Source organism: Achromobacter sp. LC458 (assembly GCF_001005835.2).
Classification (GTDB): domain Bacteria; phylum Pseudomonadota; class Gammaproteobacteria; order Burkholderiales; family Burkholderiaceae_B; genus Achromobacter; species Achromobacter spanius_B.
On sequence record NZ_LBHW02000009.1, the window covers coordinates 1 to 56,805 of the forward strand.

General features: G+C 63.7%; 54 protein-coding genes. 22 read left to right on the forward strand and 32 right to left on the reverse strand.

Going from position 1 to position 56,805, the window contains the following annotated elements; genetic code table 11:
* The coding region (gene ftsY, locus YH64_RS09860; protein ID WP_143215318.1) for a signal recognition particle-docking protein FtsY at positions 1–866 on the forward strand (866 nt) is incomplete at its 5' end.
* Positions 867–959: 93 nt separating this feature from the next.
* On the opposite strand, the gene YH64_RS09865 is transcribed toward ftsY, so the two are convergent.
* From YH64_RS09865 to YH64_RS09905, 9 genes are all read right to left on the reverse strand, one after another.
* A complete protein-coding gene (locus tag YH64_RS09865; protein WP_046803761.1) occupies positions 960–3,158 on the reverse strand; it encodes a phosphocholine-specific phospholipase C in 2,199 nt (732 codons plus the stop codon).
* Between the two features lie 36 nt (positions 3,159–3,194).
* The gene (locus YH64_RS09870) at positions 3,195–3,389 is read right to left on the reverse strand and encodes a hypothetical protein (RefSeq protein ID WP_104141982.1); all 195 of its coding nucleotides are present in this window, start codon (positions 3,387–3,389) and stop codon (positions 3,195–3,197) included.
* A gap of 367 nt (positions 3,390–3,756) precedes the next feature.
* The gene (locus tag YH64_RS09875) at positions 3,757–5,415 is read right to left on the reverse strand and encodes a CYTH and CHAD domain-containing protein (RefSeq protein ID WP_046803762.1); all 1,659 of its coding nucleotides are present in this window, start codon (positions 5,413–5,415) and stop codon (positions 3,757–3,759) included.
* A gap of 217 nt (positions 5,416–5,632) precedes the next feature.
* A complete protein-coding gene (phnE, locus tag YH64_RS09880) occupies positions 5,633–6,457 on the reverse strand; it encodes a phosphonate ABC transporter, permease protein PhnE (protein WP_046803763.1) in 825 nt (274 codons plus the stop codon).
* Complete coding sequence (gene phnE / locus YH64_RS09885; RefSeq protein WP_143215319.1) at positions 6,454–7,338, reverse strand: phosphonate ABC transporter, permease protein PhnE; 885 nt, start codon at positions 7,336–7,338, stop codon at positions 6,454–6,456. The genes phnE (YH64_RS09880) and phnE (YH64_RS09885) overlap by 4 nt, the downstream gene beginning before the upstream one ends.
* A complete protein-coding gene (gene phnC, locus YH64_RS09890) occupies positions 7,335–8,105 on the reverse strand; it encodes a phosphonate ABC transporter ATP-binding protein (protein WP_046803765.1) in 771 nt (256 codons plus the stop codon). Before phnC ends, phnE (YH64_RS09885) begins: the two co-directional genes overlap by 4 nt.
* A 6-nt stretch (positions 8,106–8,111) precedes the next feature.
* Complete coding sequence (gene phnD / locus YH64_RS09895) at positions 8,112–9,110, reverse strand: phosphate/phosphite/phosphonate ABC transporter substrate-binding protein (protein ID WP_046803766.1); 999 nt, start codon at positions 9,108–9,110, stop codon at positions 8,112–8,114.
* 155 nt (positions 9,111–9,265) lie between these two features.
* Positions 9,266–10,081, reverse strand: coding sequence for an IclR family transcriptional regulator (locus YH64_RS09900; protein WP_046803767.1), 816 nt, complete (start codon positions 10,079–10,081; stop codon positions 9,266–9,268).
* A 13-nt stretch (positions 10,082–10,094) separates the two neighbouring features.
* Positions 10,095–10,931, reverse strand: a complete 837-nt coding sequence (locus YH64_RS09905) for an HAD-IIB family hydrolase (RefSeq protein WP_046803768.1) — start codon at positions 10,929–10,931, stop codon at positions 10,095–10,097.
* A gap of 148 nt (positions 10,932–11,079) precedes the next feature.
* Here YH64_RS09905 and ribBA point away from each other — a divergent pair, with 148 nt between their 5' ends.
* The 6 genes from ribBA (at position 11,080) to YH64_RS09935 (ending at position 15,549) form a co-directional block, all read left to right on the forward strand.
* Positions 11,080–12,270 (forward strand): bifunctional 3,4-dihydroxy-2-butanone-4-phosphate synthase/GTP cyclohydrolase II, encoded by a 1,191-nt coding sequence (gene ribBA / locus YH64_RS09910; protein WP_046803769.1) that lies wholly within the window; start codon positions 11,080–11,082, stop codon positions 12,268–12,270.
* The gene (gene ribH, locus YH64_RS09915) at positions 12,267–12,797 is read left to right on the forward strand and encodes a 6,7-dimethyl-8-ribityllumazine synthase (RefSeq protein WP_046803770.1); all 531 of its coding nucleotides are present in this window, start codon (positions 12,267–12,269) and stop codon (positions 12,795–12,797) included. The genes ribBA and ribH overlap by 4 nt, the downstream gene beginning before the upstream one ends.
* Positions 12,766–13,275 carry a transcription antitermination factor NusB gene (gene nusB, locus YH64_RS09920; RefSeq protein ID WP_006227614.1) on the forward strand — a complete coding sequence of 170 codons (510 nt, stop codon included), beginning with the start codon at positions 12,766–12,768 and terminating at the stop codon, positions 13,273–13,275. The genes ribH and nusB overlap by 32 nt, the downstream gene beginning before the upstream one ends.
* Positions 13,276–13,414: 139 nt before the next feature.
* Positions 13,415–14,380 (forward strand): thiamine-phosphate kinase, encoded by a 966-nt coding sequence (gene thiL / locus YH64_RS09925; protein ID WP_046803771.1) that lies wholly within the window; start codon positions 13,415–13,417, stop codon positions 14,378–14,380.
* Between the two features lie 90 nt (positions 14,381–14,470).
* Positions 14,471–14,977 (forward strand): phosphatidylglycerophosphatase A, encoded by a 507-nt coding sequence (locus YH64_RS09930; protein WP_046803772.1) that lies wholly within the window; start codon positions 14,471–14,473, stop codon positions 14,975–14,977.
* Positions 14,974–15,549: a CinA family protein gene (locus YH64_RS09935; protein WP_046803773.1), complete on the forward strand. Its 576-nt coding sequence runs from the start codon at positions 14,974–14,976 to the stop codon at positions 15,547–15,549. The genes YH64_RS09930 and YH64_RS09935 overlap by 4 nt, the downstream gene beginning before the upstream one ends.
* On the opposite strand, the gene pyrF is transcribed toward YH64_RS09935, so the two are convergent.
* From pyrF to YH64_RS09950, 3 genes are read right to left on the reverse strand one after another with little or no spacing between them, the layout of a single operon-like run.
* The gene (gene pyrF, locus YH64_RS09940) at positions 15,533–16,351 is read right to left on the reverse strand and encodes an orotidine-5'-phosphate decarboxylase (protein WP_006221642.1); all 819 of its coding nucleotides are present in this window, start codon (positions 16,349–16,351) and stop codon (positions 15,533–15,535) included. The genes YH64_RS09935 and pyrF overlap by 17 nt on opposite strands.
* Positions 16,352–16,358: 7 nt before the next feature.
* Complete coding sequence (locus YH64_RS09945) at positions 16,359–17,678, reverse strand: NAD(P)/FAD-dependent oxidoreductase (RefSeq protein WP_082134395.1); 1,320 nt, start codon at positions 17,676–17,678, stop codon at positions 16,359–16,361.
* Positions 17,679–17,726: 48 nt separating this feature from the next.
* Positions 17,727–18,125 carry a diacylglycerol kinase gene (locus YH64_RS09950; protein WP_006221640.1) on the reverse strand — a complete coding sequence of 133 codons (399 nt, stop codon included), beginning with the start codon at positions 18,123–18,125 and terminating at the stop codon, positions 17,727–17,729.
* Between the two features lie 167 nt (positions 18,126–18,292).
* Between YH64_RS09950 and YH64_RS09955 the strand changes: the two genes are divergently transcribed.
* The 9 genes from YH64_RS09955 (at position 18,293) to YH64_RS09995 (ending at position 28,351) form a co-directional block, all read left to right on the forward strand.
* Positions 18,293–19,027, forward strand: coding sequence for a FadR/GntR family transcriptional regulator (locus tag YH64_RS09955; protein WP_046803774.1), 735 nt, complete (start codon positions 18,293–18,295; stop codon positions 19,025–19,027).
* 133 nt (positions 19,028–19,160) lie between these two features.
* Complete coding sequence (locus YH64_RS09960) at positions 19,161–20,135, forward strand: sialic acid TRAP transporter substrate-binding protein SiaP (RefSeq protein WP_046803775.1); 975 nt, start codon at positions 19,161–19,163, stop codon at positions 20,133–20,135.
* Positions 20,136–20,219: 84 nt separating this feature from the next.
* Positions 20,220–20,864 carry a TRAP transporter small permease gene (locus YH64_RS09965; RefSeq protein WP_185975361.1) on the forward strand — a complete coding sequence of 215 codons (645 nt, stop codon included), beginning with the start codon at positions 20,220–20,222 and terminating at the stop codon, positions 20,862–20,864.
* A gap of 57 nt (positions 20,865–20,921) precedes the next feature.
* The gene (locus tag YH64_RS09970; protein WP_046803776.1) at positions 20,922–22,331 is read left to right on the forward strand and encodes a TRAP transporter large permease; all 1,410 of its coding nucleotides are present in this window, start codon (positions 20,922–20,924) and stop codon (positions 22,329–22,331) included.
* 14 nt (positions 22,332–22,345) lie between these two features.
* Positions 22,346–23,092, forward strand: coding sequence for an SDR family oxidoreductase (locus tag YH64_RS09975; protein WP_046803777.1), 747 nt, complete (start codon positions 22,346–22,348; stop codon positions 23,090–23,092).
* 66 nt (positions 23,093–23,158) lie between these two features.
* The gene (locus YH64_RS09980) at positions 23,159–24,025 is read left to right on the forward strand and encodes a fumarylacetoacetate hydrolase family protein (protein WP_046803778.1); all 867 of its coding nucleotides are present in this window, start codon (positions 23,159–23,161) and stop codon (positions 24,023–24,025) included.
* Positions 24,026–24,065: 40 nt separating this feature from the next.
* Positions 24,066–25,601: a UxaA family hydrolase gene (locus tag YH64_RS09985; RefSeq protein WP_046803779.1), complete on the forward strand. Its 1,536-nt coding sequence runs from the start codon at positions 24,066–24,068 to the stop codon at positions 25,599–25,601.
* Positions 25,602–25,765: 164 nt separating this feature from the next.
* Complete coding sequence (locus YH64_RS09990) at positions 25,766–27,286, forward strand: mannitol dehydrogenase family protein (protein WP_046803780.1); 1,521 nt, start codon at positions 25,766–25,768, stop codon at positions 27,284–27,286.
* Between the two features lie 12 nt (positions 27,287–27,298).
* Positions 27,299–28,351: an Ldh family oxidoreductase gene (locus tag YH64_RS09995; RefSeq protein WP_046803781.1), complete on the forward strand. Its 1,053-nt coding sequence runs from the start codon at positions 27,299–27,301 to the stop codon at positions 28,349–28,351.
* A 10-nt stretch (positions 28,352–28,361) separates the two neighbouring features.
* On the opposite strand, the gene YH64_RS10000 is transcribed toward YH64_RS09995, so the two are convergent.
* The 12 genes from YH64_RS10000 to YH64_RS10060 form a co-directional block, all read right to left on the reverse strand.
* Positions 28,362–29,072, reverse strand: coding sequence for an ABC transporter ATP-binding protein (locus YH64_RS10000; RefSeq protein ID WP_046803782.1), 711 nt, complete (start codon positions 29,070–29,072; stop codon positions 28,362–28,364).
* On the reverse strand, positions 29,069–29,845 hold the full coding sequence (locus tag YH64_RS10005) for an ABC transporter ATP-binding protein (RefSeq protein WP_046803783.1): 777 nt from the start codon (positions 29,843–29,845) through the stop codon (positions 29,069–29,071). The genes YH64_RS10000 and YH64_RS10005 overlap by 4 nt, the downstream gene beginning before the upstream one ends.
* Positions 29,842–30,828, reverse strand: coding sequence for a branched-chain amino acid ABC transporter permease (locus tag YH64_RS10010; RefSeq protein WP_046803784.1), 987 nt, complete (start codon positions 30,826–30,828; stop codon positions 29,842–29,844). Before YH64_RS10010 ends, YH64_RS10005 begins: the two co-directional genes overlap by 4 nt.
* A gap of 10 nt (positions 30,829–30,838) precedes the next feature.
* Positions 30,839–31,759 (reverse strand): branched-chain amino acid ABC transporter permease, encoded by a 921-nt coding sequence (locus tag YH64_RS10015; RefSeq protein ID WP_046803785.1) that lies wholly within the window; start codon positions 31,757–31,759, stop codon positions 30,839–30,841.
* A 40-nt stretch (positions 31,760–31,799) separates the two neighbouring features.
* Positions 31,800–32,975: an ABC transporter substrate-binding protein gene (locus tag YH64_RS10020; RefSeq protein WP_046803786.1), complete on the reverse strand. Its 1,176-nt coding sequence runs from the start codon at positions 32,973–32,975 to the stop codon at positions 31,800–31,802.
* Positions 32,976–33,034: 59 nt separating this feature from the next.
* On the reverse strand, positions 33,035–34,036 hold the full coding sequence (locus tag YH64_RS10025; RefSeq protein ID WP_046803787.1) for an amidohydrolase family protein: 1,002 nt from the start codon (positions 34,034–34,036) through the stop codon (positions 33,035–33,037).
* A gap of 28 nt (positions 34,037–34,064) precedes the next feature.
* Positions 34,065–34,616: a 3-hydroxyanthranilate 3,4-dioxygenase gene (locus tag YH64_RS10030; protein ID WP_046803788.1), complete on the reverse strand. Its 552-nt coding sequence runs from the start codon at positions 34,614–34,616 to the stop codon at positions 34,065–34,067.
* 163 nt (positions 34,617–34,779) lie between these two features.
* A complete protein-coding gene (locus YH64_RS10035; RefSeq protein WP_046803789.1) occupies positions 34,780–35,757 on the reverse strand; it encodes a LysR substrate-binding domain-containing protein in 978 nt (325 codons plus the stop codon).
* Positions 35,758–35,884: 127 nt separating this feature from the next.
* Positions 35,885–36,808, reverse strand: a complete 924-nt coding sequence (locus YH64_RS10045; RefSeq protein WP_046803790.1) for a YihY/virulence factor BrkB family protein — start codon at positions 36,806–36,808, stop codon at positions 35,885–35,887.
* Positions 36,809–37,098: 290 nt separating this feature from the next.
* A complete protein-coding gene (gene groL / locus YH64_RS10050) occupies positions 37,099–38,739 on the reverse strand; it encodes a chaperonin GroEL (protein WP_046803791.1) in 1,641 nt (546 codons plus the stop codon).
* A gap of 37 nt (positions 38,740–38,776) precedes the next feature.
* A complete protein-coding gene (gene groES, locus YH64_RS10055; protein ID WP_006221616.1) occupies positions 38,777–39,064 on the reverse strand; it encodes a co-chaperone GroES in 288 nt (95 codons plus the stop codon).
* Between the two features lie 632 nt (positions 39,065–39,696).
* A complete protein-coding gene (locus YH64_RS10060; RefSeq protein ID WP_046803792.1) occupies positions 39,697–40,446 on the reverse strand; it encodes an NADPH-dependent F420 reductase in 750 nt (249 codons plus the stop codon).
* On the opposite strand from YH64_RS10060, the gene YH64_RS30170 reads away from it, so the two are divergent.
* Complete coding sequence (locus YH64_RS30170; protein ID WP_185975362.1) at positions 40,445–40,858, forward strand: hypothetical protein; 414 nt, start codon at positions 40,445–40,447, stop codon at positions 40,856–40,858. The two genes, YH64_RS10060 and YH64_RS30170, sit on opposite strands and share 2 nt — an antisense overlap.
* A gap of 21 nt (positions 40,859–40,879) precedes the next feature.
* Here YH64_RS30170 and YH64_RS10065 read toward each other — a convergent pair whose 3' ends face one another.
* Entirely contained in the window at positions 40,880–41,635 is a 756-nt protein-coding gene (locus tag YH64_RS10065; protein WP_046803793.1) for an SDR family oxidoreductase, read from the reverse strand.
* 108 nt (positions 41,636–41,743) lie between these two features.
* Between YH64_RS10065 and YH64_RS10070 the strand changes: the two genes are divergently transcribed.
* On the forward strand, positions 41,744–42,334 hold the full coding sequence (locus YH64_RS10070; protein WP_046803794.1) for a TetR/AcrR family transcriptional regulator: 591 nt from the start codon (positions 41,744–41,746) through the stop codon (positions 42,332–42,334).
* Positions 42,335–42,640: 306 nt separating this feature from the next.
* Here YH64_RS10070 and YH64_RS10075 read toward each other — a convergent pair whose 3' ends face one another.
* Both YH64_RS10075 and YH64_RS10080 read right to left on the reverse strand, forming a co-directional pair.
* Positions 42,641–43,621 (reverse strand): tripartite tricarboxylate transporter substrate-binding protein, encoded by a 981-nt coding sequence (locus YH64_RS10075; protein ID WP_046803795.1) that lies wholly within the window; start codon positions 43,619–43,621, stop codon positions 42,641–42,643.
* Positions 43,622–43,659: 38 nt separating this feature from the next.
* Positions 43,660–44,826, reverse strand: coding sequence for a mandelate racemase/muconate lactonizing enzyme family protein (locus tag YH64_RS10080; protein ID WP_046803796.1), 1,167 nt, complete (start codon positions 44,824–44,826; stop codon positions 43,660–43,662).
* Positions 44,827–44,928: 102 nt separating this feature from the next.
* On the opposite strand from YH64_RS10080, the gene YH64_RS10085 reads away from it, so the two are divergent.
* Positions 44,929–45,837, forward strand: a complete 909-nt coding sequence (locus YH64_RS10085) for a LysR substrate-binding domain-containing protein (RefSeq protein ID WP_046803797.1) — start codon at positions 44,929–44,931, stop codon at positions 45,835–45,837.
* Between the two features lie 43 nt (positions 45,838–45,880).
* Here the strand turns inward: YH64_RS10085 and YH64_RS10090 are convergent, their stop codons facing one another.
* The 5 genes from YH64_RS10090 to YH64_RS10115 form a co-directional block, all read right to left on the reverse strand.
* Positions 45,881–46,561 (reverse strand): substrate binding domain-containing protein, encoded by a 681-nt coding sequence (locus YH64_RS10090; protein WP_255444303.1) that lies wholly within the window; start codon positions 46,559–46,561, stop codon positions 45,881–45,883.
* Between the two features lie 170 nt (positions 46,562–46,731).
* Entirely contained in the window at positions 46,732–47,868 is a 1,137-nt protein-coding gene (locus YH64_RS10095) for an AAA family ATPase (RefSeq protein ID WP_046803799.1), read from the reverse strand.
* A gap of 10 nt (positions 47,869–47,878) precedes the next feature.
* Positions 47,879–48,745: an RNA ligase family protein gene (locus YH64_RS10100; protein WP_046803800.1), complete on the reverse strand. Its 867-nt coding sequence runs from the start codon at positions 48,743–48,745 to the stop codon at positions 47,879–47,881.
* A gap of 306 nt (positions 48,746–49,051) precedes the next feature.
* Positions 49,052–49,744 (reverse strand): hypothetical protein, encoded by a 693-nt coding sequence (locus YH64_RS10105; RefSeq protein ID WP_046803801.1) that lies wholly within the window; start codon positions 49,742–49,744, stop codon positions 49,052–49,054.
* 196 nt (positions 49,745–49,940) lie between these two features.
* Entirely contained in the window at positions 49,941–51,401 is a 1,461-nt protein-coding gene (locus tag YH64_RS10115) for an efflux transporter outer membrane subunit (protein ID WP_046803802.1), read from the reverse strand.
* Positions 51,402–51,490: 89 nt separating this feature from the next.
* On the opposite strand from YH64_RS10115, the gene YH64_RS10120 reads away from it, so the two are divergent.
* From YH64_RS10120 to YH64_RS10130, 3 genes are all read left to right on the forward strand, one after another.
* Positions 51,491–52,105, forward strand: a complete 615-nt coding sequence (locus YH64_RS10120) for a TetR/AcrR family transcriptional regulator (protein ID WP_046803803.1) — start codon at positions 51,491–51,493, stop codon at positions 52,103–52,105.
* A 79-nt stretch (positions 52,106–52,184) separates the two neighbouring features.
* Positions 52,185–53,294: an efflux RND transporter periplasmic adaptor subunit gene (locus tag YH64_RS10125; RefSeq protein ID WP_046803804.1), complete on the forward strand. Its 1,110-nt coding sequence runs from the start codon at positions 52,185–52,187 to the stop codon at positions 53,292–53,294.
* Positions 53,291–56,380, forward strand: coding sequence for an efflux RND transporter permease subunit (locus tag YH64_RS10130; protein ID WP_046803805.1), 3,090 nt, complete (start codon positions 53,291–53,293; stop codon positions 56,378–56,380). Before YH64_RS10125 ends, YH64_RS10130 begins: the two co-directional genes overlap by 4 nt.
* Positions 56,381–56,805 lie beyond the last annotated feature (425 nt).

Consider the following 56,805-nt stretch of genomic DNA (forward strand, 5'->3'; position numbering starts at 1 on the left):
GGCAGAGCATTGGTGGCATTTTCGTCGGCGTGAAGGTCGATGAAAACCTGTTCGAGGAACTCGAATCGGCGCTCATTATGGCCGATGCGGGCCTGGAGGCCACCGAGAAGCTGCTGACCGCGCTGCGTGCGCGGGTCAAGAAAGAGCGCATTGAAGACCCCGCCAAGGTCAAGACCGCACTGCGTCAGTTGCTGGCCGACCACCTGCGGCCGCTGGAGCGCGGCTTCAACCTGACCAGCGCCAAGCCGCTGGTGGTGATGATCGCCGGCGTGAACGGCGCGGGCAAAACCACGTCCATCGGCAAGCTGGCGCACACGTTCCAGCGCCAGGGCGCCAGCGTGCTGCTGGCAGCGGGCGACACCTTCCGCGCTGCCGCGCGCGAACAACTGGTGGAATGGGGCAGCCGCAACAACGTCAGCGTCATTTCGCAAGATGGCGGCGACCCGGCCGCCGTGGCCTTTGACGCCGTCAACGCCGGCCGCGCGCGCGGCATGGGCGTGGTCATGGTGGACACGGCGGGTCGCCTGCCCACGCAGCTGCACCTGATGGAAGAACTGAAAAAAATCCGCCGCGTCATCGGCAAGGCGGATGCATCGGCGCCGCACGAAGTGCTGCTGGTGGTGGACGGCAACACCGGCCAGAACGCCTTGGCCCAGATCCGCGCCTTTGATGCCGCCATCAACCTGACCGGCCTGGTCGTGACCAAGCTGGACGGCACCGCCAAGGGCGGCACGCTGGCCGCCGTGGCGGCGGGCAGCCAGGGCGTGCGTCCGATTCCGGTGTATTGGATCGGTGTGGGCGAAAGCCTGGAAGACCTGCAACCCTTCGTCGCGGACGAATTCGCGGGCGCCTTGCTGGCGGATTGACCCGGCGCTGATACGGCGGTGATACGGCAGCCGATCGCTCGCCTGCCGGACCGCAAAACGGGACGACGCCCAAGGCGCCGTCCCGTTTTATTTTCAGCTGTCCAGCTGCCCCATCGCCGGGTCGCTGATGCCGTGCTTGCCCGTTTCCATGCGGCCCGCAAAGCGCCGCTTGAATGCCGGGTAGGTGTCGCAGCCCACCGTGAAGTCGTACCACTGGCCGCTGCTGGTGACCGGCCAGCTCAGTTCGCCGACCTGTCCCGCCGCCACCGTTGCCGTCCAAGGGCCATCGTTGCGGTAGGCCATGGCTTGCACCGTGAAGACGCAGTCCTGCGTGCCATTGTTGTGCAGCTTCACCTGCACCTGGGCGTCGTCGCACGGCACGTAGCAAACCTGGATTTCGGGCTGTGCGCCGGCCGCGCGCATCAAGTCGCCCGAGAACGAACGGTGGTAGCCGTTGGGGCCCAGCACCCACAGATCGTACTGGCCGCTGTCGCCCGACACGTCCCAGACGTCATCCAGCGATTTGCCCGCTTCGACCACGTAGCGGCGCGGAATGCGGTCCAGGTGCAGCTTGTCGTACACATGAAAGACGGCTGCCGTTTGCGCACCGCTTGCGTTGGCGAACAGTAGCTGCACGCGGTTCTCGCGGGCTTGCTCGCGCGCGCTGGTGTGCAGCTCGTACGGCAGCGCGCGCGACGGGCGCGTGCCCGAGGCCTGCGGGGCCAGCGTTTGCTGCGTGGGGATGGCGATGGCCGGCTGCGCTTCCTGCCAGGTCGTCAGCCCATCGGCGTCCGTCTTGGTCGTGCGGCCCGACAGGGTCGGCAGGCGGGCGCTGTTGGGCGTCACGAAGTCCAGCGTGGTGGTCAGGTCGCCGCACACGGCACGGCGGAACGCGCTGATGTTGGGTTCCACGACGCCAAAGCGCTGTTCCAGAAAGCGCAACGCGGAGGTGTGGTCAAACACTTGCGAATTGACCCAGCCGCCCCGGCTCCACGGTGAAATCACCCACATCGGCACGCGCATCCCCGGCCCGAACGGCTTGCCGTCGGCGGTCAGCTGCTTGGGCGTGGCCGGCGGGTAGTCGAAATACTCGAACGCCATTTGCGCGTCGGTCAGCGTGGACTTGCCGGCCAGCGTGCCGTCGTCGTTGCGCGACGGCGCCGAGGGCGTCGGCATGTGGTCGAAGAAGCCGTCGTTCTCGTCGTAGGTCACCAGGAACACCGTCTTGCTCCAGACCTCGGGCGACTGTGTCAACGCGTCCAGCGCGGCCTGGATGTACCACGCGCCCTTGGCGGGGCTGGACGGGCCGGGGTGCTCGCTGTAGGCGGCCGGCGGAATGATCCACGACACTTCGGGCAGCGTGCCGTTCGCGACGTCGTCGCGCAGGCTTTGCAGGAAGCCGCCGTCGGCCATCGTGTTGCCAAAGCCCTTGGCCAGCGGGCTGTACTGGTCGTCGATGGCCGGGTTGTACGCGGGGCCGCCCTGGTTGGTGACGCGGCGGTCCGCCGGCATTTTTTCGATCTCGGCGCGCCAGTGCCGAAAGCTCATCATCTCGTTGCAGCCGAAGTTATCGGGGATGTTCTGGTAGACCTTCCAGCTGACGCCGGCCGCTTGCAGGCGGTCGGCATAGGTGGTCCACGTCCAGCCTTCGGTGGACGGGCCCACGTCGGCGCCGTCGTTCCATTCGTTCATCACCACCGACACGTTGTCGCCCGACGGGCCGTTGGTGCCGGTCCAGAAAAACAGGCGGTTCGGGATGGTGCCGGCGTGCATCGAACAGTGGTAGTTGTCGCACAGCGTGAAGGCGTCGGCCAGCGCGCGGTGGAACGGCACTTCGGCGGTCTCGTAGTAGCCCATGGACAGCGGCTGCTTGGCGCTGGGCCACTTGTTCATGCGGCCGTGGTCCCACGCAGCCTGGCAATTGGGCCACGAGTGCGGCGTGCTGCCGGCGCGTTGCGCGTTGCCCTGCGCGGCGTCCAGGTGATAGGGCAATTCCTCGGTGCCGTCGCTGCGCGTCTGGTGGAATACCGATTTGCCGTTGGCCAGCGGAATGGGAAAGCGGTCGCCAAAACCGCGCACGCCGGGGAAGGTGCCGAAGTAGCCGTCGAAGGAACGGTTTTCCAGCATCAGCATCACGACGTGCTTCACGTCCTGAATCGTGCCGGTGGCGTTGCTGGCTTCAATGGCGAGCGCCCGGCGGATGCTGGGCGGAAACATCGACAGCGCGCTGACCGCGGCGGTGGCGCCCACGGTGGTCTTGAAGAACTTTCGTTTGGATGCGTCGAACGTCATTGGCTTGTCTGTCCTGGTGATCGATGGGAAACGGGCTCAAGGCGCGCAGTGCACCGCGCACGCGGCAGGGGGCGCGGGCGGGGTGGGCGTCGTGGTGGGCGGAGCAGGAGCCGGTTCGTCAGAGTCGTTGTCGTCGCCGCCGCAAGCGGACAGCGCGAACACCAGCGACAAGGCGCATAAGGCCGCAAGGCCTCGTCTTGCATGGGCGAGCAAGGGAGATTGGGTTTCCATGGTTCGGTCGTTGTGGATGGGCTGACGGCCCGCAAGGGCCGTCGTGCCGTCACACAGGACGAATGTCGGGCGGGATGCTGCGGGCCACGAATGCGTCCGGCGCAGGGCGGCCGGGCGACAGCGATCCAGTATTGGTGTCGCGGATGTCGACAAATTGACAGCAAGCTGACCCGTTGCTGACTCTGGCCCTTTTTTTGAAACGCCTTGCTAGATGCGTGTCCAGGTGCAAGGCGCGCGGCCAATTGTCGCGAAGATGCGGTACACGGGCCGAGGCGCCGACGCACCCGTTGGGCACTGCCCCGCAACCGATTCGCGCACGCAGGGGCCACCGCGCCGACGCGCGTGGCGCAGCCGCGCGCGGCCTGGCCTAGCGCCAGAAAGGCTTGCTTTTCGCCAGGGCGTCGAAGGCCTTTTGTGCGTCCACGGCCAGCTCTTCAAGGCGCGCGCTGATCCAGCCCAGCGCGAACCAGGCTTGCGGATGCGTGGCGGTGCACGACTCGTAATAGTCCTTGGCGACGGCCAGGTCATTGATTTCGCCCAGCACGTCCTGCACGCGGGACAACAGCCTGCGATAGCCGCGCAGCTTGGCGGCTGGCAGCAGCGACTCGGCAAACGCCAGGCTGTAGCGCAGCCGCTTGCCGCGCTTGCGCAATTCATGGCGCGTGGGGATATCCAGTTTGGCGAACTGCGTGCCCTGTTCCGCCACCTTGCTGTGCCAGCGGTGCAGGCGCCGCGCCAGCTGCTTGCGCAGATGATGCGGGTCGGGTTCGGGCGCCAGCATGGGGATGATGGTCGGCTTCACGCTGGTGGCGGCCAGGCCGCCTTCCAGCCGGAGGGCCGGTTCGGGCGCGGCATCGCTGGGCGTGCCATTGGCCACGGCCTGCGCGCCCCCGGATGGCAACGCGGGCGGCACATCCAGGCTCCATTCCAGCAGCTCCAGCAGCCAGGCCTGGAATGCCTTGCCGGCGGCAATCGTCCGCGCGTCCTGTTCAGGCGGCGCGGCCTCCATCGGAATCACCGGCATGCCTGCGTGGATCAGCGCGGGCGCCACCGTTTCGTTCAGCACGTCCTGGTCGCGGTTGGCGCCAAAGGCGGCAAAGTGCGTGCGCACGCCTTGCAGCAGCGTGTCCGGCACCGGCGCGACCCAGCCGTCGAACAGCTTCCAGGCCGAGCGCAGGCGGCGCACGCCCACGCGCAGCTGGTGCACGTGTTCGGAATTGCCGGCGCGGTAGACGCCTTCGGTATCGACTTCGGCCAACACGGCGGCGTTGCGCGCGATCTGGTCCAGGCATTCGGCGGCGATGCGGCCCAGGGCTTGCGGGGCCGTCATGTCTTCGCGCAGCTTGACCGGGGCCGCGCCGCGCGGTGCCCAGAATTGCGCAATGGCTTGGGCCCGGCGCGCTTCCAGATCGTCGCCCGGGTTGGCGTCTTCAACGGCAAGCTTGTGGGCCAGTTGCGCCAGCGCGTCGCCGCGTTCGGACTTGCTGCGCGGGTCCAGCACCAGGCTGTGGCGCTGTTGCCAGCCACGCGCCACCGCAAAGATGGCGGCGGGGCGGCCCGACATCAGCTCGAATTCCAGTTCGGAAATCGGCAGCTCCAGCGCGCCCGCGCGCAGGATGCCGGTGTCGAAGGCCAGTTCGACCGTGCCGTAACGGGTGCGGACCTTGCGCAGCAGCCGCAGCACGTCGGTTTCATAGCGCAGGCCCAGTTCGCCCTTGATTGCGCCCAGCGCCTCTTCGACTTCGGTGCCGGCATAGACGGACAGGTCCAGCACGGGGCCGGGGCGGGGGTGGTTCAGTTCGATGCGCGTAATGGCATTGATGCCGGGCATCTTCAGGGTCTGCACCCAGTCCGGGCCTTCCTGACGCAGCCGGATGGCAATGCGCGCCCGCGCCAGCTCGCGTTCGGGCGTGTCGAAGTACATGGCGTGCAGACGGATGCGCGTGGCATCGCGTTGCTTGACTTCGTTCTGGACGGCCTGGCGCGTCGCGGCGGGCACGTGCAGTTTCAATTCCTGTTCCGACATGGCGGTGGGTGTCCGACGGCAAAAGCCGAGATCTTAATCAAGCAAGGGGGCGGATTTGATGACGGTTCATATTTTGGTCACATCGAGCATAGTCGCCATTCGCGGTGCACAACAAGCCACTGTTGCCGGGACAAAAGAAAAACGCCGCCTTTTTTCAAGGGCGGCGCCAAGGAGCGCTGGTCAGGGGAAACCGACAAGCGTAATCAGGAAGCAGCGCTTACAGGATGCGCTTGCGCGCCTGCGTGATGATGATTTCGGCCAGTACGACCACCACGAAGATGGCGGCCAGCACCAGCGCCACGCGATCCCACTGGAACAGGTTCAGCGCCGTATCCAGCGCCATGCCGATACCGCCCGCGCCCACCAGCCCCAGCACGGCGGACTCGCGCACGTTGATGTCCCAGCGCAGCAGCACGATAGACCAGAACGCCGGGCGGATCTGCGGCCAGTAGGCATACCAAAGCACGGACGCTTTGCTGGCCCCCGTGGCGGTAACCGCTTCGATCGGCCCGCGCTGCGCTTCCTCGATGGCTTCGCCCACCAGCTTGCCCACGAACCCGATCGAGCGGAACGCAATCGCCAGCGTGCCGGCCAAGGCGCCAGGTCCGAAGATGGCGATGAACAGCAGCGCCCATACCAGCGAATTGACCGAGCGGCTGGACACCAGGATCAATCGCGCCAGCATGTTGATGGTTTTGCTGGGCGTCAGGTTGTTGGCCGCCAGCAGGCCCACCGGCACCGCCATGAAGACGGACAGGATGGTGCCCAGGGTGGCGATGTGCAGCGTTTCGATCAGCGCGTTGTGCACGCCGTCCGGGTAGTAGGCCCAGTCGATGGGCCACATGCGGCGGAACAGGTCGGCCATCTGCTCGGGCGCGTCATACAGGAATTCCGGTATGACCTCCACGCCGCGTATGGCCTGCGCGATGGCTGCCACCACCAGCAGGTACAGCGCAAAGCGCAGCAGCCGCTGGCCCATGCTGTAGCGCTGCCACACACGCGGCGAGCCGGGCGGATTCAGGCTTGAGGCGTGGGCGTTCATTCTTCCACCTCCGCCTTGCGGGCCACCGGCGGTTTGCCGGTACCGATGCCCCGCGCGCCGGCAAAGCGGCCTTGCAGGATGCGGTCGAACCCCAGGTTGTCCAGGAATACGGCGCGCACGAAGCCCGCGATGATTTCGCCCAGCATGATGATGGCAATCAAGGTCAGCAGGATGGCGCTGACGAAGTCGTAGTCAAAGCGCTGGAACGCCGAGAACAGCGTGCCGCCCACGCCGCCCGCGCCCACGATGCCCACCATGGTGGAGTTGCGCAGGTTTGAGTCGAACTGGTAGGTGGCAAAGCCGATAAAGCGCGCGAATACCTGCGGCAGCACGCCAAAGATGATCACGTTGGCGAACGATGCGCCGCTGGCGCGCACCGCTTCCACCTGCTTTAGCGAGATCTCTTCGATGGCCTCGGTGAACAGCTTGCCGATGAAACCGATGGACGCCACCGTCAACGCCAGGATGCCCGCCAGCGCGCCAAAGCCCACGGCCTTCACGAACAGGATGGCGACGATGACCGGGTGCAGCGCGCGGCACAGGGCCACCAGCGAACGCGCGGGCCAGGACACCCAGGCGGGCATCATGTTGCGCGCGCCAAGCAGGCCCACGGGCAGGGCGAACAGAATGCCCAGCACCGAGGCCAGCACGGCAATTTCCAGGCTTTCGGCGATGCCCTTCCACAAGGTGGCGGGCTTTTCGAAATTGGGCGGAAACATGCGCGAAAGAAACGTCGACGCGTGTCCCATGCCGGTTTCAAAGCGCGCCCAGCTGAAATCCAGTTGCGCGCCCGCATAGAGGGTGTAGATCACCAGCAACACCAGGCCCGCCTTGGCGCGCCCGGACATGGCAAAGGGGCGGCCGCCCCGGGGGTGCGTCATTCCAGCCAAGACTCGCCTCCGTAGATGGTCTTGAGCATGGTGGCGTCCAGCCCCTGGCCGTCGCCGTCGTAGACCACGTGCCCGCCGGACATGCCGACGATGCGCGTGGCGTAGCGGCGCGCCAGTTCCACGTCGTGGATGTTGACGATGACGGGGATGCCGGTGGCGCTGCCCTGGTCGGACAGCAATTCCATGATTTCAACGGAGGTCTTCGGGTCCAGCGACGAGGTCGGCTCGTCGGCCAGCAGCAGCTGCGGGCGCTGCATCAGGGCGCGGGCAATGCCCACGCGCTGGCGCTGGCCGCCCGACAGGGCATCGGCGCGCTGGTCGGCAAAACCGGCCAGCCCAACGGTATCGAGCAGCTTGTAGGCGTGCTCGATGTCTTCGGGCTCAAAGCGGCGCATCCAGGCCTTGAGCGCCGAGGTATAGCCCAGCCGGCCAGTCAGCAGGTTTTCCATCACGGTCAGGCGTTCGACCAGGTTGTATTCCTGGAACACCATGCCGATGCGCCGACGGGCGCGGCGCAGCGACGCGCCACGCACGCGGGCCAGGTCCACGGCGCCTTCCTTGGACTGCAACACGATCTCGCCCTGGGTGGGTTCGATCAGCCGGTTGATGCAACGCAGAAGCGTGCTTTTGCCGGTGCCGGAAGGGCCGATGATGGCGGTCAGGCCTTGGCCGGCGATTTCAAGGTTGATGCCATTGAGAACCGGCCGGCCGGCCCGGTATTCCTTGACCAGGCCGGAAATGCGTAGCGACGTCGTCATGCTGGATTACTTCTTGCTCTTGGCGGATTCGCGGTCGTAGGCGGCGCGGTTGAAGCTTTCGCCACCCGATTCAGCCACCTGGCGGACGATGGCCCAGTCCTTCTGGTAGGTCACCGGATAGAAGCGGTCGGCGCCATCGAAGGCCTTGGACATTTCCGCGGGGAAGCGGTAGTCGTAGAAGCACTTGAGCATCTGGTCGCGGAACTTGGGCTCCAGGTCATGCGCGTAGGCGAACGACGAAGTCGGGAATTTTTCGCTACGGTAGATGACGCGGAAGTCGGCTTCCTTGACCTGGCCGCGTTCAACCATGCGCTTGAACACGTCCGACGCCACGGCGGCGGCGTCGTAGTCGCCGGAATTGACGCCCATGACGGACTGGTCGTGCTTGCCCGAGAAGATCACCTTGTAATCCTTGTCCGGGGTCAGGCCTTCCTTGGGAAACAGGGCCACGGGCGCCATGTGGCCCGAGTTCGACGACGGCGCGGTGTGAGCCAGCTTCTTGCCCTTCAGGTCCGTCAGCTTCTGGTAGGGGCTGTCTTTTTTGACGATGACGATCAGGTTGTAGCCCTGGAAGCCGTCGGCATAGCCTTTGACGGCAAACGGCACCGCGCCGGCAATGTTCACGGCGAAGGCGGTGGGGCCGGTCGAAAAGCCGCCCACGTGCAGGCGACCCGAGCGCATGGCTTCGATTTCAGCGGCGTTGCTTTGCACCTGATAGAACACAACGCGCTTGCCCGTGCATTCGGACAGGTGCTTGGTGAAGGGCTTGAAAATGTCTTCGTACACCGCCGGGTCTTCCACGGGGGTGTAGGTGAACACCAGGGTCGACGGTGTCTTCAGCTTGGAGGCGTCGGAGGGTGTGTCCGCCACCAGATCCTTGTTGGCGTCGCAGTACATCTGGTCCAGATCGCCACGGTTCGAGCAGGTGTCGGCGGCGTTGGCGGCGGAACCGCCAACGGCGAACGCGGCCAGGGCGGCCGCTTGCATTAGACGCATCGCGTGCATGGTTTTGTCTCCTCTTTGGGATGAATTTGAATATTTGCTGAATTCAAACACACAAGAGGGGACAGGCACACCTGGGAAAGTCCCTGCCTTTCTTTTCGGGATTTGTTCGAATTGTTCGCTTTATGTTCGTTTGTTTGCGAACGCAGGCAGGGGGATCAGCCCCGATAGCCCAGCTTGCGCGAGATCTCGTGCGCGCAGGCCAAAAGCGGTTTGGCAATCGTGCCGTCCCACGACACATCGAACAGCCCCGTCGGGCCCAGGCTGGTCAGTGCCAGCACGATGTTGCCGGTGTTGTCGAACACCGGCACCGACAGCGCATCCACGCCCGGCAGCGGGTTGCCCAGCGCGCGCGCCATGCCGTGCACGCGGATGTCGGCCAGCTGGGCTTCGATATTGGCGCGCGACGCCTTGCGCGGCGGCGGCACGCTGGCGATGACGGCGGTGTCGCCTTCTTCGCGCGCGATGTAGTGTTCGCTGACCTTGGGCGGCAGCCACGCCGCGAACACCAGCCCCGTGGCGGTGTGCAGCATGGACATCACCGTGCCCTTGCGCATGTTCACGTGCACCGGGTAGCTGGCTTCGGTCATGTGGATCATCGTGGGGCCGTGCGAGCCCAGCACGGCAATGCCCAGCGTGTGGCCGATGTCCGATTGCAGCTTGGCGATCTCCGGCATGGCGATGCGCACCGGGTCCAGCCGTTGCAGGCTGACCAGCCCCATCTGCAAGGCGAAGGGGCCAAGCTCGTACTGGCCGGTAACGGCATCCTGCTGCACCAGCCCCACGCGGATGAAGCTGACCAGATAGGGGTGCGCCTTGGCGGACGTCATGCCGGCGCCCGCCGCCAGGTCGCGCAGGGTCAGCGGCTTGCCGGCGTCGACCAGGGCGGACAACAACGGCACGCCCACTTCGATGGACTGGATGCTGCGGCGGCCATCATTGGCGGGCGCGGCGGGGGTCTTGGAGGTGGCCACGGTGTGTCTGCCCTTATGCCGATCGGGCTGGGGATGATGGCGCGGCCTGCGGTTGCTGGCGCGCCGCCAACAGTCGGTTGGCCATTTCGACGAACCCGGCGCCGCCGTGATAGGCGGCCACGAACGCGGGGCGGTCCTTCAAGCGGTGCAATTGCGCCTGGATGTTCGCCACGCCCACCGAAATCGGAAAGTACGCAAACATGGGCTCGTCGTTGGGCGAATCGCCGATGAACAGCGTGCTGTCCAGCGCGTCGGCCACGTCCTGGCCGAATTCCCGCTGGAACATCGTGCGCGTCATGGTCAGCTTGTCGTAGTCGCCAAACCAGCCGTTCACGTGGATCGAGCTGACCTTGGCATGCGCCCCGGCGTCCTGGAAGATCTGGACGATCTTGCTGACGGCCGAATCGGGCAGGGCGGGCACGTCTTCGCAGAAATCGATGGCCAGGTCGGCCACGCGGTAGTCCTGGTCGCTGGCCACCGCGCAGCCCGGCACCTCGGCCAGCACGCGGTCGCGGATGGCATCCAGGCGCTTGCGGCTGGCCTGGCGCGAGGCGGCGTCCGTCCAGTAGTGGGTCGTCATGCGGCGGGCCTGGCGGTCATACGCGTAGTAGAACGCGCCGTTTTCCCCCACCACGGCGCGCACCGGCCACATGCGCGCGATATGGTCACACCAGCCGGCCGGGCGGCCGGTGATGGGCACTACCTGGATACCAGCCGCCTCCAGGCGTTCCAGCGCGGCGTAGGCGTCGGCCGGCAGGCGGCCTTCGGTGGTCAGCGTGTCGTCGATGTCGGTCAGGACGACGCGAACCGCCGCCGCCACGGTCAAAGGCATGGCCGCAAGGGCTTGCATGAGGTTTTTCCTTCGAGTTTTAAGGGGGATCTCCGGGCGAAAGTTTAACCGTATGACCCCCGCCGAACGGGCTTCTTGCAGACCAATAGGGGTTCTAGGCCCAGGGGCGGTAAAATCCGGGCTTTCCCGCCTGGTTTGCGTGCCCGCCATGTCCGTCCAGTTGTCCTCTTTGCCCGGCTCCGAGCCGGAATCCTTCGGTATCGCTTCGGTTGCCGAGATCATCGCCGAGCTTCGCGCCGGCCGCATCGTCATCCTGGTTGACGAAGAAGACCGTGAAAACGAGGGCGACCTTGTCATGGCCGCCGAATTCGTCACGCCCGAAGCCATCAACTTCATGGTGACCCACGGCCGCGGCCTGGTCTGCCTGACCCTGACCGAAGAACGCTGCCGCCAGCTGGAGCTGCCCATGATGGCGGCCCGCAACGGCACGCGCTACGGCACGAACTTCACACAGTCCATCGAAGCCGCCGAAGGCGTTGAAACCGGTATTTCGGCCGCCGACCGCGCCCGCACCATCCAGGTGGCGGTGGCGCGCGATGCCAAGCCGTCCGACCTGGTCCAGCCCGGCCACATCTTCCCGGTGCGCGCGGTGCCCGGCGGCGTGCTGGTGCGCGCCGGCCACACCGAAGCCGGTTGCGACCTGACTGCCATGGCCGGCCTGACGCCCGCCGCCGTCATCTGCGAAATCTTGAAGCCCGACGGCACCATGGCCCGCTTGCCGGACCTGGTGGAATTTGCCCGCCAGCACAACCTGAAGATCGGCACCATCGCCGACCTGATCCAGTACCGCAGCGAACACGAATCCATCGTCAAGCGCGTGGGCAAGCGGCCCATGCAGACGGCCTGGGGCACCTTCGAGGCCGTGGCCTACGAAGACGCCGCCACCGGCTCCGCCCACTTGGCGCTGGTGCATGGTAACGTTTCTCCCGACGTCGAAACGCTGGTGCGCGTGCATGAACCGGCTTCCGTGCTGGACGTGCTGGACACCGGCGCCAGCCCGCATAGCTGGGGCGTGGCGAAGGCCCTGGAAGCCATTGCCGCCGCGCCGGCCGGCGTGCTGGTGCTGATGAACTGCCAGTCGTCCACGGAACACCTGTTTGGCCAGATTGCTGGCTGGAGCGACCCCAAGGCCCAGGCCGACGCCGCCGCCAGCACCGACCGCTTCGGCTTGCGCACTTATGGCATCGGCGCGCAGATCCTGCGTGACCTGAATGTTGGCCAGATGAGGCTCCTGGCCCGGCCCCGCAAGATGCCCAGCATGGCGGGCTTCTCCCTGACCATTACGGGTTACGATTGCGACCCGCAGAATACTCCCGCAACACTTAAGGCCGACACATGAACCCTTACATCCTTACCCCCGACCTGAACGGCGAAGGGCTGCACATCGGCATCGTTCGCGCTCGCTTCAACGAAGAAATCGGTCAGGCCGAACTCGAAGCGTGCCTGAAGGAATTGGCCGAATTGGGCGTGGACGAACGCGACGTGATGGTCACCACCGTCCCGGGCGCCCTGGAACTGGGCGTGGCCCTGTCCCACATGGCCGAAACGTTTGAATTCGACGCTTTGATCGCGCTTGGCGCCGTCATCCGTGGCGAGACCTATCACTTTGAAGTGGTCAGCAATGAAACGGCCACTGCAATCACCCGTATCTCCCTGGAAACCGGCATCCCCGTCGCAAACGGCGTCTTGACCGTCGACACCGACGAGCAGGCGCAAGCCCGCGCCGCCGGCAAGGGCCGCGATTGCGCCCAGGTGGCCGTTGAAATGGCCAACCTGGTGGCGGCGCTGGAACCCGAGGAAGAAGACGAAGACGAAGACGACGAGGACGAAGATTTTGACGACGAAGAAGACGACGACCAGCGCTGATAGCGCGGCGCAAGCCCGCGCCAACGCGCGCAGCGCACGCCGCCGTGCACGCGAATTCGCGCTGCAAGGCGTTTACGCGTGGCTGCTGCGCGGCGGCGAAGGCACGCAGGACGCCGGCGAGATCGACGCCCATCTGCGCGACACCGAGGATTTTTCCGAGGCCGACGCGCAATGGTTCAAGACCTTGCTGCATGGTGTCCTGCGCGAAGCCCCGGCGCTGCGCGAGCGTTTCACGCCTTATGTCGACCGCCCGCTGGCCGAGTTGTCGCCCGTTGAGCACGGCATCCTGTTGATCGGCAGCTTCGAACTGATTCATCATGTCGAAGTGCCGTACAAGGTTGCCATCAACGAAGCCGTTGAACTGGCAAAGTCGTTCGGCGGTACCGACGGCTTCAAGTTCGTCAACGGCGTGCTCGACAAACTGGCTGCCGACGTGCGCGCCAACGAGGTCCAGGCGGCGGCGCAGCAGCGACGCTGACCCCGCCTGATGGCCTCTTAAGGGGTCAGGCGCGGGCTGCCCTGCGCGCATCGTTGTACGGTGCGCCAGGCGTGGTCCGCGCCTGACCCCTTTCTTATGTGTTTTCCAGCCGGCCGCCGGCCGGCGCATCGGAGTTGCCGTGGCGTCCGAATTTGACTTGATCGCGCGCTATTTCACCCGCACCGCGCCTGCGGGTTTGTTGGGCGTGGGCGATGACTGCGCGTTGTTTCCCGTGCCGCCCGGCGAGCAGGTCGCCACCAGCACCGACCTGCTGCTGGAAGGCCGGCATTTCTTTTCCAACGTGGACCCGCGCGCCCTGGGCCACAAGGCGCTGGCCGTGAACCTGTCCGACCTGGCCGCCATGGGCGCGCGCCCGATTGGGTGCGTGCTGGGCCTGGCCCTGCCGCGCCTGGACGAACCCTGGCTGGCTGCTTTCGCGGATGGTTTCCATGCACTGGCCGATGCCCACGGCTGCCCGCTCATCGGTGGCGACACCACCCGCAGCGCGCACGATCTGGCCATCAGCGTGACGGTGTTCGGCGCGGTGCCCGCCGGGCAGGCATTGCGGCGTGACGGCGCGCAGGCGGGCGACGATATCTGGGTGTCGGGCGAACTGGGCGCGGCGGATGTGGCCTACCGATTGCTGGACGGCCAGTATCCCGCCAACGACGCCTTGCTGACCGCAACCCGCCCCGCGCTGGAATGGCCGCAACCGCAGGTCCCGCTGGGCTTGGCACTGCGCGGCATTGCCCACGCCGCCATCGATCTGTCGGACGGCTTGCTGCAAGACCTGGGGCACATCCTGGCCGCCAGCCGCCTGGGCGCCAACCTGGAATACGCCCGCATGCCGGTGGCTGCCGCCTTGGCGGCGCTGGACGATGCGCCGCGTCGCCGCGCCGTATTGGGCGGGGGCGACGTCTATCAGCTGTGCTTTACCGCGCCCGCCGCGCGGCGCGAGGCCGTGCAACAGGCCGCCGATCAGGCGCAAGCGCGGGTGACGCGCGTTGGCCACACACTGGCCCAACCCGGGCTGCGCGTGTTGGATGCGCAAGGTCAGCCGCTGGCCGACCTGCCCGCCGGCTTCGATCATTTTCCGGCGGCTTGAATGTGAATAGCCGATTCCGGTTTCCGTTTTCCTCCTCCTCTTTCAAGCGGCCCAGGCACCATGTCCTCTTCCGATAAGTCCTCCCCGTCCATGCGCGAACGCTCGCGGGCTGCGTATCCCACGCTTGGGTGGGTGTGCCGTGACCCTGGCCGCCTGATCGCCTTTGGCCTGGGCAGCGGCCTGATCCGGCCGGCCTCGGGCACGTGGGGCACGCTACTTGCTTGGGGCATCTGGGTTGCCGCCGCGCCCGCGGCATCCGACCTGGCGATTGGCGTGTTCCTGGCGTTGGCCTTTCTGTATGGCTGCTGGGCCTGCCATCGCGTAGGCCGTGAACTTGGGCAGGCCGATCATGTCGGAATGGTCTGGGACGAGATGGTGGCGTTTTGGCTGGTGCTGTGGCTGACGCCGGCGGGTTGGTTGTCGCAGTTGTTGGCGTTTGCGTTGTTTCGCACGTTCGACATCGTCAAGCCGCCGCCCATCAAGTTCTTCGACGCCCATATCAAGGGTGGCTTTGGCGTCATGTGGGACGATATCGTCGCGGCCGGCTATGCCCTGTTGGTCATGGTGCTGGTCGCGCGCACAGGAGTCTTGGGATGAGCGAACTGCAAGGAAATACCCGTTCGAATCTGTCGGCGGCGCAGTTGTCGGAAGCCACACTGGCCGGCTTGGCCGAGCGGCTGGGCGACGCAATGCGGCGCCATGGCTGGATGCTGGGCACGGCGGAATCGTGCACCGGTGGGCTGTTGGCAGGCGCGATGACGTCGGTGGCGGGTTCCAGCGATTGGTTCGAACGCGGCTTCGTCACCTACAGCAACGATGCCAAGGTGACCGAGCTGGACGTCTCGCCCGACGCGCTGCATCACTTTGGCGCGGTCAGCGAACCCGTGGCGCTTGAGATGGCCAACGGCGTGTTGCTGGTTGCGCCCGCCGCGCACGTGGCCGTGTCCACGACAGGCATTGCGGGGCCGGGGGGCGCCACGCCGGGCAAGCCGGTGGGCATGGTGTCGTTTGGGTTTGCGATGCGGGTGGGCGACGGCATCACCAGCCGCGCCGCCACCCACGTGTTTCCTGGCGACCGTACGCAAGTGCGTCAGGCCGCCGTGGAGTTTGCGTTACGCGGCTTGCTGGAATTCGTGGGGGCTGATCAGGAAATCAACGCACTGCGTTGATGGCGTCCCTCAGGCCCTTGGCGGCCTGGCCGGCGGCTTCGCGCCAGTCGTCGCCGCCGCTGGCGTAGATGATGGCGCGCGATGAGTTGATCATCATGCCGCTGCGCGCCGCGTTGGCGCCAGCGTTCACCGTGGCGGTAATGTCGCCGCCTTGCGCGCCGATGCCCGGCACCAGCAGGGGCAGGGCGTCGCCAATGCGCTGACGCACCGCCGCCAATTCGTTCGGGAACGTGGCGCCCACCACCAGGCCGCATTGCCCGTTGGCGTTCCACTTGTCGGCAACCAGACCGGCAACGTGCAGGTACAGCGGTTCGCCGTTATCCATCTTCAAGAATTGCAGGTCCGAACCGCCCGGGTTGGACGTGCGGCACAACACGATCACGCCACGGTCGCGCCACGCCAGGTAGGGCTCGACGGAATCCAGCCCCATGTACGGGCTGACCGTCAGCGCGTGCGCCTGGTAGCGTTCGTACGCCTCACGCGCATAGTTCTCGGCGGTGGAACCGATGTCGCCACGCTTGGCGTCCAGCACGATCGGCAGGTCGGGATGCTTGTCGCGGATGTGCTGGCACAGCGCTTCCAATTGGTCTTCGGCGCGGTGCGCGGCAAAGTACGCAATCTGCGGCTTGAAGCTGCAAGCGTACGGCGCGGTGGCATCGACGATGTCGCGGCAGAACTGGAAGATGGCGTCCGGCTTGTCCTGCAATTCGCGCGGAAAGCGTTGGGGGTCGGGGTCCAGGCCCACTTGCAGAAGCGAGTTGCTGGTGGTCCAGGCGTGTTCGAGTTTTTGCAGGAAATTCATGGGGAGTTCAGTGCAGTTTGACCCGGGGGCGCGTGCGCCGCATCAGCAGGCGAGCCAGGGCAAGGGAGGCCGTGCGCGAAATGCCCAACACCGCTTTGTGGTGCATCAGGTGCAGGCTCATGTACATCAAGCGCGCCAGTGTACCGCTTACGAACAGTCCCCGTCCGGCAAGCTTGCCCATCAGGCTGCCCACGCCGGCGTCCTGCCCCAGCGACACCAGCGAGCCGTGGTCCTGGTAGACGTAGGGCTCGGTGGGTTCGGCTTTGTGGCGCAGGCGGGCCGTCAGTTTCTTGGCCAGGTAGTCGGCTTCCTGGTGCGCGGCTTGCGCGCGGGCCGGCACGCTGCGGCCGTCGCGCCAAGGCGCCGAGCAGCAATCGCCCAGGGCCAGGATGTTCGGGTCCGGCGTTTCCAGACGTTCGTTCACTTCCACCTGCCCCAGCTTGTTCAGCGGCAAGCCCAGGTCGGCCAGCAAGGCCGGGCCTTTGATGCCGGCGGCCCACATGCACAACTGCGCGGGGAATTCGCGGCCATCGGCCGTCTTGACGCTGTGCCCGGTCACTTCCGACACGCGGCAGGCGGTTTCAACGCCGATGCCCAGTTCGGTCAGGCGGTGGGTGGCGGCCTCTGAAATCTTTTCCGGCAGCGCCGACAGAATGCGTGGCGCGCCTTCCACCAAGGTAATGGCCAGGTCGCGTTCGGCGCGGAAGTTAGGCAGGCCGTAGGCGCTGACGACGTGGCTGGCTTCCGTCAGTTCCACGGCCAATTCCACGCCGGTGGCCCCGCCGCCCACAATCACCAGGTCCAGCCGGGCGGACGGGTTGTGCACCTTGGCCTGGTCCACCAGCGCCATGGCCTTGAGCATGGTCAGGCGGAACTGTTCGGCGTTTTCGGTGGTGTCCAGCGTGACGGCGTGTTCGGCAGCGCCGGGCGTGTTGAAAAAGTTGGACGTGCTGCCCAGGGCCAGCACCAGGGTGTCGTACCCGAGTTCGCGGCGCGGCAGCACTTCCAGGCCCTGCGTATCGTTGACGGCGTCCACCACGATCTGGCGGCGCTCGCGGTCTACGCTGACCAGGCGGCCCTGCGCGAACGAAAAGCCGTTCATGTGGGCCAGCATCAGGTAGGACAGGCCTTCCTGGTGTATATCCAGGGTGCCGGCGGCCGCTTCATGCAGCGACGGCTTCCAGATGTGGAAGGGCCGGCTGTCGACCAGCGTGATGTGCTGGCGGCCGTGGACCCGGCCAAGTTTGGCGGCCAGTTCAAGGCCACCCGCACCGCCGCCGACGATGACAATGCGTTCAGAGCGTGTTGACGTCGAATTAGGCATCATGGCTCCCAGTATAAAGACGGCCGCATCCCCCACGGGATGCTGACCGTTTCAATGCATGACGAAACGGCTGATCGCCACGCCGATCCAGACGGCGCCTGCAAAAATCAGCAGCAACATGACCGCCGCGCTGCCCAGGTCCTTGGCGCGGCCCAGCAGCGGGTGGCGTTCCACGGACAAGGCATCGGCCAGCGCCTCGATGGCGGAATTAAGCAGCTCTGCCGCCAGCACCATCACCACCGTGCCCACCAGGAAGAACACCTCGACCGTGGTGCGGCCCAGGAAGAACGCGGCCGGGATCATCAGCACGGCCAAGGCCAGTTCCTGGCGGAACGCCGCCTCGTATTTGACGGCCGCCTGCAAGCCTTGCCACGAGTAGCGCAGCGCATTCAGGATGCGGCGCAAGCCGCCGGAGCTTTTGAAGGGCGAGTGTTGCGGGTCGTGGGTCATGTGCGCGTAGGAAGGCCGGGTGTGGCGGCTTTTTAACAGATATGGGTTGCCCGCGTGACGCGGTGCGAACCTATGGGCAAACCCTAATTGTGACGCATGGCCGGCAGGCGCAGGATTCTGGTCAATTGGTAAGGCCACTTTACCCGTCCGGTTTCACCCCACCCACCATGCCGATCCAGACCATCGAGCCGCGCCGCTTGTACCGCCAGATCGCCGACCAGCTGCGTTTGCTGATCGAAGCGGGCGAATTCCCCGTGGGCGCGCGCTTGCCGCCGGAGCGCGACCTGGCGCTGAAGCTGGGCGTGTCGCGCCCGTCCGTGCGCGAGGCCTTGATCGCGCTGGAAGTCGAAGGCTGGGTGGAAGTGCGCATGGGGTCGGGCGTGTACGTGCAAAGCCTGTCGGGCTCGCCGCGCGCCAGCCTGACCGCCGAAAGCCCCCTGGAAACCATCCGCGCCCGCTGGACTATCGAAGGCGAACTTGCCGCCCAGGCCGCCCGCAGCCCCACGCCGGCGCTGGTCGACGGCCTGCTGGAAGCCGTGGGCGCCATGGAAGACGAAGCCCGCGCGGGCTTTGTGCCCATCCGCGGCGACCGGCTGTTTCATTTGCGCGTGGCCGAAATGGCCAACAACGCCGTGCTGGTGCGCGTGGTGGGCGAACTGTTCGACGAACGCCACAACCCCCTGTCCGTGAAACTGGGCGACTACTTTGAAAACCCGGACAGCTGGGCCGTCGCCATCACCGAGCACCGCCGCGTCATCACCGCCATCGCGGCGGGCGATGAGCCTGCCGCGCGCGCGGCCATGCATCACCATCTTTCCTGCTCGTTCGACCGCTTGACCGCCAGTTGGCCGGGCGCGGCCGAGACGATGCGCATCGATAGCAAAGAACCGGCGGCGTCCTGACGCCGCCGGGGTTCTCACAGTCGCAGTCGCAGTACCAAGGTGCACCACGTATGTGAAATTCCGATGTGAAACATAAGGCGGGTCGGCCACCCCATCCTGCGCCGCGCCCGCTACCTCAAAGAGAGGAGACAACATGAATAAAGGCAACGCTATCAAAGTGCTGTTTGCCGCCGTCGCGCTGGCCGTCAGTGGCAGCGCGCTGGCGCAAACCAAGTTGAAATGGGCGCATGTGTACGAGACGTCCGAACCCTTCCATACCTCGTCGGTGTGGGCGGCTCAGGAAATCGAAAAACGCACCAACGGCCGCTATCACATCGACGTCTATCCCGCCTCTCAGCTGGGCAAGGAAAACGACATCAACCAGGGCCTCACCCTGGGCACGGTGGACATGATCATTTCCGGCTCCAGCTTCGCCGCCAAGAGCTTCCCGCGCATCGGCGTCACCTACTACCCCTACACCTTCCGCAACCCCGAGCACCTGATCGCCTACACCAAAAGCGACATCTACAAAGAGCTGACGGGCGGCTACGACCAGAAAAGCGGCAACCACATCGTCGCCACCACCTACTACGGCACGCGCCAGACCACGTCCAACCGCGCCTTCACCAAGTGCTCTGAAATGAAGGGCATGAAGATCCGCGTGCCCGACGTGGCCGCCTACCTGGCCATGCCGCGTGCCTGTGGCGCCAACACCGCGCCCATTGCATTCGCCGAGGTCTACCTGGCCTTGCAGAACGGCACCGTGGAAGCGCAGGAGAACCCGCTGACCACCATCGAGGCCAAGAAGTTCTACGAGGTGCAGAAGAACATCGTGCTGACCGGCCACATCGTCGATCACCTGAACACGGTGATCTCGGGCAAGCTGTGGAAGAGCCTGTCCGACGAAGACAAGAAGATCTTCGCCGAGGTCTCGCAGCAGGCGGCCGAAAAGGCGTCGGCCGAAGTGGCCGCCAGCGAAAAGAAGATGGTTGAAGTGTTCAAGAAACGCGGTCTGAACGTGGCCGAAGTCAACATCGACGACTTCCGCAAGACCGTGCTGGAGAAGGTGCCGTTCGAGCAGTACGGCTATCAGAAATCGGATTGGGAAAAGATCCAGGCGGTGAAGTAAGTCCGGGTAGGCCCCCGGTAAGCGCCCGCGTGGGCGGGCCTTGCCGGCCCGCCCCACCTTACCCATTCCGATCAGGGGAACGTCATGCACTCCAACGCGAAAGCGGCGCCGATGGCGGCCGTAAGCCACGGCCCGACGCCGCCGCAAAGCCACGCAACGTCATCTTCCGGCCCGCACCAGACCAGCGTGGACGACATCGTCCATAGCTTCGAAGAGGCCGACCAGCACGAAGTCAGCCTGGCAGGCTATCAGCCGGAAGACTGGATCTGCCTGGGCATTTTCTGGGTAATGTCCGGCCTGGTCTTCCTGCAATTTTTTTCCCGCTACGTGTTGAACGATTCGTTCGCGTGGACCGAGGAATTGGCGGTGTACTGCCTGATCGGCGTGGTGTTTCTGGGCGCCGCCATGTGCGTGCGCGCCTGCCGCCACATTCAGGTCGACTTCCTTTACCGCTACCTGCCCAAGCCGGTGGGGCGCGTGCTGGCCACCGTCATCGACATCCTGCGCACCGTGTTCTTCGGCTATGCCGTGTGGCTCACGTATCGCTACATCGTGCTGGTGGGCGACGAGCCCATGACCACGCTGTTCTGGAACAAGTCCTATGTGTACTGGCTGGCCCTGGCGGGCTTTGCCATGATGTTCGTGCGGTCGATGCAGGTGTCCGTGCAGAACTGGCGACAAGGCTATTCCATCCTGGAAAATCCCGCGGCCTATGAGTCGCAGGATTGATCCGACACGCCGGGGCTTGGCCCCTATGACGTTGCAGTGCCTTTCCAGGAGCATGCCATGGGCACATTGATTGGAACCTTTCTGCTGTTGATGATTCTGGGCCTGCCGGTGGCGGTGTCCATGGCGGGCGCGTCGCTGTTGTTCGTGCTGATCTCGGGCAGCGTGCCCGACGTGGTGGTGGCGCAGCGCATGATCGCCGGCGTGGAGTCGTTTCCGCTGCTGGCCGTGCCGTTCTTCATCCTGGCCGGCAACCTGATGAACATTGCCGGCATCACCGGCCGCATCTACAACTTCGCGGTGGCGCTGGTGGGCTGGATGCGCGGCGGGTTGGGGCAGGTCAACATCATCGGCTCGGTGGTCTTCGCCGGCATGTCGGGCACCGCCATCGCCGACGCGGCGGGCCTGGGCACCATCGAAATCAAGGCCATGAAAGACCATGGCTACGAAACCGAATTCGCCGTGGGCGTCACCGCCGCGTCGGCCACGCTGGGGCCCATCATTCCGCCGTCCTTGCCGTTTGTCATCTACGGCATGATGGCCAACGTGTCGATCGGGTCGCTGTTCCTGGCGGGCCTGATTCCGGGCGCCGTGTTGACGATATTGATGATGCTGACCGTGGCGTACTACGCGCGCCGCAACAACTGGGGCGGCGACGTCGCCTTCAACTGGAAGCGGTTGGCCGGCGCCGGGCTGGAAGTGCTGATCGTGCTGGCGTTTCCTTTTTCGATCTGGCTGATGACGCTGGCCGGCGTGTCGCCCAACGTGGCCACGGGAATTTCATTCGTGGCATTGCTGGTGCTGGACTGGCGCTTCAACTTTTCGGCGGTGATGGCGTTGATGGCGCCCGTGATCCTGATCGGCGGCATGACGCTGGGCTGGTTCACGCCTACCGAAGCGGCCGTGGCGGCGGTGATCTGGGCGCTGTTCCTGGGCCTGGTGCGCTACCGCTCGATGACGCTGCGCACGCTGGCCAAGGCGACGTTCGACACCATCGAGACCACGGCGTCCGTGCTGTTCATCGTGACGGCCGCGTCGGTGTTTGCATGGTTGCTGACGACCACGCAAGCGGCACAGGCGCTGACCGACGCCATCCTCAGCGTGACGCAGAACAAGTGGGTGTTCCTGCTGATGGCCAACGTGTTGATCCTGATCGTGGGCTGCTTCATCGACACCATCGCCGCCATCACGATCCTGGTGCCCATCCTGCTGCCCATCGTGCTCAAGCTGGGCATCGACCCGATTCACTTCGGTTTGATCATGACGCTGAACCTGATGATCGGCTTGCTGCATCCACCCATGGGCATGGTGCTGTTCGTGCTGGCGCGCGTGGCGCGGCTGTCCGTTGAACGCACCACCATGGCCATCCTGCCGTGGCTGGTGCCGCTGTTCGTGGCGCTGATCGCCATTACCTACATCCCCCAGATCACCCTGTGGCTGCCCACCGCAATGGGCATGGCCGGCAAATAAAAAAGGACGCACTCATGTCGGAAAGACTGCAAGGCAAGACCGCCATCGTCACCGCCGCCGGCCAGGGCATCGGCCGCGCCGTGGCCGAGGCGTTTGTGCGAGAAGGCGCCAACGTGCTGGCCGTGGACATCAACGCGGCCGCGCTACAGACGCTGTCGGGCTGCCGCACGCAAGTGGTGGACGTGACCGACGGGCGCGCCATCACCGCGCTGGCGCAAGACGCGGGGCCGGTCAACGTGTTGTTCAACGGCGCGGGCTTCGTGCACGCCGGCACCATCCTGGACTGCGACGAGGACGCGTGGGACTTTTCATTCAACCTGAACGTGCGGTCCATGTATCGGCTGATCCGCGCGTGCCTGCCGGGCATGCTGGCGCGCGGGGGCGGCTCCATCGTGAACATGGCGTCGGTGGCCGGCAGCATCAAGGGTGCGCCCAACCGCTGTGCTTACGGCGCCACCAAGGCCGCCGTCATCGGGCTGACCAAGGCGGTGGCGGCCGACTTCGTGGCGCAAGGCATCCGCTGCAATGCCATCTGCCCGGGCACCGTCGAATCGCCGTCGCTGCATCAGCGCATTGAAGCGCAGGCCGCGGCTAGCGGGCAGACGATTGCCGCCGTGCAGGCCGCGTTTACCGCCCGTCAACCCATGGGCCGCATCGGCCGTACGGATGAAATCGCCGCGTTGGCGGTGTATCTTGCCAGCGACGAATCCGCCTTCACCACGGGCACCACCCAGGTGATCGACGGCGGCTGGACGAACTGAAGCTTTCCCTATTTCCTATTTCCTCTTTCCTATTTCCTATTTCTATTTCCGCAACAAGGAACCGATATGAAACTGATGCGCCATGGCCCCAAGGGCTCTGAAAAGCCCGGCCTGATCGACAACCAGGGCAAGGTGCGCGACCTGTCTTCCGTATTGCCCGACATCACCGCGCAAACGCTGACGTCCGCGCGCCTGGCCGAACTGCGCGCGCTGGACGCGTCCACGCTGCCGCTGGTGGCCAACCCGGGCCGCATCGCGCCGCCCTGGAGCGGCATGGGCAAGTTCATCTGCATCGGCCTGAACTACGCCGACCACGCCGCCGAATCGGGCCTGCCCGTGCCGGCCGAGCCCGTCATCTTCATGAAGCCCACGTCGGCCGTCGTCGGCCCCAACGACCCCGTCGTGCTGCCGCAGGATTCCATCAAGACTGATTGGGAAGTCGAGCTGGGCGTGGTCATCGGCGAAAAGGCGCGCTACGTCAGCGAGGCCGACGCCATGAAGCACGTGGCCGGCTATTGCGTGGTCAACGACGTGTCCGAACGCGAATACCAGATCGAACGCGGCGGCACCTGGGACAAGGGCAAGGGCTGCGACACCTTCGGCCCCATCGGCCCATGGCTGGCCACCGCCGACGAAATCCCCAACCCGCAAGACCTGGAGATGTGGCTGGAAGTGAATGGCAAGCGCTATCAGAACGGCAGCACGCGCACCATGGTGTTTGGCGTGGCGCAGCTGGTGGCGTATGTCAGCCGCTTCATGACGCTGTATCCGGGCGACCTGATCAGCACCGGTACGCCGCCCGGCGTGGGCATGGGGCAAAAGCCCGCGCCCGTGTACCTGAAGGCGGGCGACGAGATCAAGCTGGGCATCGCCGGCCTGGGCGAGCAGCGCCAGCGCGTGCATGCCTGGGACCCGGCCTTGATCGACGGCTGATCGCTCGTCCGCCCCGCACCCCTTACTTTCCGGAGTCTTCATGTCCCACAACGATACGGCCGTCATACGCATCCACCCGGCGGATAACGTGGTGATCGCCCGGCGCCAGCTGGTCAGCGGCACGCGGCTGGAAAGCGAAGGGGTGACGGTGCAAGGGCTGGTGCCGCCCGGCCACAAGGTGGCCGTACGCGCCATCGCGGCGGGCGAGCCGGTGCGCCGGTACAACCAGATCATCGGCGTGGCGCGCCAGCCCATTGCGGCCGGGCAGCACGTCCACACGCAGAACCTGGAATTCTCGGCGTTTCAGCGCGACTACGCCGTGGGACAGGGCGCGCGCCCCACCGAGTACGTGGCCGAACCCGCCACCTTCGATGGCATCGTGCGCGCCGACGGCCGCATCGCCACGCGCAATTACATCGGCATCCTGACCAGCGTGAACTGTTCGGCCACGGTGGCGCGCGCCATCGCCGACCACTTCCGCCGCGACATCCATCCCGATGCGCTGGCCGCCTGTCCGAACGTGGACGGCGTGGTGGCGCTGACGCACGGCGCCGGCTGCGCCACCGGCAGCGAGGGCGAACCCTTGAAGGTGCTGCGCCGGACCCTGGGCGGCTATGCACGCCATGCCAACTTCGGCGGGCTGATGGTGGTGGGGCTGGGCTGCGAAACCAACCAGATCGGCGGCTTGATGGAACAAGAGGGCCTGCGTGAAAGCGGCCTGCTGCACACCTTCAATATCCAGGACACCGGCGGCACTCGCAAGACGGTGGCGCGCGGCATCGAACTGGTGGAACGCATGCTGGAGCAGGCCAACCAGGTGCAGCGCCAGCCCGTGCCGGCCAGCCATCTGACGGTGGGCCTGCAATGCGGCGGCTCCGACGGCTATTCGGGCATCAGCGCCAACCCCGCGCTGGGCGCCGCGGTGGACCTGCTGGTGCGCCACGGCGGCACCGCCATCCTGTCGGAAACGCCCGAGATCTACGGGGGCGAACACTTGCTGACGCGTCGCGCGCAAACCCCGGCCGTGGCCGACAAACTGCTGGCGCGCGTGCGCTGGTGGGAAGACTACTGCGCCCGCAATGATGCCGAGATGGACAACAACCCGTCGGCCGGCAACAAGGCGGGCGGGCTGACGACCATTCTGGAAAAGTCGTTGGGTGCCATCGCCAAAAGCGGCACCACCAACCTGACCGACGTATTCGAATACGCCGAGCCCGTGCGCTCGCGCGGGCTGGTGTTCATGGACACCCCGGGCTATGACCCCGTATCGGCCACCGGCCAGGTCGCGGGCGGCGCCAACCTGATCTGCTTTACCACCGGGCGCGGCTCGGCGTATGGCTGCGCGCCCGCGCCGTCGTTAAAGCTGTCGACCAACACCGCGTTGTGGCAGCGCCAGTCCGACGATATCGACATCAATTGCGGCGAAGTGGTGGACGGCGCGCAAAGCGTGGCACAGATGGGCGAACGCATCTTCCAGCTGATGCTGCAAACCGCTTCGGGGCGGCGCACCCGCAGCGAAGAACACGGCTATGGCCAGAACGAATTCGTGCCGTGGCAGCTGGGCGCGGTGATGTAGGCGAACGGCCCGCGGATACCGGCGACGAGGATCATGATGATGGTGGTGTTGCATTTTGTCACTGTCCGGGCATCGAACAATTCTGTGTCTGGGGATATCCTCACCCGCGCGCCGACTGGCCGGTCACCCGACAGGTGCATGGCGCCTTCCGCCCCTGGTCAACCATGCTTGAACGTTTGAATACGGAGTCGTTGCCGCGTCTGCCCGCAGACGTGGAAAAACCCATCTATGACCGCAGCCGGCTAACGCCCGGCATCGTGCATCTGGGCTTGGGCGCCTTTCATCGCGCGCATCAGGCGGTGATGACGGACCTGGCCATGGAGGCCAGCGGCGATCTTAGCTGGGGCATTCTGGGCGTGTCGTTGCGCCGGCCCGACACGCGCGATGCGCTGACGCCCCAAGACGGCTTGTACACGTTGGCCCTGCGCGACGGCGGCCCCGACGGCCAGGCGCGCGAGCAGCTGCGCGTGGTGGGCTCGGTGCTGCGCGTGATGGTGGCCGAAGAAGACCCCAACGCCGTGCTTGAGCGGATTGCGTATCCGCAGACCCGCATCGTCAGCCTGACCGTGACCGAAAAGGGCTACAGCCACGAGCCGGCCACGGGCCACCTGCGCTGGGATGACCCCGACATCCTGCACGACCTTGAAAACCCGCATCGTCCGCGCAGCACCATCGGCATTCTGGTCCATGGCCTGGCGCTGCGCCGCGAGCGCGGCTTGCCGCCCGTCACGCTGATGTCGTGCGACAACCTGCGCGGCAACGGCGACCTGCTGCGCAACCTGGTGCTGGCCTTTGCGCTGCGTGTGGACGTCGCGCTGACGGGCTGGATCGACAAGCACTGCACCTTTCCCAATTCCATGGTGGACCGCATCGTGCCGGGCACGGATGACGATGACCGTCGGCGCATCGCGGACAAGCTTGGCGTGCAAGACGCCTGGCCCGTGGTGGGCGAGCCCTATCTGAATTGGGTGATCGAAGACAAGTTCGCCGCCGGCCGTCCGGCTTGGGAAACGCAGGGCGGCGCCACCTTCGTGCGTAACGCCGCGCCCTACGAACGCTTGAAGCTGCGAATGGTGAACGGCCCGCATTCCGCCTTCGCCTACCTGGGCGCGCTGCTGGGGCACCGGACGGTCAGCGAGTCCGTGCAGACGCCCGCGCTGCATGCGTTCGTGGATGCCATGATGCGGCTGGAAATCGCGCCTACGTTGAAGGGCATTCCGGACGGCGGGCTGGAGGAATACCGCCGCCGCTTCCTGGAACGGGTCGCCAACCCCGCGCTGCCGCATCCGATCCCGCAAGTGGCGATGGACGGCTCGCAAAAAATCCCGCAGCGGCTGCTGGAAACCATACGCGACCGCTTGCGCGCGGGCGACGACATCCAGCGCCTATCCCTGGCGGTGGCCGCGTGGCTGCATTATCTGCGTGGCGAGGACGAGCAAGGCGGGCGCTACGCCATCGACGACCCGCTGGCCGCGCGGCTTGCCAAGCTGCTGTCGCGCGCCGAGGTCGCCGCCCGCGCGTCCGCGCCCGCGCAATCGGCGCACCGCCGCGCGATGGTGCTGGCGGGATATAAGCCGGTGTTCGGCAACCTGGGCCGCGTGCCCGACTTCGTGGCCGCGCTAAGCACGCATCTGGAAAACCTGCGCCAGCATGGCGTGCTGTACGCCGTGCAAGCCGCTACCTGAGGAGAGCGCCGCATGTCTGGGCAAAGCCGAGTGGATGCCGATGAATGGGAACGCTGGGGCAGCGCCTGCCTGCACGCCCAAGGCTTCAGCGATGAAGACGCGCGCTGCCTGGCGGCCAGCTTGGCGCAGACCAGTTTGTGGGGCATTGATTCGCACGGCATCGCCCGGCTGCCGCACTACCTGAACCGCGTCGCGCATGGCTCGATCGTGCCGCGCCCCGCCATTCGCATCGACCGGACCGGGCCCGGCACGGCGCAGCTGCACGGCGGGCAAGGGCAGGGCATCATCGTGGCGCACCGGGCCAACGCGCTGGCCATTGAGCTGGCGCGCGAAGCGGGCATCGCCGCCGTGGGCGTCAGCGATTCTTCGCATTGCGGCGCCGTCGGCTTGTACAGCCGCGCGGCGGCACGGCAAGGTTTGATCGGCATTGCGTTCACCCATTCGGATTCGATTGCCGCGCCGCATGGCGGCCATCAGCCGTTCTTTGGCACCAACCCGATATCGCTGGCGTTTCCGCGCGCAGGCGCGCAGCCCTTGTGTCTGGACATGGCAACCACCGCCATTCCGTGGAACCGCGTCATGAACGCGCGCCGCGATGGCGTGGCGTTGCCGCCCGGGGTGGCGCTTGATGCCGCCGGGCGGGATTGCACGGACGCAGACGCCGTGCGCGCCCTGCGGCCTTTGGGCGGCGAAGAATACGGCTACAAGGGCTACGGCCTGGCGATGATGATCGAGCTGCTGTGCGGCCCGTTGAACGGCAACCCGTTTGGCCCGCATATCTCGCCCATGTATGAACAATTGCAGCGCCCGCGCGAGCTGGGTGCGTTCTTTATCGTGATCGATCCGGATCGCTTCGCGGGCGGCGCGGCGCTGGCGGGCGTGGTGGCGGCAATGGCGATGGAACTCTCGGCGCAACCGGGCGCGCCGCGCATGCCGGGCGACCCTGAAGCGGCGGCCGAGGCCGCGCGCCGGCAAGACGGCATTCCCGTGCCGCCCGCCTTGTGGGCGCAGATGCAGGATTGGAGCCTGCGCCTGGGCGTGCCGCTGCCCGCGCAACGTGTCTGAGCAAGCGGACCTACACCCCCAGGTACTGCAACAGCCGGGGCTCGTCATCCAGAAACGCTTGCGATGATCCCGTCCACGCCACGCGCCCCTTTTCGACAATGGCGTGATGGTCGGCGGTGGCCAGCAGCGGCTCCAGGTTCTTGTCGATGCACAGCACGGCCAGCCCGGTCTGCTTCAGGCTGTCCAGCGCCTGCCAGATTTCTTCGCGCACCACGGGCGCCAGCCCTTCGGTGGCTTCATCCAGAATCAGCAAGCGCGGGTTGGTCAACAGCGCCCGCCCGATTGCCAGCATCTGTTGTTCGCCGCCGGACAAATGGCTGCCCAGATGCCGCGCGCGTTCGGCCAAGCGCGGAAACAGCGCGTACACCCGGTCCAACGACCACGGTTGCGCCAGGCCCTGGCGGTTGTGCGCGGTGGCAATCAGGTTTTCGCGCACGGACAAGTTCGGGAAGATATGCCGCCCTTCGGGCACCAGTCCGATGCCGCATTGCGCCACCTTGTAGGACGGCAGCCGGCTGATGTCCTGGCCATCAAAAACAATGCTGCCCGTGGTGGCGCGCGCCAGGCCCATCACGGTTTTCACGGTGGTGGACTTGCCCATGCCGTTGCGGCCCAGCAGCGTCACGAATTGGCCCGGCCCAATTACCAGGTCGATGCCGAACAGTGCCTGGCTGGCGCCATAGTGCGCCGTCACGCCGCGCAGCGATAGCAGGGGGCTCATGCGGCGGCCTCTTGCTTGCGGCGGGCGCTGGCGCGTTCGCTGCCCAGATAGCATTCGCGCACGTGCGGGTCGTTGCGGATCTGGTCGGCCGTGCCGCAAGCCAGCGCGCTGCCGTAGACCAGTACCGTAATGCGGTCTGACAGCGCGAAGACGGCTTGCATATCGTGTTCCACCAGCAAGATCGTGTAGCGGCCGCGCAGCTGCAATAGCAGGCGCGTCATGGCTTCGGATTCGTGTTGGCTCATGCCCGCCATGGGCTCGTCCAGCAACAGCAGTGACGGCTGGCAAGCCAGCACCATCGCCAGCTCCAGTTGCCGCAGTTCGCCATGCGCAAGCTCGCCTGCCGGGGTGTTGGCGCGGGCCGATAAGCCGGCCAGCGCCAGCGCGTCGCGGGCCGGCTCCGTCAGCGCGGGCGTGCCCAGCACGGGCTTGAAGAAGCGAAAACTGTGGCCACGCCGCGCCTGCACTGCCATCGCCACGTTCTCCAAAGCGGTGAACGGCTTGAACACCGAGGTGATCTGATACGAGCGGGCCAGGCCATGGCGCACCCGCGTGTGCACGGGCATGCGGGTAATGTCGCGGTTATCCAGCATCACGCGCCCGGCATCGGGCCGAAGTTCGCCGCTAAGTTGGCCGATCAGCGTGGTCTTGCCCGCGCCGTTCGGGCCGATCACCGCATGCAATTCGCCCGCTTGCACGTCCAGCGACAAGTTGTCCGTGACCGTTAATCCGCCATAACGCTTGACCAGGTTTTCAACACGCAGCGCGCTCATTGCGGTTCTCCGGAAGGCTGACCCAGCGGCGTGGCGGGGTGGCGACGCCAGGGCGTGTCGGGCAAGCTGCCATACACGCCGCGCCGCGACACGAGCACCACGCCCACGATCAACAGCCCCATGATCAGCATCCAATGCCCGGTCAACAGCTTCAGCCCTTCTTCCAACAGCAGGAAGGCCAGCGCGCCGACAACGGGGCCGAACAGCGTGCCGATGCCGCCCAGCACCACCATCACAATCAATTCGCCCGACGTGGTCCATGCCAGATAGGACGGCGATACGTACATCGTGAGGTTGGCCAGCAGCACGCCCGCCACGCCGCAGATCATGGCCGACAACACGTAGGCGGCCAACCGGTAGCGCAGCGTGGGAAAGCCCAGCGCGCGCATGCGCCGTTCGTTGGCCTGGCAGCCGCGCAACGCCATGCCGAACGGCGCGTGGATCAGCCGATGCATCAGCGCCAGCACCAACACCAGCACGCCGAAAGCCGCGTAGTACAGCGCCAGCGGCGTATCCAGCCGGAACGCGCCGAAGTCACTGCCCGTAAACAAGGACATGCCGTCGTCGCCGCCAAAGCCGTCCAGCCCTGTGGCCAGAAAGTAGAACATCTGCGCGAACGCCAGCGTAATCATGATGAAGGCGATGCCCGAGGTGCGCATCACGACGAACCCGCTGATCAAGCCCACCACGGCGCACGCGCCCAGCGCTCCCGCCAGATGCAGCCAGCCGCTTTCGATACCGTAGTGCGACATCACCCCCACCGAATACGCGCCCAGGCCCAGGTACAACGCATGGCCAAAGCTGACCATGCCGCCAAAGCCCAGCAACAGGTTCAGGGCCAGCGCCGCCACGCCGTACACCAGCACGCGGCCAAACAAGGCCAGCAGGAAAGGTTCGCCCTGCCAGTGGGCGTACGCGGGCACCAAGGCCAGCAGCACCAGCAAGGCGGTGGCAACCAGAAAGCGCGCGGACGGAATGTGCATGCGATGCCCCTTATCCATGCTTGACGGGAAACAGGCCCTGCGGCCGCATGGCCAGCACCAGCGCCATCACCACGTAGATCAGCATCGACGCAATGGCGGGCCCGGCGGCATTGGCCGCGGCGGGCGGCAGCGTGGCGCGCAACAGGGTGGGCAACAGCGCGCGGCCCAGCGTGTCGATCAGCCCCACCATCAACGCCGCCAGAAACGCGCCGCGCACCGAGCCGATGCCGCCGATCACGATCACCACCAGCGTCAGGATCAGGATGGGTTCGCCCATGCCCGTCTGCGCCGACAGGATCGGGCCTGCCATCAAGCCCGCGAGCCCGGCCAGCACCGCGCCCAGCACAAACAGCAAGGTGTTCAGCCGCGCAATGTTCACACCCAGCGCGCCCACCATCATGCGGTCGGTGGAACCCGCGCGGATCAACATGCCCAGCCGCGTGCGGTGGATCAGCACATAGCAGCCGCCGGCCACCAGCAAGCCCACCACGATGATCAAAAAGCGGTACAGCGGATAGGTCACGCCCAGGATGTCGATGGTGCCCGACAGCCACGACGGCAGCCCCATGCTGATGGGCGCGGGGCCCCAGATGATGCGGGTCAGCTCATTGAAGAACAGGATGAAGCCGAAGGTAGCCAGCACCTGGTCAAGGTGGTCGCGCGGATACAGCCGCGCCAACGCGATGCGGTCCAGCAGCAGGCCCAGCGCCGCCATGCCTGCGATGACGGCGGCGCCGGCCAGCAGAAACGACCCGGTGTGGCGGAACACGGTGGCCGCGATGAACGCGCCCATCATGTACAGCGACCCGTGCGCCAGGTTGATGAAGTTCATGATGCCGAACACCAGCGTCAGGCCGGCGGCCAGCAGAAACAGCAGGATGCCAAGCTGCAAGCCGTTCAAGGCCTGCACAAGCAGCAGCGTCGCGGACATGGTTGTCACCTTTGGCGCGGGGCCGGCGCGGCCCTGCGCATCACTTCATTACGCATTGCGCGGCGTACTGGTCGGACACTTTGGACAGGTCCGCGAAGATGGGGCCCTTGTTCACGAACGCCACCTTGCCGTCCGCACCGGCCTGCACGTCGGCGCGGAAAAATCCGGCCACCGGAAAGTGATTGGGCTGATAGCGGAATTCCCCGCGCACCGAGGCAAAGTCGGCCGCCTCCAGCGCCTTGCGCAACGCGTCCTTATCGTCGACCTTGCCGCCCGTTTTCTTTAGCGCCGAGCCGATCAGCTGGGCCGCGTCGAACGATTGCGCCGCGTAGCTGGACGGTTCGCGTCCGTACTTTTGGCGAAACGCGGCGGCAAACGCCTTGTTGGCGCCGTTGTCCAGGTCCGGCGAATACGGCACGTTGGTCACGGCGCCCAGCGCATCCTGTTGCAGCGCGGGCAGCGTGGCCCCGTCGATGGTGTCCACCGACAACAGCGGTATCTTGCCGAACAGCCCGGCCTGCCGGTACTGCTTGATGAAGTTCACGCCCATGCCGCCAGGAAAGAACACATACGCCGCGTCCGGCTTGGCGTCGGCCAGCGCCGCCAGCTCTACCGAGTAGTCGGGCTGGTTGACCTGGGTGAAGACCTCGTTGGCAATCTGGCCTTTGTAGAAGCGCTTGAAACCGGCCATCGCGTCCTTGCCCGCCTGGTAGTTGGGGGCAAGCAGGTAGACCTTCTTGAACCCCATCTGGTTGGCCATTTCGCCGCTGCCTTCATGGCGCTGCGTGTTGTTCCAGGACGTGGAAAAGAAATAGGGCGAACAGTCCTTGCCCGCCAGGTTGGTCGGCCCCGCGTTGGACCCCACCAGGAACACGCCCGCGCTGGTGACGGGCCGCACCACGGCCAGCATCACGTTGGAATACACCACGCCGGTAATGATCGGCACCTTGTCGCTTTGCACCAGCTTGCGCGCGGCCTGCACGCCCACTTCGGGCTTGAACTGATCGTCTTCCTTGATGACCTGCACCGGCACGCCGCCCAGCTTGCCGCCGCCCTGGTCCACGGCCAGCATGAAACCGTCCAGCTGGTCCTGTCCCAGCACGGAGCCGGGGCCGGTCAATGTGGTCAACAAACCAATCTTCACGTCGGCCATCGCGGCGCCCGACAGGGCCAGGCCCAGGGCCGCGGCGGCGGCCAGTGTGGTGGTGCGTTTCATGTTTTTTTTCCCTTGAGTTGCCGTGTGTCACGGTCGTGGTCTCTTGCCTCGCGCAGGGGTTACGGCTGCAATCCAAAAAACGTCATCGTGTTGCGAAACAGGATCTTTTGCTGCACCTCGGGCGCGAGTTCCGCGTGCGCCACCAGGCGGCCCACTTCCTGTTCGCCCAGCGGGTAGGGGTAGTCGGAACCCAGCAGCACGCGGTCTTCGCCCATCACGGCAATCAACAGGCGCAGCGAACGCGGGTCGAACACGGCGCTGTCGGTGTAGAAGCGGTCGGTATAGGAAGAGGGCAGGCGCGGGCAGTCTTGCCGGATGATGTCGCGGTGCCGCCAGGCGTTGTCCACGCGGCCCAGCAGGTAGGCGAAGCTGCCGCCGCCGTGCGCGAAGCACAGCTTCAGGCTGCGCGGAATGCGCTCGAAGGCGCCGGACAAAATCAACGACAGAATGCCCAGCTGCGTTTCGGCGGGCATGGCCACCAGCCAGGGCAGCATCCATTTCTTCATGCGGCCATCGGTCATCATGTCCCACGGGTGCACCAGCACCGGGATGTCGTGGTTGGCGCAGTGGATAAGGAATTGCACCAGCGTGTCGTCATCCAGGTCGCGCGGGCCGACGTGGTTGCCGATCTGTACACCCAGGTGGCCGGCGGCGCGTGCGCGGGACGCTTCTTTGCAAGCCAGGTCCAGGTCTTGCAGCGGCACCTGCGCCAGCGCTTTCAAGCGCGCGGGCGCATGGGCGCAGTGTTCCAGCGCCAGGTCGTTCATGCGGGCCGCCCAGTCGGCGGCAAGTTGCCCGGGGTAGGTGTAGCCGAACATGATCGGCGTGGCGCACAGGATTTGCACGTCCACGCCATGCCGATCCATCTGCTCGATGCGCAGCGCCGGATCCCACAGCGTGGCGTCCACCGGTCGGAACTCGCGATCGCCCGCCATGATTTGGCCGGTGGCGCCGTCGGCGTCCGGGCGCAGCCAGGGCGCGTGCACGGGATCAAGCGCCGCCGCTTCCTGCCGCGTGATCGGCGGAAAGAAATGGGCATGCATGTCGATTTTCTGAATCATGGATAACGGCTTCGCAAGAGTTGGGGTGCTAGGCGGACACGGCTTGTCCGGCGGGCGCGTGGCCTTTGCCGGGATGGACCTGGCCACAGCCGGGGCAGGTGCGCTTGTCGGTGCTGTCGTAGAACGCCTGGAATAGCGGTGGCAGGTCGGTGACGATGCTTTTCAACTGCACTTGAACCCGGTGCACCAGGTGGCCGCAATGCGGGCAATACCATTCAAAGCCATCCAGCAGGCCCACGGGGCGCTGGCGTTCAATGACCAGGCAGGCGCTGTCGGCTTCGGGGCGTTGCGGCGAATGGCGTACATGCGGCGGCAACAGGAAGATGTCGCCTTCCTTCAAATCCACACGTTCGGGCTTGCCGTCTACCCACAGCGACAACCAGGCGTTGCCGCGAAATTGGTAGAAGAATTCTTCCAACGGGTCGTCGTGATAATCGGTGCGGTGGTTGGGGCCGCCGACCACGGTGACGATGAAGTCGGCGTCTTGCCAGATCTGCTGATTGCCCACGGGCGGCTTGAGCAGATGCGCGTGATCGTCGATCCAGCGCTGGAAATTCAACGGCGGGCCGTAGGCGGGCATGAGGATCTCCGGGGAGGCTTGGTTTGATGAAGTCTAGGGGGCGAGCGCGCCGAGGGAATAATAGAAATTGCGCGGTTGGATATGCGGCTTATCTATCGCGGGGTTTCCCGTAGGGAAACGGGCGCGCCTGGCCCGCGCGCGATATTCGCGCGTTATCCGCGCGTTATGCGCGGCGGGCCGATCCCGGTTCGCGCTGCGCCGTGATGGCTTGCAGGTATTGCACCAGCCGCTGGCAAGCGGGCGTCATCGGACGATCGGCGCGCACGGAATAACCCACGTCGCCAAAGTCTCCGAACACCGTCGTAGGCAGGCGCGCCAGCAAGCCCATGGACAGGAACTGCGCTGCCGCGTCGTAGGGAATCAGCGCCAGCGCGTCGCTGTGCATCAGGATGCCGATGTTGGTCAGCAGCGATAGGGATTCCACGTGGCGCGCGGGCAGGCGCAGGCCCGCGTCGAAAAACGTGCGCTCAACCGAAGCGCGCAGGGGCGAGGTGGGCGCGGGCAGAATCCAGATGTGGTCGGCCAGGTCCGCCAGCGTGACCTCTTGCGCGGCGGCCATGGGATGCTGCGCGCCGACCACCAGGCACAGCGCTTCGCGATAAAGCTTGTGATGGTCGACCGCCACGCCCGATATCGACGCCATGTCGGCGCCGGGCAACCTGCCCACGACGATGTCAACGTCGCCCGTGGCCAGCGCGGGCAGCAACTGCGCCGACGGCCCTTCGCGCACGGTGACCTGGATGCCCGGGTGGTCGGTCATCATGCGGGCAATGGCTTCGGGCAGCAGCTTGGCGGACGCGGCGATCAGCGTGCCCACCACCACGTGGCCGCTGGCGCCGCCCAGTACCGCGTCGATGTCGTCGGCCATGTAGCGCACCTCGGCCAACATGGCATGCACGCGACGCCCCAGCACCAGGGCAAGCTCCGTGGGCGTAACGCCCCGGTTCGACCGTTCGAACAAGGTCGCGCCAAAGAAGGCTTCCAGGTCGTGGATGGCCTTGGTGACGGTGGGCTGGGTCAGATGCAGTTCGCTGGCCGCGCGCGACAGCGACCGGCGCGCCAGCACGCGTTCAAAGATCTGCAATTGATGCAGCTTCAGCTTATGGCTGAGCGCATTGGGCGTGATGCGGAAGTTCGACATGCTTGGAGGCGCCCGCCTTGATTGAAATCAGCAAGTGCGGGTGCGGCAACGGATGCACCGCAGCGCGTGTGCGGGCGGGGCCATCAGCGTCGAAGAACTCGCGGTAGACGCGATTGTATCTACCGGTCTAGGGTTGTGGGGGGGCCGCAGCGCCCGGGTCCGACACGGCAGGCTTCGCGGCATCGCCGAAGCGCAGCGCGAATTGCCGCGTGAACACCGCGCCAAAGAAGAAGATCTGCGCGGAATAGTAGATCCACAGCAGCAGGGCGATCAGCGAACCCGCCGCGCCATAGGCCGACACGGCCGCGCCCCGGCTCAGGTACAGCCCGATGCCCCATTTGCCCACCAGGAACAGCGCGGCCGTCACGATGGCGCCCGGGATCACGTCGCGCCAGGATATCTTTGCGCTGGGCAGCAACTTGAAGATCACCGCAAACAGCGCGACCACCACCGAAAACGAAAACAGCGTCGACGCCCAATCCACCACCCTGGCGACGGTGGACGCCATCCACAGGTCGCCATACAGCTTTTGCGCAGCGCCCAGCGCGGCATTCACCGTCAACGACACCAACAGGAACAGCGCCAGCACCAGCACCAGGCCAAACGACAGCATGCGGCTGCGCACCATGCCCTGGATGCCGCCCTTCTGGTTGGCGGGCACTTCCCACAAATCGTCCAGGCTGGCCTTCAGTTCGGCAAAGGCGGTGGTGGCGCTGAAGATCAGCACAAAAATGGAAATCAGCGCGGCAATCCACCCGCCGCCGGATTCATGCGCGCTGGCCAACACCGTCTGGATGACTTCCGCGCCGCGTTCGCCGGTCAGGTCGCGCATCTGCAAGAAAAGCTCTGACCGTACCGCGTCTTCGCCATAGAACGCGCCGGCCACGGCGATCACCAGGATCAGCATCGGCGCCAATGAAAACACCATGTACAACGCCAGCGCGGCGCCCTTGCTGGATGCGCGGTGGTTTGACCACTGGTTGGCGGAGTCCATCAGCAGCCCGCCGATCTCGGACGGACGCAAGGCTCGCAGGCTCTGGGGTAGGCGCATAGGGCTGGGGCGGCGTGGGCGAAGGAATCTTCATTGTAGGGACGCATGCGCCTGGGGGAAACCGCGAGTTTGTGCGCAAACGTGTTCGCGCCGGGAGATAACGGGTGCGCTGGAAACAACAGGCAATGTGTACGGTGGCCGGCCGCCGAATCCGTCGTCGGTAGCGGGCAGGAGCGCACAACAGGATGGGCGCACAAAAAGAAAAACCCCCGGGGCGAAGGTCCGGGGGTTTTTCAGATACTGCATTCCCCGGTTTTGACGCCGGGGAGGCCGTGCAAGGAAAGCGGGACTTAGAAGTCCATGCCGCCCATGCCGCCCATGCCACCCGGCATGGCCGGGGCAGCGGGCTTGTCTTCGGCCAGTTCGACCACGGCGGCTTCAGCCGTCAGCAGCAGGCTGGCGACGGAGGCAGCGTTTTGCAGGGCGGTGCGGGTCACCTTGGTGGGATCCAGAACGCCTTGCTCGACCAGGTCGGTGTACTCGCCGGTTGCAGCGTTGTAGCCGTAGTTGCCCTTGCCGTTCAGCACGTTGCTGACCACGACGCTGGCTTCTTCGCCGGCGTTCGTGACGATGGTGCGCAGCGGTTCTTCCACAGCACGCAGGATCAGCTTGATACCGGCGTTCTGGTCAGGCGTGTCGCCCTTCAGTTCAGCAATGGCTTGCTTGGCGCGCAGCAGTGCAACACCGCCACCAGCGACAACGCCTTCTTCCACTGCGGCGCGGGTAGCGTGCAGGGCGTCTTCGACGCGAGCCTTCTTTTCCTTCATTTCGACTTCGGTGGCAGCGCCAACGCGAATCACGGCAACGCCGCCGGCCAGCTTGGCCACGCGTTCTTGCAGCTTTTCACGGTCGTAGTCGGACGTGGCTTCTTCGATCTGGATACGGACTTGCTTGACGCGAGCCTCGATCGACTTGCTGTCGCCAGCGCCGTCGATGATCGTCGTGTTTTCCTTGCCCACTTCGATGCGCTTGGCTTGGCCCAGTTCAGCCAGGCCGGCCTTTTCCAGCGACATGCCGGTTTCTTCGGAGATCACCGTGCCGCCCGTCAGGATGGCGATGTCTTCCAGCATGGCCTTGCGGCGGTCGCCGAAGCCCGGAGCCTTGACGGCGGTGGTCTTCAGGATGCCACGGATGTTGTTCACAACCAGGGTGGCCAGCGCTTCGCCTTCGACGTCTTCTGCAATGATCAGCAGGGGACGGCTCGACTTGGCAACTTGTTCCAGCACGGGCAGCAGGTCACGGATGTTGCTGATCTTCTTGTCGAAAATCAGGACAAACGGATCTTCCAGCACGGCAACTTGCTTTTCCGGGCTGTTGATGAAGTAGGGCGACAGATAGCCGCGGTCGAATTGCATGCCTTCGACGACGTCCAGCTCGTTTTCCAGCGACTTGCCGTCTTCGACGGTGATGACGCCTTCCTTGCCAACCTTGTCCATCGCGTCAGCGATGATCTGGCCGATGGAGGCATCGCTGTTGGCCGAGATCGAACCGACTTGAGCGATTTCCTTGCTGGTCGTGACCGGCTTGGATTGCTTCTTCAGTTCAGCCACGGCAGCGGCGACAGCCTTGTCGATGCCGCGCTTCAGGTCGATCGGGTTGAAACCGGCGGCAACGTACTTCAGGCCTTCCATGACGATGGCTTGAGCCAGCACGGTGGCGGTCGTGGTGCCGTCACCGGCGTTGTCGGAGGTCTTGGAGGCAACGTCCTTGACCAGTTGTGCGCCGATGTTCTCGAACTTGTCCTTCAGTTCGATTTCCTTGGCGACGGACACGCCGTCCTTGGTCACGGTCGGGGCGCCGAACGAGCGCTCCAGCACGACGTTGCGACCCTTGGGGCCCAGGGTGGTCTTAACAGCGTTGGCGAGAACATTCACGCCGCGGACGATACGCACACGGGCGTCGTCACCGAACAATACTTGCTTGGCAGCCATTTCTTAGCTTCCTTCGAAAATTCGTTTGAGGCGGGGTTTACTGAACCACGGCGAGGATTTCGTCCTCGCGGATGACGAGCAGTTCTTCGCCATCAACCTTCACGGACTGGCCGGCGTACTTGCCGAACAGAACCTTGTCGCCAGCCTTCAGGTCGACCGGCAGGATCTTGCCGTCTTCGGTCTTCTTGCCGGGGCCGACGGCCACGACTTCGCCCTGATCAGGCTTTTCAGCGGCGCTGTCGGGGATGACGATGCCCGAGGCAGTCTTGCGCTCGTTTTCGAGGCGTTTGACGATCACGCGATCGCCCAGGGGACGCAAGGCCATGAGGAACTCCTGTTTACTTGATTGAAAGTGAATGATCGGTTAGCCCCGGGAGGGCTGTTAGCACTCACCGGTGTCGAGTGCTAATTATAGGGATGATGTTGCAGGGTTCAAGGGGGGGAGGGGCGGCTGTTACATATTTGGGGGGTGGCCCCATTTGTCGAAGCCGGTCACCGAGCCTCATGTCGAATTTCATTCAACCTGAGATTGGGTTCATTCAAGTTGGTAGCTAAGCAATACCAGCCTCGGCTCTTGCAGATCATGGCAAGGCACTTCGCAGCAAATTGGCTTGGACTAGGGCCATAAAAGACAAGAGCTCCAAGTAGGAGCTCTTCGTGGCAAAGCTGCTGTTCGAGATCGCCCTCCAGACCATCGGCTACGACAAGCGCGCCGACTTGTTCACCAGCAAGTTCACCTGTAGGCCACTTTGGTGAGCAGGATCGCCTTGGCCTTGAACTCGTCGGCAAGTCACTTGCTCAACATAGCCCCAAACCGGAGAAGACACGAACAGGTATCTAGGGAATCGGGGCGTACACAGCGTGAGAAACAGGGGGGCTCTAACGGGGCAAGTGGACTCCTTCACTCGTTGTTAAGCGAAAAAGGCCAGTTTGCTCAAAGACAGCCGACACAGCGGCCTACATATAGATGAGCCGGTTGAGCTTTTCGAGGAAGTCGGCATCGGAATTGCTCAAGTTCGCAAGACCGAAGCGTTCTTGCACAATCGCGGACACCAAATCACGGCGTTTCGGGAGGCGAGCCTTCTCGGCCGCTGCGAGAGCCGCTGCCATCTCCTTCTTTTTAAGGTTGGTGCAGTAAGCCGGCGCAGCAGGCTGCTGGCGCCACGAATCCGCGAGCGATCCAGCATCGAATGCGTCGAAGCCCGTCTCTTCGACCAGACGCATCGCCACTTCTCGATCGATTGTGCGATCGGCAGCAACGGGTATCGCGATACGATCAGGACTGCCCGGCGCCATTCCAAATTCGGCGAATGCTTGCGCCCCTATCGCGTTCCACGCCTTGGCGATCGGCCGGCCTAATTGTTCCACTACCCAGAGGCTTTCCACCTGGCCCGCGTCAATCGCCTCGATCGCGCCGTCCCGCACTGGATAATAGTTGGCTGTGTCGATCACCACCGTTTCTTCCGGGACGCCCGCGAGAAGGGATTTGACTTTCGAGTGGCTCGCAAACGGGATCGAGAGGATGATCACGTCCACGTCCCTCACCGCGTCTTGAGCGGCTGTCGCGCGGGCGCCGTTAGCCAGTAGCTGCTTGTCGATTGTTTCAGGGCCACGGGAGTTCGCAACCTTGATCTCATGACCCGCTTTGGTCAATTCACGGACAAGTGTCTTTCCGATATTGCCGGTGCCCAGAATGCCTACTTTCATGATTCCTACTCCCTTTCACTTGGTTCATCTTGCTGTGCAACCTTGCAGAGGAACCGGAGACAATCGTGTCCCGCAGTTCTTAGTTCTTGCCGGTCACTTAGATTCCATCGACGGTGGATTGGGCAAGCTTGATCAGCCGGAAGCCATCAGCGGCGCCGGCTTGGAATATCACGGGCTGGGCCTGTTCCGGAGGCGGGAGCGCAAGCAGACCGCTGGCAGCCACATGGCGCCCTTTCAGATTGATCGGCTGGAGCTTTTGCCTGGACATGTTGATTCCCCACTGCTCCTGTTCGCGGCATCCCGCCGTTTGGATGAACTGATCCGTGAGCCGTTCGCCGAGACTTCGCGGGGCCCGGCACCTCAGCCGGATCAGTCACCGGTCGGCGTAGTCAACTTTATTGCTGTGCAATGACCTGATTCATAACTTAATGCTTCAGCTTGGGTCCTGCCATGCGGACAGCATTGCCAAGGCTGCTTCATAGTTACCAGCAGCCTCGGCAGTACGGAAATATTTGGCCCGCTCCACGATGATTTCTCGCGGTGTGGGTTCGCCGTGCAAAAGGGCGAGCGTCTCGTCGAGGAAGTCTTCCAGAGGCATAGCATGCTCGTCGTTTTCCTGACCAAACAACGTCGTTTGCACACCAGGCGGCGCCAATTCAATGACGCGTATGGAGGTGTTGGCGAGCTGCGCACGCAAGCCTTCGGTGAACGAATGAACAGCCGCCTTGGTGGCGCTGTATGTCATCGCTATGGGGAATGGAACAAATGCCAATGCGGAACTAACATTGATGAGGACACTATCTTTCTGTTTCGCAAGTTGCGGCAAGAAAGCATAGGTCATCCGGATGGTGCCCAAGAGGTTGATCGCGACGGTATCTTCCGCAGCCCTAAGCGACTCGCGATTCATCGCATCTTCGCGTGGCATGATGCCAGCGTTGTTAATCAAGACATTCAGGTCGGGGTAACGCGCGGCCACTAGCTCACTCGCTCGGGCGATGGACGTGGCATCGGCCACATCAAGCTCGATAGCCTCGATTCCGGGGTGATCGGTCGCGATCTGCTGTAGCAACGCATTGCGCCGCCCTGTGACGAGAACCTTGTTGCCCGCCTTATGTAACCGTATCGCTAGACCGAGCCCTATGCCCGAAGTGGAACCCGTGATAAGGACGGTATTGCCGGACGGCTTCATATGCTTCTCCGAAGTGGTAGAGCGGCTAGAATTTAAACGGACAATTGTCCGGAAAAAAAGTTTACCGGACAATTGTCCGTTTATCAATGGCGCCTTGGAGGAGGACAAGTGGCACAGTCACAAAAGGTTGAGCGCCCTGCACGCGCCGACGCACTACTTAACCGCGAGCGCATCTTGGCGGTCGCCTTGGAGGAACTGGCCCAGGGTGCAGACGTTCCTCTGAGCGCGATCGCTAGGAAGGCCGGCGTAGGACAAGGGACTTTCTATCGCCACTTTCCGACCCGAGAGGCGCTGGTGATGGAGGTCTATCGCTACGAGATGCTGCAGGTCGCAAAATATGCTGAACACCTGCTTCAGACTCGCGCGCCCGACCAGGCATTACGAGAATGGATGACTCGCCTCGCCGAGTACGCCATGAACAAGGCTGGCTTGGCCAATGCAATTCGCGAGGTGTCGAATGTGGGAAGCTGTGCGGGAAAGGAGAGCTATGCTCCCGTGGTCAACGCAGCCCAGTCCTTACTTGATGCAAACGAGAGGGCGGGCACCATTCGTCCTGGCATCACCACGGATGACTTTTTTCTGGCCATTGCGGGTATTTGGCAGATCAATGTCAACGATGAGTGGAAACCGCGTCTCGTCTGGCTCATGGACTTTGTTATGGAAGGACTACGCGCGGGCGCGCCGGCGCGGTCCGCGTAAGACGCTAGGTTGCATTCCCCGCGATTCAACTATCGGCTTTCGATGCTGATGACGGATGCGAAGCAGGCAAACAAGGTAGTGCTCATTGTTGGTAAGCATGATCAGAACGTACGAGCAGGATGCTGTTTAGTAAGATGGAAGGCGCCGTGAGCCTCCATGCCAGTCCTGTGCTTTCTGAACTCCGTGGTCTGTTCGTACCTGTTCTGCTTTGCTCAGACATCTCACTGCTTGCTAGCGCTTGAATTACCTTGCCCAAGGCCGCTTCGCCAGACACATCTTCAAATAACGAAGAGGTTTGTTTCCGCTCTAATCGGCATATTCGCCTGCGTCCTGGAAGACTTTAGCCCAGCGCGTCTTCTCGCCTTCAAGGAACTTCCGATGTTGCTCAGGCTCCAGGCGCTCATCGGTCACTACCGTCACGCCCAGACTCTCCTGGCGCTTGATAAATACCGGGTCCTTCAAGGCGGTGCGAAGCGCGTTGTTCAGCTTGGCGATAGCATCCGGCGGGGTTCCTTTCGGTGCGTATAGTCCGTGCCAGATCTGCACATTGAAGCCGGTGAGTCCAGCCTCATCCAGCGTGGGCGTATCCTTGAGAGCAGGTAGTAAGAGACGTTGCAGACTAGTCACACCGAAGACCTTAACCCTCTTGCCCTCTATCTGTGGAACAGCATTGGTCGCCTGCTCACACATGATGTCAACCTGCCCGCCAAGCAGATCGTTCATGGCTGGCCCAGTCCCTTTGTATGGAACAGTCGTCATGCTGGCCTTCAACGTGCTCTGAAGCATCAGTCCGCACAAGTGGGATGCCGAGCCCAGGCCGGCATTGGCAAGGTTGACTTTGCCGCCGCTCGCGTTGATCCACTGCCTGAGTTCCGCAAACGTATTGGCCGGCAGGCCAGGCCGTCCAATGATGACCGACGGCGCCTCATTGATTAGGCCAAGCGTCTCGAAGTCGTCCGGCACCTTATAACTTAGCTTGCGATACAGGGATGGCGCGGTAGCCATGCCGATGTGATGTACAAGCAGCGTATAACCATCCGGGTTTGCCCGAGCGACCTTGGCGGCGCCAATTGTGCCCCCCGCGCCGCTGGCGTTTTCGACAACCACAGTCGTGCCGTCCAGTGGCTTGCGTAACGCCTCGGCCAGGTCCCGTGCAATTTTGTCGGTCGGCCCCCCAGCTGCAAACGGAACTACCAACGTGATGGGCTTGTTCGGGAAGTCTGCATGAGCGGCAACTGTGCTTCCAAGCAGAGCAATGCCCGTAGCAACGCGCCAAAGCTTCTTCATGGCTTGTGTCTCCTATGTTGTTGTCGTTGACTTGAGCGTCATGCAGACAATGTCTGCATCTCACGGTAAAGATCGGCCTTCCCCTCGAAGCCAATGCCGGGTAAGTCGGGCAGCGTGACGTAGCTGTTCTCGACTTTGACGCCATCAGGGAAACCGCCATATGGCTGGAAAAGGTCCGGGTATGACTCGTTGCCCCCCAGTCCCAGCCCAGCCGCAATGTTGAGCGACATCTGGTGCCCACCATGGGGGATGCAGCGGCTGGGTGACCAACCGTGCTCCTTGAGCATCTCCAGAGTGCGCAGGTATTCCACCAATCCGTAACTCAAAGCGCAGTCGAACTGCAACCAATCACGGTCAGGACGCATGCCGCCGTAGCGGATCAGATTGCGCGCATCCTGCATTGAGAACAGATCCTCGCCAGTGGCCATCGGGTTCTTGTAGTAATTGCGTAGCGTCGCCTGCAACTCGAAGTCGAGCGGGTCGCCCGGCTCTTCGTACCAGAACAGGTCGTACTGCGAGAGCGCCTTGGCGTAAGCGACGGCGGTGTCGAGGTCGAAGCGACCATTTGCGTCCACACACAGCCTCTGACCGTCCTGCAAAACTTCCATGATTGCGTCGATCCGGCGCAAGTCCTCGTCTAGCGACGCACCGCCGATCTTCTTCTTGACTACCGTATAGCCGCGATCAATGTAGCTGCGCATCTCGTCCTGCAACTTGCGGTAGTCCTGGCCAGGATAGTAGTAGCCGCCAGCGGCGTAGACGAAGATCTTGCGGTTGGGATTACCATCGCCATAACGGTCGGCTAGAAGTTGGAACAGAGGTTTATCTTCTATCTTCGAAACCGCATCCCAGATAGCCATGTCGATGGTCCCGATGGCCACGGAACGTTCGCCATGCCCACCGGGTTTCTCGTTCGTGAACATTGTCTGCCAGACTTTGTGCGGGTCCAGGTTGTTGCCGGTGCTGTCCACCAGCGATTCGGGCTTCGCTTCGAGAATGCGGGGAATGAACCGCTCGCGCATCAACGTGCCCTGGCCGTAGCGGCCGTTGGAATTGAATCCGTAGCCGACCACAGGTTTGCCATCGCGGATAACGTCAGTGATAACGGCCACGAGGCTGAGATTCATTTTGCTAAAATCGATATAGGCGTTGCGGATAGCCGAACTGATCGGGACAGTTTTTTCGCGGATTTCGACGATCTTCATGATGCCTCTGTACAAAAGATACCGAGGCTTTGATTTTCTTCCTCTGGAGCCTCCCACCCCAATGTTCATTTTGGCTACTTCTATGCAGTGGAAGAACCGCCGATGAACTTCATCTGGCTCGGTGATTTTCTCGCGCTCGCTGCCAGTGGTAACTTCTCCCGTGCGGCGGAGGAACGGCATAGCTCGCAGCCCGCATTTAGCCGACGGATTCGCGCACTGGAGGCGTGGATCGGCGCACCTTTGGTGGATCGCAGCAGCCAGCCCGCCCAGCTCACCGAAGTCGGTGAATGGTTCAGGGGAGTTGCGGAGGATATGGTCGCCAGAACCGCCCGAATGCCTGGGGAAGCCAAGCATGTGGCCGAAGCCAGTTCGACGACCTTGCGCATTGCTAGCACGCACGCTCTTTCATTTACCTTCCTGCCGCGCTGGCTTAGAAGTCTTGAGTCGAGGCTGACGTTGGGCGCCGTGGAACTGATGTCAGATGTACTGGCGCGCTGCGAGTTTCAAATGCAGCAAGGCAAGGTTCATTTCCTTTTGAGTCACGCGCACAGTCGTATGCATGGTGCGATGGATTCAGACGCGTACCAGTCGGCGGTGATCGGTCATGACCAATTGCTTCCTGTGTCTAAGCCTTCGCTGAAGGGGCATCCACAGCACCGTTTGGACAGACCGGAACATGACCACGTTCCGGTGCTGGCCTATACCGATGAGTCAGGGTTGGGGAGGATACTGCGCGCGGTGCAAGGCCGACGACTGGAATCAACCCCGGTTCACATAGTGCTCACAGCCCATCTGGCGTCTGTCCTTCGCTCAATGGCCCTGGACGGACGCGGCATTGCCTGGTTGCCAAAATCGTTGATCCAAGAGGACCTTGACGCGGAGCGGCTCGTCGTCGCAGCAAGCACAGACTGGATGGTGGACCTGGAGATTCGCCTCTACCGAGATCGGGCAATGATTGGGCGCGCGGCTGAGGCACTTTGGCAGTCCGCTACCGACGTAACCGAGGGGTGAGTGTCTGGAACCTCACAATTTTCGCCAAAGGCAGCGAATGGGATCAGCGATCCCAAGGCGCGTTCTGCCAGCGTTCCAGCAGGAAATCACTGAACGCCGTGAGCCGACGCGGCACAGGTTCGCGCCGTGCCCGCACGATGCTGATCTTCGAGGGATTTGCTTCCCAGTCCGGCAACACGCGCACCAGCCGCCCGTCGCGCAGTTCCTCGTGAATGTCCCAGGTCTCGCGCAGCGAGATACCCAACCCGGCCAGGCACCACGCATGCAGCACGTCACCGCTGTCGCTGCACAGCGTGCCACTGACTGCAATAGGCTTCTCCCGGCGGCCTTTGTGCAGCGGCCAGGTGCTTTGCAGCAGCCCCGGATACGCGAACACCAGACAGTTGTGCCGTTCCAGTTCCTCCGGTTGCCCCGGATGACCCTGCGCCTCCAGATAGGCGGGAGACGCCGCCAGGATGCGCCGGTTGTCGGCCACGCGCTGCGCCACCAAACGCGAATCGGCCAACTCGCCCATACGGATCGCCAAGTCGAGGTCGCCGCTATACAGATCCTGCACCTGGTCGGACAGGCGCAGGTCGAAGCCAACGCGGGGATGCGGGCGGCAGAAATCGTGGATCGCCGGGGCCACGAACTTGCGCCCGAACGGAGTGGGCGCGGTCAGGCGGATGGTGCCGCTCAGTTCCTGGTTGCCGCCGGTCGCTAGCTCCTGCACTTCCTCCAGCACCGCCAAGGCAACCCCCTTCGACGAACTTTGACAGTAGGCACCGGCGACCGACCCGCCACTCGTCTCCCCGCATGAACGCCGGCCTTCGTAACCGCCGCGCGGCTTTTGTTTGTGCTTTTCCGGTGCTTCTCCGGTGCTCTTCCCGGGGCGGGCACGGTAGGTCCGTCGTGTCAAACCGCATACGTCACCCGGTGCGCCTCGGTCGGCAACGGCAGGTCCCAGCGGTGCAGCATGCTGGTCAACGTCTTGTTCGATAGCGATGTGTCGCGCCGAGTGTTCCGGCGCAGCAGCTCGGCGCGCGGTTGTTCCAGATAGACCAGTTCAACTTGCGCATGATACGAATACAGCAGATCCAACGTCTTCTTGCGCATCAGCTCGCTAAGGTGGGTGGCGTTCCAGACGAAGGGCGCCTTGCGCCGCAGCAGTTCGCGGGCACGGTCGATAGCCAGGTGCGCCACCATGCCTTCGTTCTTGCCGTGGCGCAGGCCCAGTTCTTCTCGCGCATCGTCGAACGAAATCACCGGCAACTCGGGATGATGCCGGCTCACCCAGGTGTTTTTGCCCGACGCGGGCAACCCGGACATCACAATCACCCGCGATCCAGGTTCCTGGAACAACGGGTAATCGGGGTGCACGTCGGCGCCGCGAAAATAGCTGACCGCGGTATGGGCATCGGCGAATGCGCGTGGCTGACCAAAGCACCGTTCGTCGCGCGCCAGCTCGCAGAACAACGCGATGTTGTCCAGCACGCGCTGACCGTCCGGGCAGATGCGTCCGCGCATGTCGGCTTCGGCCAGCATGGCCAGCAATGGAATGTCGACGTGCCAGGACAGTTCACGCACGATGAACTCGGGCGTCTTGCCGCGACGCGAGCCTTCCAATGCGAAAAACGGCACCTGATGGACCGCGATCAACCGGCACACGGCCTCGCGCACGGCAAAGGGCACGCCTGCATCCCACAGCGCAATACGCGCGTCGATGGCGCCCTTGTGGGAGTGGCCGGGCTGGCCGATGGCGCCGGTGACCGGGTCGATGACGGTCGTGCTGTGCTTGGCGATGTCGTGCAGCAGCGCGGCAAGAAATACGATTTCCTGGTCGGCCCGAGCCGCCGTTTGGTATAGCGGCAATGCCAGCAGCGCTTCCACCACCATTTTCGTATGGGTCCAGACATCGCCCTCGCCGTGATAGCGCGGGTCTTGCGGCGTGGTCTTGGCCAGCTCCAGCGCGGGGAATGCCGCCAAGCAGGCGCTGAAATCCGGCGCCTTGCCCGGAGCAGGCGTAAGTGCCCGCAGTGCTTCGTATTGCATGATCTATTCCTTATTGTCCGGCGGCGCCGCGCAGCGTGTCCCAGTCCACCGCGAGACGCGGCGCGTAGAGATCAACGCCGGGCGCCAACTGGTTGGGCACGTAGGGCTGCTCGGAATGATGTTTGTCCGAATCCAGGATGGCTTGAACGAAATCTCGCCTTACCCACTTGTAGCGGGCGATCGTCCTGCCGTCGGCCTCCACTTTGACGTACAGGCCTTCCGACAGGTCCGATTTGTCGCATTGTTTCCAGGCGCGCTGCACGTCCAAGCCTTCTCGTTGCACGGTGGCTTCAAAAGCCTTGCGCCAGTCTGGCGTCTTGGCCAGCGACGGCCGCAGCAGGGCCTTGAGCGTGTCAAGCCTGGGCGGCGCCACGCCTTCATACAGGACGGGCACCGACAGCACGGGGCCATTGGCCAGCAAGACGCGGCGCGCCTGGGTGGACAGGAATTCGCCGCTGTGACGATCCAGGACATCGAACTCAAAAAAATGATGCGGCAAGGCGTCGTAGAAAACCGAGTGCTTCTTCGACAGCGTTTCGCCATACATCACGTAGCGGTCCTCCAGGCGGTCAAGCAGCCAGTCGGTGTGCGCCGCGGCCCAGGCTTTTACGAAACTGAATTGCCGTTCGCGTCCGCCTCCCACCAGGTAGTGGCCGCGCGATTGCAGCAGCAGTTCGCCCGATGGGCTGAAGCTGATGCCGGTGTTCGCGCCGTCGAGCTTTTCTTCGACGACCAGGTGCAGGCCGGCCAATTGACGGTACGGCACGTGGTCGTGGCCTTCGTCGCCGTCTTGCAGGCGCGAGCCTTCCAGGTGGGGAGTGCGGGGATAGCGAAACAGGTCCAGCGATTGCGCGTAAGCGCAGAAATCTTGCGTCATGGGATCTTCTCCAGTGTGATGGAAAAGCCGACGACGCAGTCTGGACGGGAAAGGAAAGCGAGTGGGTGTGTGCTTCCTGGAACCGCGCCTGGACCCCATGGCGTGCGCTCAAGACTCAGGCGTCGAGCAGCACGGGGCGCGCAGGCAGACCGCGATTACCAGGGCGGTAGTCGTCGGCGTTTAGGCGTAGTGACGGATGGCAGACACGGTTGCACTCAAATGGAAAAGCGGGTTGAAGAAGAGGCGGGATCCTAAGACATCGAAAAGGGTTTTGTCAATGCGAGGCATGACGCGGGTGATAGACGTTTACTTGGCTTGCGCGTCGCCAGCGATCTTCCTGGCCGTCAGCGTCACGGTGAAAAACTCGTTTCGCTTTTCGGCCGAAACGGTATCCAGCCGGGGCGTTCCGTAATCGGTATGTTGCCCGCCTTCGAATCGGGGGTAATACCCTTTCCAGAAATAGCGCGCCTGGGTACCGCCCGCGAGCATTTTTTTCGCGGGCAGCCCGGCTACGAATCGCGTATCGGCATTATCCGTCCGCGCTTGCAAAGCGACGCGCGCTTCAGTCAATGCCCAATGGCATACCCCGCGCCCGTAATAGTCCTCGTCGAGCAGCATGTCGGCATACACGGTGCCCACGTACTCGGTGGCGGATATACGGGAAAGGCGGAACGGTTCGTGGCTGGACAATGTCGGCACGTGGCCGGACAGGGCGTTGGATTTTCCACAGCGGGCGCCGTTGCTGGCGTCGAACTGCACAGTGCCCTCTGCCACCGTAAACGGCGATTTGCCGTCGCCCGCGCTTGATAGATCGGACGCATTGGCCAGTGTGAGCCGTATCTCATAAGCCTGCGTCGCAGCGGGGTTCAGCTTGCGCAGCGGTGCCTTCGTCGTGCTATCGGCGTAACCGGACCCGCACCCGGCGGTGGCCAGCAGGGCTAGCGTCGGCAAAGCCCAACGTAAGGCCGGCAACGAAAGATATCGAAGGGCGCGCGACAATGTCGATGTTTCCTATGGGAGGGATTTATTGTCGAAGTTTGCCACGAAATTGAGCGTCGGCTTCTGCATCGCGGATCCGATTACCGGCGTGCGCATGCTGGATGGGGCCGATGAGCGTTTCGCGGGGCGCACCCTGAACTTGCGGGCCGAGCCCTACCTGCCTCAAGGGGCTTGCCGTAGTGGAACAGGATGCCCGTCATCGAACCGCCACGGATTCGAATTGAGGGGGCTGCCAGCCGCCGCCAAGCGCCTTGAACACCGAGATGGCTGCTCGTGCTGAATCGGTCTGCGCTTGCGCTCGGGCATCCGAAGCCTGCAACAGCGTTTCGTCTGCGTGCAGGACATCGATCAGGCTGGCTGTGCCTTTCTCGTAGGCCATGAATGACGACTGACGCGCACGGGTCAGAGAATCTTCGCCACCGGCAAGCGTCGTGGCTTGCGTCTCGTGGTTGACCAGGGCGGAGAAGGCGTTCTCGACGTCTTCGGTGGCGCGCAGCACGGACTGGCGGTAGGCCGCGAGGGCTTCTGCTTCCTGTCCCTTGGCCTGATCGATCTGCGCGTTGATACGACCGAAGTCGAAAAGCCGCCACCGTAGACCTAAAACCGCCGCCGACTGGCTGGCGCCGCTGGAGAAAAGGTTGCCGCTGGAAATGGATGTGGCGCTACCCAGCAAGGCACTCAGGGAGAATTTTGGGTAGTACTCGGCGATAGCCACGCCAATGCGCGCGCTGGACGCGGCAAGCCGACGTTCTGCCACGATGAGATCGGGCCTGCGCCGTAACAGATCCGCGGGCGTCCCTGTGGACGCGATCCGCGGCGCCTTGGGGATAACTCCGGTGGCCGCCAGTTCCGAGCGATTGGTGCCGGGCGGGGTGCCTAGCATTACGTCCAGTGCATTCATCGCGGCGTCCAAGCCGGTCTGGATTACGGGAACCGTTGCCAGTACCTGGGCGAGCGAGCCCTCGGTCTGCCGAACCTGGTACTCGGCGGCAAGGCCCTTGCTGCGTAGTAAGCGAACCTTCTCCAGTAACCCTCGTTGCGTCTTTACCTGGTGGCTCGCAATGTCCAGGCGCGCCTGCAATCCGCGAATGGTGATGTAAATGTCGGCGGTCTGCGCGGCGACGGCCAGTCGTGTAGCGGCAGCACCCGCCTCGGATGCCTGGTATTCGGCCATCGCGGCCTGGCGTTCGCGGCGCAACCCTCCAAACACGTCCAGTTCCCAGCTTGCTCCCAGGTTGGTCTCGTACGAATTGCCGTACCGGTCAAAATCCGGGGTGGAGTTCAGCACCTGCCCGAGCGGAGTTTCAATAGACTGATAAGAACGTCCTGCTTGGCCATTGATATTCCCGGTGGGCAATAATGCGGCTGTCGCAGCGCCGAGGCCGGCGCGCGCCTGAGTCACCCTGGCCATGGCCTGGGCCAGATCCAGGTTCTGCTCAAGCGCCCTTGTGACGAAGTGACTCAGTACAGGGTCTCCAAAGCCCTCCCACCAGATCGCAAGGCTGGCGGGGCTCGCTGCTGCTCGATTTTCGACGGCGCGCTGGCCCATGTAGTGCTCTGAAAGGGGAGTCTCCGGTCGGTGATAGTCCGGACCCACCGCACAACCCGTCATCAGGCAGGCGCTCATGACGAGGGCGAGAGAGCGAGGGGAAAGCATGGGGGATCCTTGAATGAGCAATCTGAGGTGACGATATTACTATATGGTCACTCGTTGTCAATCACAGTTCGTCAGGCTAAGCTAATTAAATGACTGAAAACGGCACTACCACCCACTCGCGTGGGCCTTCGGAGCACAACGTACGCGACCAGATCGTCGAGGCGGCGACCGAGCACTTCAGCCACTACGGCTATGAGAAGACCACTGTGTCCGATCTGGCCAAGGCGATTGGATTCTCGAAGGCTTATATCTATAAATTCTTCGACTCGAAGCAGGCGATCGGCGAGGTGATTTGCTCGAACCGGCTTGCGATCATCATGCAGGTCGTTGACTCTGTGATCGCTGATTCGCCCACGGCTTCAGAGCGATTGCGCAGGCTTTTCCGCGCTCTGACCGAAACCGGCAGCGATCTTTTCTTCCATGACCGCAAGCTCTACGACATCGCTGCCGTTGCCGCACGCGACCAGTGGCCTTCCGTGCGCGCCCTGGAGACGCATTTGCGTCAGGTGATCCAAGGCATCCTTCTAGAGGGGCGCGAATCCGGCGAATTCGAGCGCAAGACGCCGCTGGATGAAGCGTCCAACGCAATCTATCTGGTCATGCGGCCTTATATCAATCCCGTACAGCTTCAGTACAACCTCGACATGGCGACTGAGTCGGCAGTGCAGCTTTCCGCCCTCATCTTGAGGAGCCTGTCGCCCTGAATGTGTAGTGACTGTTGACTTTACTGGTCACTAGTTTGAGAATGCGGTTCCTGTTCTGTTCATTTAAGTAAGGGAACCCATGCTTCGGCTTCGACCTGCCACTATTGCCGTTTGCTTGCTGCCTTTCGTCTTGACGGCGTGTGGCGAGTCCTCCAAGGCCGACGATCCACGCACGCGCGCTCCACTCGTGAGATCGACAGCGGTCCAACATTCTTCCGACATATCCCGTTCGTTCACCGGCACTGTCGCCGCCCGGGTGCAGAGCGACTTGGGCTTTCGCGTTTCGGGCAAGGTCCTAGAGCGTCTGGTCGATACCGGACAGACCGTCAAGCGCGGTCAGCCCCTGATGCGGCTGGACCCCATTGACCTGGGTCTCCAGGCGCGCGCACAGCAAGAGGCGGTGACGGCCGCGCGGGCGCGCGCCAAGCAAACCGCCGATGACGAGGCGCGCTATCGTGATCTGGTCGCGGCTGGCGCCGTGTCGGCATCGGCGTATGACCAGATCAAGGCAGCTGCCGACTCGGCAAAGGCGCAGCTCAGCGCCTCCATCGCACAGGCCGATGTGGCCCGCAATGCCTCGGGCTACGCCGTGTTGCTGGCCGACGCCGACGGTGTGGTTATGGAGACATTGGCTGAGCCCGGGCAGGTCGTCAGCCCTGGGCAACCCGTGGTTCGACTGGCGCGGGCTGGCCAGCGAGAAGCGATCGTGAACCTGCCGGAGACGCTGCGCCCGCCCCCTGGATCCACCGCGCAAGCGACGTTATATGGCAGCAACGCCGGTGCGGTATCCGCCAAGCTCAGGCTGTTGTCTGAGTCGGCGGACCGCCTTACTCGGACGTTCGAGGCGCGCTATGTGCTGGAAGGCGCGCTGGCTAATGCGCCACTGGGCGCGACGGTCACTCTTGATATTCCCGACGGGCCCGCCAACAAGCAGGTGCTTCAGGTGCCGATCGCTGCCGTCTACAACGCCGGCAAGGGAACGGGCGTGTGGGCTATTGCGGGCAACCCGGCCATAGTGACTTGGCGACCCGTGGACGTCTTGAGCCTGGGCGATGATGCTGCGCGCGTGTCCGGCGACCTGAAAGCCGGCGAGCAGATTATCGCGCTGGGTGCACATCTGCTGCATGAGGGCGAGCAGGTTCGGGTGGCGTCTCAGGGCGTTTCCAGCGTAGCGGGGAGCCGTCCATGAGCGAGGGACGTTTCAATCTATCCGCGCTTGCAGTTCGTGAGCGCTCGATTACGGTATTTCTGATCTTTCTGATTGCGATTGCCGGGACCTTGGCGTTTTTCCAATTGGGCCGCGCCGAGGATCCGCCCTTCACCGTCAAACAGCTGACAGTCATTACCGCGTGGCCCGGTGCCACGGCGCAGGAAATGCAAGACCAGGTGGCCGAGCCGCTCGAAAAGCGCATGCAGGAACTGAAGTGGTATGACCGAACGGAAACCTACACCCGTCCGGGCCTGGCCTTCACCATGGTGTCTCTTGCGGACAAGACGCCGCCTTCCGAAGTCCAGGAGGAGTTCTATCAGGCGCGCAAGAAGCTCAGCGACGAATCGGGCAAGTTGCCGGCCGGTGTTATCGGGCCGATGGTCAACGACGAGTTTTCGGATGTGACCTTCGCGCTCTTCGCGCTTAAGGCAAAGGGCGAGCCGCAGCGGCTGTTGGTGCGAGATGCCGAATCGCTGCGACAACGTCTTCTGCACGTGCCGGGTGTTAAGAAAGTCAACATCATTGGCGAGCAAGCCGAACGTATATTTGTCTCGTTTGCGCATGACCGTCTTGCGACGCTCGGGGTCTCGCCACAGGATATTTTTTCTGCCCTGAACAGTCAGAACGTACTTACTCCGGCCGGCTCCATTGATACCGAAGGGCCACAGATTTTCCTGCGGCTTGACGGGGCCTTCGACAAACTGGAAAAGATCCGCGATACGCCCATCGTGGCTCGCGGACGCACGCTGAAGCTCTCGGATGTAGCAACCGTCGAGCGCGGGTATGAAGACCCGTCGACGTTCCTGGTGCGCAATAACGGCGAAGAAGCCTTGCTGCTGGGCGTCATCATGCGCGAGGGTTGGAATGGCTTGGATCTCGGCAAGGCGCTTGATGCAGAGGTAGTCAAAATCAATGAGGACATGCCACTGGGCATGACCCTGACCAAGGTCACCGATCAGTCTGTCAACATCAGCTCGGCGGTCGACGAATTCATGGTCAAATTTTTCGTCGCCCTGCTGGTGGTGATGGTGGTGTGCTTTGTCAGCATGGGCTGGCGTGTAGGCGTGGTTGTGGCGGCGGCTGTGCCGCTGACGTTGGCGGTGGTCTTCGTGATCATGGCGGCCACGGGCAAGAACTTTGACCGCATAACCCTGGGTTCTCTGATTCTGGCGCTTGGCCTGCTGGTCGATGACGCCATCATTGCCATCGAAATGATGGTCGTGAAAATGGAAGAAGGCTACGACCGGATCAGAGCCTCGGCATATGCCTGGAGCCACACCGCCGCACCAATGCTCTCTGGCACACTGGTCACCGCAGTTGGCTTCATGCCCAACGGCTTTGCCCAGTCGACGGCGGGCGAATACACCAGCAATATGTTCTGGATCGTGGGCATTGCCCTGATCGCCTCTTGGGTCGTCGCCGTGGTGTTTACGCCTTACCTCGGCGTGAAGATGCTGCCGGAGATAAAGAAGGTCGAAGGGGGGCACGCGGCGATTTACGACACGCCTCGCTACAACCGCTTCCGCAGGGTGCTGACCCGGGTCATCGCCCGCAAGTGGTTGGTGGCCGGAACGGTAATCGTGGCATTTATCGTGGCGATCGCCGGCATGGGCGTGGTCAAGAAGCAGTTCTTCCCAAACTCTGATCGTCCGGAAGTACTGGTAGAGGTGCAGATGCCTTATGGCACCTCCATTGAGCAGACGAGCGCCACCACAGCGAAGATCGAAGCGTGGCTGCAAAAGCAGGAAGAAGCGAAGATCGTCACCGCGTATGTCGGTCAGGGCGCGCCGCGTTTCTATCTGGCCATGGCGCCCGAGCTGCCCGATCCCTCGTTTGCGAAGATCGTTGTGCTTACCGACAGCCAGGAGGCGCGGGAAAAGCTCAAGCTGCGCCTGCGCGAGGCCACGGCTGATGGACTTGCGCCGGAAGCCCGCGTGCGGGTCTCCCTGCTTGTGTTCGGCCCGTATTCGCCGTTCCCGGTGGCCTACCGTGTGATGGGACCTGATCCGTCCAAGTTGCGCGATATCGCCGGCCAGGTGCAGCAGGTAATGCAAGCCAGCCCCATGATGCGCACGGTCAATACTGACTGGGGCCCGCTAGTGCCGACACTGCATTTCTCGCTGGATCAGGATCGTTTGCAGGCCGTTGGGCTGACGTCCTCGGCCGTGGCCCAGCAGTTGCAATTCCTGCTTACGGGCGTGCCGATCACGTCCGTTCGCGAAGACATTCGTTCGGTCCAGGTGATGGGGCGCGCAGCGGGCGATATCCGACTCGATCCGGCTAAGATTGAAGGTTTCACCCTGGTGGGTTCCGCTGGCCAGCGCATTCCTCTGTCTCAGGTGGGGGAAGTCGAGGTTCGCATGGAAGATCCCATTCTGCGTCGCCGCGACCGCACGCCCACCATGACGGTAAGGGGTGACATTGCCGAAGGCCTACAGCCGCCGGACGTTTCCTCGGCAATCGCCAAGGACCTGCAACCGATCATCGACAAGCTTCCCAATGGATATCGGATCGAGCAGGCCGGGTCGATTGAAGAGTCCGGCAAAGCCAGCACGGCGATGCTGCCACTGTTCCCGATCATGATCGCCCTGACGCTGCTGATCATCATTCTGCAAGTGCGTTCGATGTCGGCCATGGTCATGGTTTTCCTCACTGCGCCGCTCGGGCTGATCGGTGTGGTGCCGACTCTACTGATCTTCCAGCAACCGTTTGGGATCAACGCACTGGTGGGCCTGATCGCTCTGTCGGGCATCCTGATGCGGAACACGCTGATTCTGATTGGGCAGATACACCACAATGAGAACGAGGGGCTGGACCCGTTCCATGCGGTGGTTGAAGCCACGGTGCAGCGCTCGCGTCCGGTGTTGCTCACCGCCCTGGCAGCCATTTTGGCCTTCATTCCGCTCACGCATTCGGTGTTCTGGGGAACGCTGGCCTATACCCTGATTGGGGGCACGCTGGGTGGCACGATCATGACGCTAGTCTTCCTTCCGGCGATGTATTCCATCTGGTTCAAAATTCGCGCGCAGCAGGGCGGAAAGATCGAAGAGGCTCAGCACGCATAATGCGGGCGGCGGGAGATGGCGTTATTTGGTTTCCCGCCCCGCCCTCGTTACAGCAAAGCCATGGCGCAACGCTTTCGCGCCGGGCGTCTTGAATCAAAGACTCATCCGAAAAAGCAAGAACCGTTTGGTCGCCTGTTGCCGTACCCAACATGAGGTATGGATTATTCCTCTGCCGGGAAGTAGGGTGATGCGCGTCGCTGCGCGCATTGCGTCGGTTGCCAACCGATCCGACCGGGGTTTCAGGGCATATTACTTTTGGTGGCTTTCTCGTTGCGTGGCATGTTTAAAAGCGTTAAGTAGCGGTCGCTCGTATTCCCGGGTATCCGACTGTCTTGTTCGCCTTTATTCTGACGCTGTGCATTCGGGTAGGCGCGACATGAATCGAAGCCGCAGCGGATTTATTGCGCATGTTCGACGAGTATGGT

Excerpts from the sequence above, each read along its gene's own strand:
- YH64_RS09865 (WP_046803761.1), bottom strand. The coding sequence starts at position 3,158 with ATGACGTTCGACGCATCCAAACGAAAGTTCTTCAAGACCACCGTGGGC.
- YH64_RS09870 (WP_104141982.1), bottom strand. The coding sequence starts at position 3,389 with ATGGAAACCCAATCTCCCTTGCTCGCCCATGCAAGACGAGGCCTTGCG.
- YH64_RS09875 (WP_046803762.1), bottom strand. The coding sequence starts at position 5,415 with ATGTCGGAACAGGAATTGAAACTGCACGTGCCCGCCGCGACGCGCCAG.
- phnE (WP_046803763.1), bottom strand. The coding sequence starts at position 6,457 with ATGAACGCCCACGCCTCAAGCCTGAATCCGCCCGGCTCGCCGCGTGTG.
- phnE (WP_143215319.1), bottom strand. The coding sequence starts at position 7,338 with ATGACGCACCCCCGGGGCGGCCGCCCCTTTGCCATGTCCGGGCGCGCC.
- phnC (WP_046803765.1), bottom strand. The coding sequence starts at position 8,105 with ATGACGACGTCGCTACGCATTTCCGGCCTGGTCAAGGAATACCGGGCC.
- phnD (WP_046803766.1), bottom strand. The coding sequence starts at position 9,110 with ATGCACGCGATGCGTCTAATGCAAGCGGCCGCCCTGGCCGCGTTCGCC.
- YH64_RS09905 (WP_046803768.1), bottom strand. The coding sequence starts at position 10,931 with ATGCAAGCCCTTGCGGCCATGCCTTTGACCGTGGCGGCGGCGGTTCGC.
- ribBA (WP_046803769.1), top strand. The coding sequence starts at position 11,080 with ATGTCCGTCCAGTTGTCCTCTTTGCCCGGCTCCGAGCCGGAATCCTTC.
- ribH (WP_046803770.1), top strand. The coding sequence starts at position 12,267 with ATGAACCCTTACATCCTTACCCCCGACCTGAACGGCGAAGGGCTGCAC.
- YH64_RS09930 (WP_046803772.1), top strand. The coding sequence starts at position 14,471 with ATGCGCGAACGCTCGCGGGCTGCGTATCCCACGCTTGGGTGGGTGTGC.
- YH64_RS09935 (WP_046803773.1), top strand. The coding sequence starts at position 14,974 with ATGAGCGAACTGCAAGGAAATACCCGTTCGAATCTGTCGGCGGCGCAG.
- pyrF (WP_006221642.1), bottom strand. The coding sequence starts at position 16,351 with ATGAATTTCCTGCAAAAACTCGAACACGCCTGGACCACCAGCAACTCG.
- YH64_RS09945 (WP_082134395.1), bottom strand. The coding sequence starts at position 17,678 with ATGATGCCTAATTCGACGTCAACACGCTCTGAACGCATTGTCATCGTC.
- YH64_RS09950 (WP_006221640.1), bottom strand. The coding sequence starts at position 18,125 with ATGACCCACGACCCGCAACACTCGCCCTTCAAAAGCTCCGGCGGCTTG.
- YH64_RS09955 (WP_046803774.1), top strand. The coding sequence starts at position 18,293 with ATGCCGATCCAGACCATCGAGCCGCGCCGCTTGTACCGCCAGATCGCC.
- YH64_RS09960 (WP_046803775.1), top strand. The coding sequence starts at position 19,161 with ATGAATAAAGGCAACGCTATCAAAGTGCTGTTTGCCGCCGTCGCGCTG.
- YH64_RS09965 (WP_185975361.1), top strand. The coding sequence starts at position 20,220 with ATGCACTCCAACGCGAAAGCGGCGCCGATGGCGGCCGTAAGCCACGGC.
- YH64_RS09970 (WP_046803776.1), top strand. The coding sequence starts at position 20,922 with ATGGGCACATTGATTGGAACCTTTCTGCTGTTGATGATTCTGGGCCTG.
- YH64_RS09975 (WP_046803777.1), top strand. The coding sequence starts at position 22,346 with ATGTCGGAAAGACTGCAAGGCAAGACCGCCATCGTCACCGCCGCCGGC.
- YH64_RS09980 (WP_046803778.1), top strand. The coding sequence starts at position 23,159 with ATGAAACTGATGCGCCATGGCCCCAAGGGCTCTGAAAAGCCCGGCCTG.
- YH64_RS09985 (WP_046803779.1), top strand. The coding sequence starts at position 24,066 with ATGTCCCACAACGATACGGCCGTCATACGCATCCACCCGGCGGATAAC.
- YH64_RS09990 (WP_046803780.1), top strand. The coding sequence starts at position 25,766 with ATGCTTGAACGTTTGAATACGGAGTCGTTGCCGCGTCTGCCCGCAGAC.
- YH64_RS09995 (WP_046803781.1), top strand. The coding sequence starts at position 27,299 with ATGTCTGGGCAAAGCCGAGTGGATGCCGATGAATGGGAACGCTGGGGC.
- YH64_RS10000 (WP_046803782.1), bottom strand. The coding sequence starts at position 29,072 with ATGAGCCCCCTGCTATCGCTGCGCGGCGTGACGGCGCACTATGGCGCC.
- YH64_RS10005 (WP_046803783.1), bottom strand. The coding sequence starts at position 29,845 with ATGAGCGCGCTGCGTGTTGAAAACCTGGTCAAGCGTTATGGCGGATTA.
- YH64_RS10010 (WP_046803784.1), bottom strand. The coding sequence starts at position 30,828 with ATGCACATTCCGTCCGCGCGCTTTCTGGTTGCCACCGCCTTGCTGGTG.
- YH64_RS10015 (WP_046803785.1), bottom strand. The coding sequence starts at position 31,759 with ATGTCCGCGACGCTGCTGCTTGTGCAGGCCTTGAACGGCTTGCAGCTT.
- YH64_RS10020 (WP_046803786.1), bottom strand. The coding sequence starts at position 32,975 with ATGAAACGCACCACCACACTGGCCGCCGCCGCGGCCCTGGGCCTGGCC.
- YH64_RS10025 (WP_046803787.1), bottom strand. The coding sequence starts at position 34,036 with ATGATTCAGAAAATCGACATGCATGCCCATTTCTTTCCGCCGATCACG.
- YH64_RS10030 (WP_046803788.1), bottom strand. The coding sequence starts at position 34,616 with ATGCCCGCCTACGGCCCGCCGTTGAATTTCCAGCGCTGGATCGACGAT.
- YH64_RS10035 (WP_046803789.1), bottom strand. The coding sequence starts at position 35,757 with ATGTCGAACTTCCGCATCACGCCCAATGCGCTCAGCCATAAGCTGAAG.
- YH64_RS10045 (WP_046803790.1), bottom strand. The coding sequence starts at position 36,808 with ATGCGCCTACCCCAGAGCCTGCGAGCCTTGCGTCCGTCCGAGATCGGC.
- groL (WP_046803791.1), bottom strand. The coding sequence starts at position 38,739 with ATGGCTGCCAAGCAAGTATTGTTCGGTGACGACGCCCGTGTGCGTATC.
- groES (WP_006221616.1), bottom strand. The coding sequence starts at position 39,064 with ATGGCCTTGCGTCCCCTGGGCGATCGCGTGATCGTCAAACGCCTCGAA.
- YH64_RS30170 (WP_185975362.1), top strand. The coding sequence starts at position 40,445 with ATGATTCCTACTCCCTTTCACTTGGTTCATCTTGCTGTGCAACCTTGC.
- YH64_RS10060 (WP_046803792.1), bottom strand. The coding sequence starts at position 40,446 with ATGAAAGTAGGCATTCTGGGCACCGGCAATATCGGAAAGACACTTGTC.
- YH64_RS10065 (WP_046803793.1), bottom strand. The coding sequence starts at position 41,635 with ATGAAGCCGTCCGGCAATACCGTCCTTATCACGGGTTCCACTTCGGGC.
- YH64_RS10075 (WP_046803795.1), bottom strand. The coding sequence starts at position 43,621 with ATGAAGAAGCTTTGGCGCGTTGCTACGGGCATTGCTCTGCTTGGAAGC.
- YH64_RS10080 (WP_046803796.1), bottom strand. The coding sequence starts at position 44,826 with ATGAAGATCGTCGAAATCCGCGAAAAAACTGTCCCGATCAGTTCGGCT.
- YH64_RS10085 (WP_046803797.1), top strand. The coding sequence starts at position 44,929 with ATGAACTTCATCTGGCTCGGTGATTTTCTCGCGCTCGCTGCCAGTGGT.
- YH64_RS10095 (WP_046803799.1), bottom strand. The coding sequence starts at position 47,868 with ATGCAATACGAAGCACTGCGGGCACTTACGCCTGCTCCGGGCAAGGCG.
- YH64_RS10100 (WP_046803800.1), bottom strand. The coding sequence starts at position 48,745 with ATGACGCAAGATTTCTGCGCTTACGCGCAATCGCTGGACCTGTTTCGC.
- YH64_RS10115 (WP_046803802.1), bottom strand. The coding sequence starts at position 51,401 with ATGCTTTCCCCTCGCTCTCTCGCCCTCGTCATGAGCGCCTGCCTGATG.
- YH64_RS10120 (WP_046803803.1), top strand. The coding sequence starts at position 51,491 with ATGACTGAAAACGGCACTACCACCCACTCGCGTGGGCCTTCGGAGCAC.
- YH64_RS10125 (WP_046803804.1), top strand. The coding sequence starts at position 52,185 with ATGCTTCGGCTTCGACCTGCCACTATTGCCGTTTGCTTGCTGCCTTTC.
- YH64_RS10130 (WP_046803805.1), top strand. The coding sequence starts at position 53,291 with ATGAGCGAGGGACGTTTCAATCTATCCGCGCTTGCAGTTCGTGAGCGC.